Source organism: Gordonia polyisoprenivorans NBRC 16320 = JCM 10675, assembly GCF_000241325.1.
Classification (GTDB): Bacteria; Actinomycetota; Actinomycetes; order Mycobacteriales; family Mycobacteriaceae; genus Gordonia; species Gordonia polyisoprenivorans.
This window is the reverse complement of sequence record NZ_BAEI01000001.1, coordinates 115344-172874: the sequence shown is the minus strand read 5'-3', so window position 1 is coordinate 172874 and position 57531 is coordinate 115344. Positions and strand designations below refer to the sequence as shown.

Here is a 57531-nt window from a genome sequence, read left to right as displayed (position 1 = left end):
GGGTCACAAGAACAACGGCAGCCACCACACTCCCGGTATCAGCACGGGCATCGTGACCACACCACTCGCGATCGCCGCGCCGACGAATTCGCTCGTCGCGGGTAGCGGTCCGGTCGGGTGGTGGAGGGCCGTTCGATCCGGCTTCGCCGGGTGTCGCGCGGGTCGCGAGATGAACGCCGTGATCACCAGCACCACCGATGTCCACGCGCCGAGGACCGCTTGCACCCCGTGGACGGCCGCCAGCACCAGGACCGGCCGCCACCACCGACCGCCGGAGCCGGAGATCTCGGCGTCGAGGCCGCCCAAGCCGCCGATCATGAACAGGACGCCACCGACGAGGTAGCAGACCCCGGCCGCGCCACAGGCGATCCATGCGCCGCGTAACAACACTTTCGTGGCCGGTTGGCGGGGACTGTGACCGGCTGGGATCCCGGCCGCCGACGTGGCGGGTGCCATGGGCGGGTGCGGGGTGTGGAATCGGGGAGCGTGCATGCGCAAGGGCCTTTCGGCGACGGGGTTTTCCCCAGTCAAGTGCCCGGATGGGCCGATGGCATGAGCGAATTCCTCAGGTGTGGACAGATCGCCGCCTGTGGACACGAGGCGTGCGCTCCGACGCAAGGTGCGCTATGTGCGAGCCCGGTGGGGGCAACGCCGGCACACCGGACCACGGCGGCCCTCACAAATCTGGGACAATGGGCGGCGATGATCACCTCACCGCCGCCCGGCTCCGGGCATCACGGCTCGGCCCTGGCCGCCGTCGTCGACCTCGACGCCATCGCCCACAACGTGGGTGTGGTGCGCGAGGCAGCGGGTACGGGCGTGATCGCCGTGGTCAAGGCCGACGGGTACGGGCACGGTGCGGTGCCGGTGGCACGTGCGGCCCTGGACGCCGGAGCTGCCGAACTGGGCGTGGCGGTGATCGGCGAGGGACTCGCGCTTCGGGCCGCTGGGATCACCGAACACATCACGTGCTGGCTGCACACCAACAGCGCGGACTTCTCCGCCGCCATCGACGCCGACCTCGACGTCGCACTCTCGTCGGGTCGTCAGCTCGCGGCCGTCCTCGAGGCGGCCCGAGATCGGGGTACCGCGGCCACGGTCACCGTCAAACTCGACACCGGCCTCGGGCGCAGCGGGGTGGCGCCGGAGGAATGGGCGGATTTCGCCGACGATCTCGCGAAGGCCGTCGCCGAGGACGCCGTCCGGGTACGAGCGCTGATGTGCCACCTCGCCCGCGGCGACGAACCCGAGCACCCGTTGAACTCGCTGCAGGCCGAGCGCCTCGACGAGGCGCGCGCCGACCTGATCCGTCTCGGCGCGCCGCCGGAGGTCATGCACATCGCGAATTCTCCTGCGGCACTGACCCGCCCGGACCTTGCGCGCGATCTCGTGCGGCCCGGAATCGCCCTCTACGGCGGGGTACCGATCCTGGGACGTGAATTCGGGTTGATCCCGGCGATGAGCCTGCGTGCCGAGGTGGCGTTGGTGAAGAGAATCCCGGCCGGACAAGGGGTTTCCTACAGTCACACCTGGACCACCGAGCGCGACACCACGATCGCGGTGATCCCGGCCGGATACGCCGATGGCGTACCACGACTCGCGTCGGGACGGTTGCGGGTCCGAATCGGCGATCGTGTCTTCGGTCAGGTGGGCCGGGTGTGCATGGATCAGTTCGTGATCGACCTCGGCCCCGACGGTGGCGGCGTGCGCGAGGGTGACATCGCCGAGTTGTTCGGTACCGGCGTCGGCGGCGGACCCACCGCGGCGGAGTGGGCCGAGACGATCGGCACCATCGACTACGAGATCCTCGCACGGATCGGCGGGCGAGCGCGCCGCGAGTACGTCTCATCCCGGCGGCAGGAGGCGACGTGGTGAACTCCACCGAGCGTGTCGGCCTGGCAGCCGGACTCGCCGGGGTGGCGACCCTCGGCGGGCTGGCCGCCGCGGGAGCGGCACGCAGCGCCACCCGGCGTCGAATCCGACGGGGCCAGGATCCCTATCAGGGGATCGATTTCACCACGATGTACCAGGATCGGGCGTCGACGGTGACCGCGGCCGACGGCGTGCAGCTGGCGGTACGCACCGTCGACCTCGGTGGCCTCGAGCCGGACGAGACGCCGGAGCTGACCGTGATCTTCGTGCACGGGTTCAGCCTGCGGCTGGCGAGCTGGCACTTTCAGCGCTATGCCCTGGCACAGCTGTGGGCCGATCGCCGAATTCGCATGGTGTTCTACGACAATCGCGGTCACGGTCGCAGTGGCGAGGCCCCCGCGGACACGTGCACGATGCAGCAACTCGCCGATGACGCCGTCGCGATCCTCGATGCCACGGCTCCCGAGGGGCGGGTGGTCCTGGTCGGGCATTCGATGGGCGGGATGACACTGATGGCGCTGGCGCGGCGGTATCCGCAGCTCTTCGCCGCCGACGGCCGGATCGCGGGAGTGGCGCTCGTGGCGACCGCCGCCAGCGGTCTGACCGAGGCCGGACTCGGTCGGGGACTGCGCAATCCACTGCTCGACGGGTTCGCGGTCGCCGCCCGCAACACCCCGCGGGTCATCGAGGCGGGCCGCGACCTGACCCGGCTACTCCTCGAGCCGGTGCTCGTCGCCGCCAGCTTCGGCCCGGATTTCCACAGCCCGGCTGCCGGGCGGGCGGTGGAGAAGATGATTCAGAACACGCCCATCGTGACCGTGGTCAACTTCCTCAACGCGCTGGAGCGTCATGACGAGTGGATGGGTGTTCCGGTGATCGCCCAGGTGCCCTCGGTGGTCGTATGCGGCGACGAGGACCGGATGACGCCGTTGCCCAATTCGCTGCAGCTCTACGGTGAACTCGGCACCGACTCGCGGATGGAGGTGGTCGACGGCGCCGGGCACATGGTGCAGATGGAGGCGCCCGACCGCGTCACCGACGCGATCGCCGATCTCGTCGACCGTGCGCGTCCGGCCCGCCCGGCTCCGCGGCGTCGCTGGTGGCAGCGGAGGCTGCGCGCATGAGCGGACCGCAGACCCGCGATCTCCCGGGCGTCGCCGACACCGAGATGTTCGGAGAGGAACTCGCGCAAGGACTTTCGGCCGGTGACCTGGTGATCCTGGACGGACCACTGGGTGCGGGCAAAACCGCCCTCGCCCGCGGCATCGGGCGAGGGCTGCACGTCGCCGGTCCGGTCTCCTCACCGACGTTCATCATCGCGCGCGAACACCGGCCGACCTCGGCCGGTCGGCCCGGGATGATTCACGTCGACGCCTATCGGCTCGGGGGGCTCGAGGAACTCGACGCACTCGACCTCGACACCGACCTCGCCGACGCCGTCGTGGTGGTCGAGTGGGGCGAGGGGGTGGCCGAACGTCTGGCCGAGCGACATCTGCTGGTACGTCTGGTCCGCGACCCCGACACCGACGTGCGCCACGCGAGTTGGGAATGGGTGAATCACCGATGAGCACACCGGAATCGACACCGTCGGCGCAGTCAACGTCGGCGCAGACGGCCCCCGGCACCGTGGCGGGTGAGAGCACTCCAACCGGGCGCACTCGGACCGTGCTCGTGATCGACACCGCCACCGATACCGTCGTCACCGGGATCGGCCGCATCACGACGACGGCCGGGGCTCCCGAGTGCCATGTGGTCGCCGTCCGCGCGGTGGCCGACGGGCGTCGCCACGCGGAGATCCTGACCTCGCTCATCGCCGAGGTACTCGAGGAATCGGGCGTCGGCCGCGATGGCATCGACGCGGTGGTCGTCGGAACCGGGCCCGGGCCGTTCACCGGCTTGCGGGTGGGCATGGCAACCGGCGCCGGATTCGGTGACGCCCTGGACATTCCGGTGTTCGGCGTCTGTTCGCTCGATGCCATCGCGCACGATGTGGGGCGCGTGAGCGCGCCGGGCGCCACGGTGCTCGCGCTCACCGACGCGCGCCGCCGTGAGGTGTACTGGGCGCTCTACCGCGACGGCGGGCACACCCGCACGCGTGGACCCGAGGTGAGCGCTCCCGGTGTCGTCGCCGAGATCCTCTCCGACTCGGGTGTCGACGCGGTCGGCGGGTCGGCGGCCCACCTGCGCCAGAGTGGTTGGGGTGGTGACGATCCGGCGATCACCGTACCCTCGGTCGCCGGATTGCTCGGTGCGGCCGCGATCGCGGTGACCGGTGGGCAGAGTCCACCGCCGCTCCTTCCGCTCTATCTGCGCCGACCCGATGCGGTGGAACGAAAGGACCAGCAACCCAAGAAGGTCGGCGCGTCGTGACCACCGGTGCGCCGATCATCGATGCTCTCGACTACCGCGACATCCCCCGTTGTGCCGCCCTGGAGAAGGAGATGTTCGCCGGCGATTCACCGTGGCCGGCAACGGCTTTCCGGGCAGAGCTGAACGCGCCGTATAACCGCTACTTCGCGGCCCGGGACGAGCTCGGTGGTGCCGTCGCCGGCTACGCGGGTATCTCCACCCTCGGATCCGAGGGCAGCTTCGACTGCGAGATCCACACGATCGCCGTCGCGCCGACCCATCGCGGACGCGGTTACGGCAGGGCGTTACTCGATGCGCTGCTCGAGGTCGCCGACTCCGTCGACGCACCGGTCTTCCTCGAGGTGCGCGTCGACAACGTCACCGCGATCGCGCTCTACGAGCGCAACGGTTTCGTGACGTCGGGCGTGCGGCGCGGCTACTACCAGCCCTCGGGTGCCGACGCCTACACGATGATCCGTCCGTCGGCCTCCGGTCGGGTCGGCGTCGACGAGACACTGGATTCGGCAGGCAAGGGCGGGCAGCACACATGATCGTGATGGGTATCGAGAGCTCCTGCGACGAAACGGGAGTCGGGATCGTGCGCTGGGAGCCGGGCACCGACGAGCCCGGTCGGGCGGTCCTGCTTGCCGACGAGGTGGCCTCCAGTGTCGACGAGCATGCCCGATTCGGGGGAGTGGTCCCCGAGATCGCCTCCCGCGCACACCTCGAGGCGATCGTGCCCACCATGCGGCGGGCTCGCGCGGCGGCCGGGATCGATCGTCCCGATGCCATCGCGGTCACCATCGGCCCGGGTCTGGCCGGGGCCCTGTTGGTGGGAGTGGCGGCAGCGAAATCCTATGCGCTGGCCTGGGATGTCCCGCTGTATGCGATGAATCATCTCGGCGGACATGTCGCGGTCGACACGCTGGAGCACGGACCGATGCCCGAATGCGTGGCCCTGCTGGTCTCCGGCGGGCACACGCACCTGCTGCACGTCACCGATCTCGCCGAGCCGATCGTCGAGCTCGGTACCACCGTCGACGATGCGGCCGGTGAGGCGTTCGACAAGGTCGCCCGCCTGCTCGACCTCGGTTTCCCTGGTGGACCGGCTCTGGACAAGGCTGCAGCGCTTGGGGATCGGGAGGCGATCGCGTTCCCCCGGGGAATGACCGGGCCCCGCGACGCCCGGTATGACTTCTCGTTCAGCGGGGTCAAGACGGCGGTGGCCCGCTACGTGGAGAAGTGTCGACGAGACGGCGTCGAGGTACCGATCGCCGACGTCGCGGCGTCCTTTCAGGAGGCGGTCGCCGACGTGTTGACGCTCAAGGCCGTACGTGCGTGCGATGACCTCGGCGTCGACACTCTCGTGCTCGGAGGCGGGGCGACGGCCAACTCGCGTATTCGATCTCTGGCGCAAGAACGTTGTGCTGCAGCGGGTATCACGCTGCGGGTACCCACTCAGCGCCGGTGCACCGACAACGGGGTGATGATCGCGACGCTCGGCGCCCACGTCATCGCCGGCGGTGCGCAGCCCTCACCGCTGACGGTGGCGACCGATCCGGGGATGAGCGTGCAGGTCTCGCAGTTGTGACGGCGGAGCGCTGCGTCAGGTGGTGGTGAACCCGCCGCCGGACACCTCGGGGCACGTCACGCACTGCTCGGCGAGGATTCGACGTTGGGTCGGCCGGGCATCGGTGTACCGTCGCGCTCCCTCGTCGGTGAGAGCAGCGAACACCGACCGTCGGTCCGTGGCGCACATCGTGCGCTCGACGAGTCCGTCCTTGTCGAGTCGGGCGACCACGCGCGACAGTGCGCTCTGCGTCAGATGCACCCGCCCGGCCAGATCGCTCATCCGAAGGCTGTGATCCGCTGCGGCCCAAAGAAGTTCGAGGACCTCGAATTCACTGGAGGACAGTTGGTGCAGCGTCTGTAGTTCGCGGTCGAGGGTGCACTGGATGCGGTGGAAGCGGACCGAGAGATCGTGCCATGCGGCGGCGAGTTCCTCGGCACGGTCGTCGCTGGCGGCGCCGGCTCCGCTCGTCGCGTCTCCTTCTGCCGCCGTGGTCATGGCCGCAGCATATCACTGCCACCGCATCTTATGCGTGAGAAAACAATGTGAGATCAAATAATGTAGACGCATTAGATGCGTATGCATATAGTGATCGGCATGGCATTCACAGATCGCAAGGTGGTTTCCCCGGCCGTGCCGGGACACACGGGGGCGCCGCGCGCGCCGCACGACGCGTCACCGCTCGACCCGGCCGACCATGTGGCGGCCGGTCATGTCACGACCGGATCGGGTTGGCCGGCGCGAACCTGGATTCTGCTCGTGGTGCTGGCCGGCGCCTTGTTCCTCGACGGGCTCGACGTGTCGATGGTCGGGGTCGCACTTCCCTCGATCGGCTCCGATCTCGGCATGGGGCAGAGCGAGCTCCAATGGATTGTCAGCGGATATGTCCTGGGCTACGGCGGTCTGCTCATGCTCGGCGGCCGGGTGAGCGATCTCCTCGGCCGGCGGCGGGTCTTCCTCGTCGCGCTCGGCGTCTTCGCGGTCGCGTCGGTGGCCAGCGCCGTCGTCGACATCGACATGCTGATCGTGGCCCTGCGATTCATCAAGGGGGTGGCGGCGGCGTTCACCGTGCCGGCCGGGTTGTCGATCATCACGACCACCTTCGCCGAGGGGCCTGCGCGCAACCGCGCACTGAGCATCTACACCGTCTGCGGGGCCAGCGGCTTCTCGCTCGGTCTGGTCTTCGGTGGACTGCTCACCGAGTGGTCCTGGAGGGCCACCCTGATGTTCCCGGGACCGGTGGCGATCGGATTGTTCTTCGCCGGGCTGCGGGTCATCCCGCGCGGTGAGCGGGTCGCGTTCCGCTGGGCGCAGTTCGACGTCCTCGGTGCGGCGACGAGCACGGGTGCGCTGCTGCTGCTCGTGTTCGCGGTGGTCCGGGCTCCCGAGATCGGGTGGGCGTCGACGGCCACCATCGGCACCTTCGTCGCCTCGGCCGTGCTGGCCGTCGCTTTCCTGGTCATCGAGATCCGGCACCGACACCCGCTCGTGCGACTGGGCATCCTGCGGTCGTACCTGCTGGTACACGCCAACATCTCCGGTGCGCTGATGTTCGGCGGGTATGTCGCCTTCCAGTTCGTCGTCACCCTCTACCTGCAGGATTCGCTCGGCTGGACCCCGCTGGCCATGGCCCTCGGCTTCTTGCCGGCCGGGTTGATCGTCGCGGCCAGCGCGACCCGGATGGACCGGGTACTCGACCGCGTGCCCACCCCGTTGCTGATGGTGCTGGGATTTGCGGCCTTTCTCGGCGGATACCTCTGGTTCGCACGAGCCCAGCCCGGCATGGCCTACGCGGATTTCCTGTTGCCGACCATCATCCTGCTCGGCATCGGTTTCGCGCTCACGTTCCCGTCGGTGACCTCTCAGGGCACCGCGGGCGTCGACGACGACGAGCAGGGGCTCGCGTCCGGATTGGTCAACACCAGCGTGCAGATCGGCGGGGCGGTGATGCTCGCCGTCGTGACCGCCGTGCTCTCCAGCTCGGGGGAGCACAATCGACCCGGCGAGTTGCTCGGCGGGATGACCACGGCGATCTGGCTGGTCAGCGCGCTGTCGGTGATCGGTCTGGTCGGCGCGGTGGCGGTGAGTTGGTTCGGTCGACGCGACGCCGCCGCGGGTGGAGGGCGGTCGGGCGAGCCGAGGGACGAGCCTGCCGCATCGCCGGCCGCAGCGGTGGCGGAGGTGTCCGTTCCGCAGCCGTGTGCCCACTGCTGAGAATTTTGCACCCGCCGCCCTTGAGTGCTGGCACTCGCATGTATAGAGTGCCAATAGGCACTGTGTTGTGAACCTCGGCACCCGCGACGACGAGGTTTGTGGCAGAGCCCCCCAATGCAGGTCAACTGCAACAAGTACATCCACTTCTCGAACGAGAAAGTTGAGGACTGACATCGTGGCGAGCGTGAACATCAAGCCGCTTGAGGACAAGATCCTGGTGCAGGCCGTCGAGGCCGAGACGACCACCGCGTCGGGTCTGGTCATCCCGGACACCGCCAAGGAGAAGCCGCAGGAAGGCACCGTCATCGCAGTCGGTGAGGGACGGGTGACCGAGCAGGGCAACCGTGTCCCGGTCGACGTCAAGGAAGGCGACACCGTCATCTACAGCAAGTACGGCGGCACCGAGATCAAGTACGCCGGCGAGGAGTACCTGATCCTGTCGGCGCGCGACGTGCTCGCGGTCATCGGCAAGTAAGAGCGCAACGCGTTGGAGCGACACGAGAATTCGTGAACCTCTCTCCGCCCCGGTGCCCCTTGGGTCACCGGGGCGGAGTTGCCTGACCGCATCGGTCACACGGAACGCTCCATTCCCGACCCCCACCACCTGTTCGCGCATCACTCCCTATCTCTCGTGCGTTTGCCGCTCCCCCATGTGTTCGCGCCGCGCCGCGATGCAGGAGGAGCCGGCGAGGAGCGTAGCGACAAGCCGGCGACGACGAAGTGCGGCGACTTGAGGCGCGAACACCCGCGACTCGCGGAGCGATCGCAGAAAGTACAGAAACTCATGTCCAAGCAGATCGAATTCGATGAAAAGGCGCGCCGCGCGCTCGAACGCGGCATCAATCAACTCGCCGACACGGTGAAGGTCACGCTGGGGCCCCGTGGCCGCCACGTGGTGCTCGCCAAGGCTTTCGGCGGGCCGAGCGTCACCAACGACGGTGTCACGATCGCGCGTGACGTCGATCTCGAAGATCCCTTCGAGAATCTGGGTGCGCAGCTGGTCAAGTCGGTTGCCACCAAGACCAACGACGTGGCCGGGGATGGCACCACCACGGCGACGGTTCTCGCGCAGGCGATCGTCTCGGCCGGTCTGCGCAATGTCGCTGCCGGTGCGGGTCCGATGGCGCTCGGCGCAGGCATCGGCAAGGCTGCCGACGCCCTGAGCGCCGAACTGTTGCGGACGGCGACGCCGGTCGAGGGGCAGAAGGCGATCTCGCAGGTGGCGACCGTGTCCTCGCGGGACGCCGAGATCGGCGAGATGGTCGGTAAGGCGATGGAGACTGTCGGCGTCGACGGTGTCGTCACCGTGGAGGAGGGTTCGGGCCTGAGCACCGAACTCGATGTCACCGAGGGTGTCCAGTTCGACAAGGGCTATCTGTCGCCGTACTTCGTGACCGATGCCGACGCACAGGAAGCCGTTCTCGAGGACGCGCTGGTGTTGTTGTACCGCGACAAGATCAGCTCGCTGCCGGATTTCCTGCCGCTGCTGGAGAAGATCGTCAACGCCGGCAAGTCGGTGTTGATCATCGCCGAGGACGTCGAGGGCGAGCCGCTGTCGACGCTCGTGGTCAACTCGATCCGCAAGACGATCAAGGCCGTCGCGGTGAAGGCCCCGTTCTTCGGCGACCGTCGCAAGGCGTTCCTCGAGGATCTCGCCGTGGTCACCGGCGGGACCGTCATCTCCTCCGACATCGGGCTGAGCCTGGCGACCGCCGAGCTGGACCTGCTGGGGTCGGCGCGGCGCGTGGTGGTCACCAAGGACACCACGACGATCGTCGAGGGTGCCGGGACCGCGGACGCGATCGCCGATCGCGCCGCCCAGTTGCGTCGCGAGATCGAGAACAGTGATTCCGACTGGGATCGTGAGAAGCTCGCCGAGCGGCTCGCGAAGCTGTCCGGTGGCATCGCGGTGATCCGGGTCGGGGCGGCCACCGAAACCGCGCTCAAGGAGCGCAAGCACCGCGTCGAGGATGCGGTGGCCGCGGCCAAGGCCGCCGTCGAGGAGGGCATCATCGCCGGTGGCGGTTCGGCCATCGTGCAGGCCGCCAAGGTGCTCGACGCTCTCGCCGACTCGCTGCCCGGCGACGAGGCGCTCGGCGTGCGGGTTGTTCGCGAGGCCGTCAAGGCGCCGCTGTTCTGGATCGCCACCAACGCCGGTGTCGACGGAGCGGTCGTGGTGAATCGCGTCGCCGAGTCCGGTGCGGGGGAGGGCTACAACGCCGCCACCCTCACCTACGGCGATCTCATTGCCGAGGGCATCATCGACCCGGTCAAGGTCACCCGCTCGGCGGTCGTCAATGCCGCGTCGGTGGCCCGGATGGTTCTCACCACCGAGACCGCGGTCACCGACAAGCCCGAGCAGGCCGCCGAGGCCGGTCACGGACACGGGCACGCGCACTGACGGTCGGTCTTCTTCACGACGGTTTCTTCACGACGATGCCGGGGTGGTCACCACAAGGGTGACCACCCCGGCATCGTCATGTGGTGAGAGGGGTGTCGGGGAGGTCGTTGCGCCCCGGCGGTGGTTGGTGCGCGTTCAGCTCGCGATACGGCGTCCGACACCGCGCTTCATCAGCATGCTGCGTTCGGATTCCGACAGCCCGCCCCAGATGCCGTACGGTTCGGCCACCGCGAGTGCGTGCTCGCGGCATTGGGCGATCACCGGGCACTGATGGCACATCTCCTTGGCGCGCCGTTCACGCTGTGCCCGGGCCCGGCCGCGTTCGCCGTCGGGATGAAAGAACATCGACGATTCGACACCACGGCACAGGCCGTGCATCTGCCAATCCCAGACGTCGGCGTTGGGGCCGGGAAGGTGGTTCGGTGCAGGCATGGCAGCATCTCCTTCTGCAAGGGCGTGGACTCGCGTGGACCTTGTGGGCGTCGAGTCGCGACGTGATCCGACGGTGGCGCCGGTCTGGAGTTCATGACGGTCGTTGTCGTGGTCGTTTCCGGCGACGCAAGAGAACAGTAAGCGGGCCTGAGAAACAACGTCAATACCGTCAATCAGCGGGAAATGATCGAAAAGATTCCGCCATTGTTAACGCAGTGTTAGCTAGAGTCCCGGCGCTAGCACAGCCGTGCCGACCGGTGTTGCGGGGGCGTCCGTGGCCTGCGGAGATGCGGTGTGAGCAGTGCGTATTGGCGTATCCGGAAGGAAATGGGAGGGCGTGGAGAAATGGTGCGGTACGAGCGGCCAAGATATTCGATTAACCTGACGGAAACCGTCACGTCATCGACCGTTGATGCCACCGAGATTTTTAACAATTGTGTCGCCGAGTTAAATTCATGCTAACTGGGACGCCGGACGGTGACGCCGGACACGTTTTCGCTGGTGATGAGCGCGTGCGGCGGTGGTGTACGGCAGTCGAGACCGGTGGGCTCGGGTACGGGGCGGCCGCGTTGACCGCGCTGGCGGAGTTGGTGGCCGACGCCCGGCGTGCCGGCGACGGTCCGATGGCGGCACTCGCCACGAGCACCGCGGCGTCGCTGTACCGGCAGTCGGGTCGTCACCGCGACGCGCGTGCCCTGGACTCGCGCGCGCTGGCATACGTCGATGCCGCCGGGTCGTCGCCACGGCACGCTGACTCGAGGTGGACTCGCGCCGCCCTGGCCGACACTCTCGTCAATCTCGCCGCCGACAATCTGGGGTTGCTGCGGTTCGGTGTGTCGCATCGACTCCTCGAACGGGCCGATGTGGTCCTCGGACGGCCGCAGGATCTGGGCGAGGGTCCATGGCTGCCCGACGCCCGGTGCCGGCTTCGATTGCTCTGGGTGCGTGCGGAGTGGGCTCTCTACACCGGCGACGCGAAGCACGCGGTCGAGGTCGCCGAGCGAGCGCAGGCACAGCTCGCCGACCGCGCAGACCATGGAAGCGAGCGCCATCGGATCAAGACCGGGCTGGTCCTCGCGGCTGCGCGCGCCGGCGCCGGGCAGACCGAGCACGCACGACAGGACGCCTCGACGGTGCGTGATCAGGCGGCCGAGGCGGGCCTGCTTCCCCTGTGCTGGGCAGCGTCATCGCTGTTACAAGGACTCGGCGACGCCCCGGATTCGGGACCCGGCGGTCCAGCGCCTTCGACCGGCGCCTCCGTCATCGATCTGCATCGATTGCTGATGGAGCGCGGCATGCCGTTCGTGACGTCGGCGAACGATCGCTAAGGTATTTGGGGTTCGCCGCGCCCGCATGGCAGTCCCCGCGCAGGGCGGCACCGCTGTTCAGGCCGTCATGGCACCGCAACGGACCAGGTGAGGTCCGCCACACACTATGTAACACGGGGATCTCGACTGACGATGAAACTGACGGGTGATGAGCTGGACGCCGCCGTCCGCGCCGCGAGGCAGGGCGATCGCGTGGCTCTCACGTCAGTTCTCGAGAGTGTGCATGAACCCATCCTGCGCTACTGCCGAGGGCGAATCGGAGTCGGAGAGCGCCACTTGTTCTCCGCGGATGACATTGCGCAGGAGGCGTTGATGGCGGTGATGACCGCGCTGCCCCGATATGAGGATCAGGGCAAACCGTTCATGGCCTTCGTCTACGGCATCGCGTCCCACAAGGTCGCCGACGCGATGCGGGTTGCCGGTCGGGTCAAGGCCGATCCGGTGGAGGCGGTTCCCGATGTCACCACGGTCCTCGGCGGGCCCGAGGAGATGGCATTGGACTCCGATGCCAGCCGACGGATGCGACAACTGCTGTCGGTGTTACCCGACAAGCAGCGCGAGATCCTCGTGTTGCGACTGGTGGTCGGGATGTCCGCGGAGGAGACCGCCGACGCGGTCGGCAGCACACCGGGAGCGGTGCGCGTCGCCCAGCATCGAGCGCTGGCAAAACTGAAAGACGAGCTGAGGAAGGCAGGTGGACGACGCAATGAACGACGAGCATGACCGGCGTCGACCCATGCCGGGCCCGCAGCCGTCGGGGGGCGTTCCGGGTTCCGGTGTCGGGCCACATGCACCACGTGGCCACGGCCATTCCGGTGCACCCGACGACAACGATCGACGAGCCGACATCGACCTGCGGCAGGTGCACTTCGATGACGCATTCATCGACGCGCTCTCCCATGACGTGCCCACGCCCACCCGTGACGACACCGAGTATCAGTTGGCCGCATTGCTGTCGGGTTGGCGCCACGAGGTTCTCTCCGAGCCCGCACCGCCGATCCCCGGTGTCGCCGAGGTCGAGCGCGCGATGGCGGCGCGCTCCGGTGCACGTCGCGGTGGCAGGGTGGTGCGCTCGCTGCGCGTCGTCGCCGGTGCGGCGGCGATCGCGGTGGTCGCCGCAGCCGGTCTGACCGTGGTGAGCGAGGGCGCCCAGCCGGGCGACTCGCTGTGGGGTGTCAAAAAGGTCGTGTTCGCACAGGCCGCGTCGGAGACGCAGGCCGCCTACGACGTGCGTTCGGATCTCGAGCAGGCCGAGGCGGCACTCGCCTCCGGTGATGTCACCCAGGCGCAGCAGCTCATCGCGCGGGCGCAGACCAAGATGGGCCCGGTACGCGACTCGCAAACCCGGGATCAGATGAATCAGTGGATCACCCGGCTGCAGTCCGACGAGTCGGGCACACCCGCTGCGCCCACGTCGCAGCGTCCGGGTACCACGGCTCCCGATGCCAGTGGCACCGAGACCAGTGCTCCGCAGACCTCGGATCAGACGAGCGTTCCCTCGGAGCCGTCGTCGACGCCGACCACCACACCGACGACCACGCCGACGACCAGTTCACCGCCACCGACGACGGCGACGACCACCACGACCACGCCGGCAGGCTGATCGCCGCCTGCCTGATCGACGTCTGCCTCATTGACGTCTGCCTCATCGACGTCTGCGGGGGCCGGCCGACACCACCCGACCGGAACGCCTGAGCGATCAGCTCAGCGTTCGTCGCCGAGGTGGTTGTGCGCGTCGGCGTACCCGCGGCAGTAGTCCCACGTGACGTAGTCGTCGGGGCGGGGGTCGACGGCGGGCTCGTGCGGACGCACGGTGCCGTCGATCAGAAGCTGTAAAAGGTTGGCGCGCAACATATCCCAGTCGTGGTAATGGTCCTCGTGGCAGTCTTCGCACACGACGACGAGGCCACGGACCCCGCGATGGGCCAGGAGTGCCTCGTAGACGGCCAGATCGGCGAGATCCTCTTCGACCGCGACCCGCTCGTTCTCGTCGAGGGGGATGCCGGGCTCCATCGAGTCCAACGCCGACGCGGGATCGCTGGGATCATCGGCGAACGGGTCGGGCGGAAGTCCTGGTGGCAAGTGGTCACGCACACCTCCACCGTAACCGATATCGCGTGACCTGCGCCGCATCGGTTCCACAGTTCGACGGGCCGATACGCGCATGCTCCACAGGGGTCACGGGTGAGCTGAATCGCCGCATTGGGTTGTGGCTCCGGTTGCCCGATACCATGGACCGATGACCCACGTTCGCACCGGTGGAGACGATCCCGGCAAGGTCGCAATGCTCGGCCTCACCTTCGACGACGTCCTGTTGCTACCCGCGGCATCGGATGTGATCCCCAGCGAGGCCGATACGTCCTCGCGGGTGACCAAGAACATCTCCCTGCGGGTGCCCCTGGTGAGTTCGGCGATGGACACCGTCACCGAATCCCGGATGGCCATCGCGATGGCCCGCGCCGGCGGCATGGGCGTATTGCACCGCAATCTGTCGATCGCCGACCAGGCCGCCCAGGTAGAGACGGTCAAGCGCTCCGAGGCCGGCATGGTCACCGACCCGGTCACCTGCTCACCGCACAACACCCTCGCCGAGGTCGATGCGATGTGTGCGCGTTATCGCATCTCCGGGCTGCCCGTGGTCGATGAGAAGGGTGAGCTCGTCGGCATCATCACCAACCGCGACATGCGATTCGAGGTCGATCAGGACCGGCCGGTCGCCGAGGTGATGACCAAGGCCCCATTGATCACCGCCCAGGAAGGGGTCTCCGCGGAGGCCGCCCTGGGTCTGTTGCGGCGCAACAAGGTCGAGAAGCTGCCGATCGTGGACGGCAACGGCAAACTGACCGGGCTGATCACCGTCAAGGACTTCGTCAAGACCGAGCAGCACCCGTTCGCGACCAAGGACTCCGACGGCCGGCTGCTCGTCGGCGCCGCCGTGGGTACCGGTGACACGCAGTGGGATCGGGCCATGGCACTCGCCGACGCGGGTGTCGACGTGATCATCGTCGACACCGCCCACGCCCACAACCGGCTGGTGCTCGACATGGTGTCCAAGGTGAAGTCCGAGGTCGGCGACCGCGTTGAGGTGGTCGGCGGCAACGTCGCCACCCGGGAGGCCGCGCAGGCACTCGTCGACGCCGGCGCCGACGCGGTGAAGGTCGGCGTCGGGCCCGGCTCGATCTGCACCACCCGCGTCGTCGCCGGGGTGGGCGCCCCGCAGATCACCGCGATCCTCGAGGCGGTGACGGTGTGTCAGGCGGCCGGCGTGCCGGTGATCGCCGACGGCGGACTGCAGTACTCCGGCGACATCGCCAAGGCGCTGGCCGCCGGCGCGTCGACGGCGATGCTCGGGTCGTTGCTCGCCGGTACCGCCGAGGCGCCGGGCGATCTGATCCTGGTCAACGGCAAGCAGTTCAAGAGCTACCGCGGCATGGGATCGCTCGGTGCCATGCAGGGCCGCGGGCAGGGTAAGTCCTACTCCAAGGACCGCTACTTCCAGGACGACGTCCTCAAGGAGGAGAAGCTCGTCCCGGAGGGCATCGAGGGTCGGGTCCCGTTCCGGGGTCCGCTGAACCAGGTGATCCACCAGCTCGTCGGCGGCCTGCGTGCAGCGATGGGCTACACCGGTGCCACCACGATCCCGGAACTGCAGAAGGCGCGCTTCGTGCAGATCACCGCGGCCGGACTCAAGGAGTCCCATCCGCACGACATCACCCTGACCGCCGAGGCGCCCAACTACTATTCTCGCTGAGTTCGCCTCGACGACTCCGACCCGCAAGTTCACCGGTCCGCACGTGAGGCGGCCCAGAAGACCCTCGTGGCGTGCGTTGCAACATGACCGTGCGCCGGACAGAAAGGCGCAACGGTGCGTGACCTCGTGGACCTCGGCATGGGCCGGACGGCGCGGCAGACCTTCGAACTCGACGACGTCAGCATCGTTCCGTCGCGGCGGACCCGGTCGTCCAAGGATGTCTCGACCGCATGGCAGATCGATGCCTACCGTTTCGAGGCGCCGATTCTGAGTCACCCGACCGACGCCCTGGTGTCGCCTGCGGTGGCCATCGAACTCGGACGACTCGGCGCTCTCGGTGTCATCAACGGTGAAGGGCTCTGGGCGCGTCATCGCGACGTCGAGGACAAGATCGCCGAGCTGGTCGAGGTGGCAACCACCGACCCCGATCCGCAGGCCGCGGTGCGGCGCCTTCAGGAACTGCATGCGGCACCGCTGGATCCCGATCTGCTCGGTGCGGCCGTGGCCACCATCCGCGAGGCCGGGGTGACCACCGCGGTACGTGTCAGCCCCCAGCACGCACCCGAGCTGACCCCGGCCCTGGTGGCCGGTGGTGTGGAGTTGCTGGTGGTGCACGGCACGATCATCTCCGCCGAGCACGTCGTGCAGGGTGCCGAGCATCCGCTCAACCTCAAGACCTTCATCGCCGACCTCGACATCCCCGTCATCGCCGGCGGGGTGCACGATCATCGCACCGCACTGCACCTGATGCGCACCGGCGCCGCCGGCGTCATCGTCGGTTACGGCTCCACCGCGGGTGCCACCACCACCGGCGAGGTCCTGGGTATCGGGGTGCCGATGGCCACCGCGATCGCCGATGCGGCCGCCGCCCGGCGGGACTACCTCGACGAGACCGGCGGACGGTATGTCCACGTCATCGCCGACGGCGACATCCACACCTCCGGCGACCTCGCCAAGGCGATCGCCTGCGGAGCCGACGCGGCGGTGCTCGGCACTCCGCTGGCCGCCGCGGCGCAGGCCCCGGGGCGGGGCTGGTACTGGCCGTCGGCGGCCGCGCATCCCGACACCCCGCGTGGGGCCATGTTGCAGGTGGCCACGCCCGACGGCCGACCGACCCTCGAAGAGATTCTCACCGGCCCGTCCGCCGATCCGTTCGGGGAGTTGAATCTGGTTGGCGCACTTCGTCGTTCGATGGCCAAAGCGGGCTACTCCGATCTCAAGGAGTTCCAGAAGGTCGGGCTGACCATCCACCGCTGAGGGGAAAACGAGACCCCCATCACTCAATGTGACAATCGGCGTTAGAATATTCGCCATGGCAGCCCACCATGGTTCACCCGACTTCGACGTGCTCATCATCGGTTCCGGCTTCGGCGGCAGCGTCAGCGCGTTACGCCTGGTCGAGAAGGGGTATCGCGTCGGCGTCGTCGAAGCGGGTCGCCGCTTCGACGACGAGGACTTCGCCAAGACCAGCTGGCGGCTCAACAAGTGGCTCTGGGCACCCAAGCTCGGCCTGTACGGCATTCAGCGCATCCACGCCCTCAAGGACGTGATGATTCTGGCCGGTGCGGGCGTCGGCGGCGGGTCGCTCAATTACGCGAACACCCTGTACAAGCCGCCCACCCCGTTCTTCACCGATCCCCAGTGGAATCACATCACCGACTGGGAGGACGAACTGTCGCCGTACTACGATCAGGCGCGGCGGATGCTCGGGGTGGTCACCAATCCGACGTTCACCGAATCCGACCGCATCATGCGTGAGGTCGCCGACGAGATGGGTGTCGGCGACACCTTCACCTCGACCCCGGTCGGTGTGTTCTTCGGAGAGAAGGTCGGTCTGGCCGGTCGTCCCGGACAGACCGTCCCCGACCCGTACTTCGGCGGGGCCGGACCCGAGCGCACCGCGTGCACCGAATGCGGCGCCTGTATGACCGGGTGCCGGGTCGGCGCCAAGAACACCCTGATGAAGAACTACCTGGGGCTGGCCGAACGCCACGGGGCGACGATCATCGACCGCACGACCGTCGACGGACTGTCCCGGCGCGCCGACGGTACCTGGGAGGTGAGCACGCATGGGTCGTCGTCGTGGGGGCCGCTGGGCCGACGTAGCCGCACCTACACCGCGTCGCAGGTGGTCGTCGCGGCGGGCACCTTCAACACCCAGCGTCTGCTCCACCACGCCAAGGAGCGCACCCTGCCCGCGATCTCGGATGCCATGGGGCGTCTGACCCGCACCAACTCCGAGTCAATCCTCGGCGCCAATGCGGCGAAATACGATCCCCGGCACGACTATTCACACGGTGTCGCGATCACCTCGTCGTTCCATCCGGAGCCGAACACGCACATCGAACCCGTCCGGTACGGCAAGGGCTCCAACGCCATCGCCTATCTGCAGACGCTGCTCACCGACGGTGGCACCCCGGCCCAACGATTCGGACAGTTCCTGCGTGCGGTGGCCCGCAACCCGTTCCTGCTCGCCCGGATTCTGGTGGTGCACAAGTGGAGTCAGCGCACCGTGATCGCGCTGGTGATGCAGAACAACAACAATTCGCTGACGACCTTCGTCCGCAAACGCGGACCCCTGCGCTACATCACCAGCAAGCAGGGCATCGGCGAGCCCAATCCGACCTGGATTCCCAAGGGCAACGAGGCCACCCGCCGGATCGCCGACAAACTCCCGGGCGGGATGGCCGGCGGCACGTGGGGCGACATCGTCAACATGCCGCTGACCGCCCACTATCTCGGTGGGTGCGCCATCTCCGACGATCCGGCCAACGGTGTCATCGACCCCTATCACCGCGTCTGGAACTACCCGACGCTGCACATCACCGACGGTGCGTCGATCTCGGCCAATCTCGGGGTCAATCCGTCGTTGTCGATCTGTGCCCAGGCCGAGCGCGCGATGGCGTTCTGGCCCAACAAGGGTGAGATCGACACCCGGCCGGAACAGGGTGTGGGATACACGCGACTGCAACCGGTGGTACCTGTTGCGCCCGTGGTACCCGCGGATGCGCCCGGGGCGCTGCGATTGCCGATCACGCCGGTCGAGCGGGCCGAATTGCCCACGGCGCCGGGAGCGTAGTGAGCGGGCCGAATTGCCTACGGCGCCGGGAGCGTAGCGAGCGGGCCGAATTGCCCACGGCGCCGAGAGCGTAGCGAGCGGGCCGGGTGGGTACGGCGCCGGGAGCGTGGCGAGTGGCGCGGTCAGTCCAGGCCGCGTGCCGAGAGGCTCTCGGCGAATCCGTCTGCGGTGCGCAGGGCGCCGAGCACGATGGGCGCCAACAGGATTCGCGGTCCGGGGCGTAGGCCGCGGGCCCGTCGGGCCTCGTCGACCTGACCGGCGATCTCGACCATCAGGGGGATGGCGCGGATCGTGAGTGCCAGGGCGATCGCGATGAGGTCGGTACGAATCCCGAAGCGCCGCAACGGGTGTAGTGCGCGGGTCAGTGAGTCGAGCATGTCGGTGGTCCGGGTGGTCAGGGTGACCACCGCCGCCAGCAGTACCGACAGCGCCAGGATTCCGCACACGAGCAGGGCGCGCCGCGCGTCGGTGAAGATCCACTGGAAAGCGAAGATGAACACCAGGATCCAGAGGGTGGGCCGGAACTGTCGCCAGGCGGTGACCGGTCCGATCCCGGCCAGCGCGTAGAGCGCCGCCACGGCGAGTGCGCCAATGCCCAGCGCGGGCAGTGAGCGTACGGCCAGGGAGATCGCCAGGATCGCCGCGGCGAGCCCGACCAGCTTGATTCCCGGCGAGAGTCGGTGCAGCGGTGAGTGTCCCGGACGGTAGGTGCCCAGCGGATTCACGTCATCATCTCCCGGTAGTGACGCAGTGCCGGTGTGGGCTCGTCGTCGGCGACGATGCGTCCGTCGTCCATCACCAGTACGCGGTCGAAGTCGGAGACGAGATCGAGGTCGTGACTGACGACGATGAGTTGTTCGGTCAGTCCGGCGAACACCGCGCGCAACATCCGGGCGTTGCGCAGATCCAGCAGGGTGGTCGGTTCGTCGGCGATGATCACCGCGGGTTCGGTGACGAACACCGATGCCAGGGCGAGGAGTTGCTTCTGGCCGCCGGAGAGCCGTCCGGCGGGGGAGTCGGCGTGGTCGGCCAATCCGAACCGGTCGAGGACGGTCCGGGTGCGTTCGGCGCGTTCGGTTCTGCTCAGATCGGTGCGGGTGAGGGAGAGCTCGATGTCCTCGGCGACGGTCGGCATGATGATCTGGCGGTCGGGGTCGGAGAAGATGAAGCCGACCTCGCGTCGGACGCGTCGTTTGTGGCGTCGTGCGTCGATCCCGTTGACCGTCACGGTGCCGTGGTCGGGGATGACGAGCGCGTTGATCATTCGCACCAGGGTCGATTTGCCGCTGCCGTTGGCGCCGACGATCCCGATTCGGCGTTCCGACAGGGTCAGCGACACCTCGCGCAGGACGGTGCGGGCACCGAAGGCGTGGGTGATGTCGCAGAACTCGATCACGATGGCGCTCCGGTCGCGGTCAGTTCGACGGGGAGGCCTCGTGGGTCGGTCGCCGCAGCGGGCCGATCAGACCCGGCCATCCGCGGTGGACCTGGGCGGCGACCACGGCGGCGACGACGGCCTTGATCGCGTCGCCGAGGATGAACCAGCCGTTCGCGGCGATCGCCGCCCACAGCGTCATGTCGGCGCGGATCATCAGGCCGATGGTGCCGCAGATGTACACCACGAGGATGCCGCCGATGATGTTGATCACGATGCCGGGCAACACCCGATACCGCGGCACCGTCTGCGATCGGGTGCGCGTCCACATCATCAGCGCGGTCAGTACGCCGATGACGATCACTCCCGGCAGGAAGCCGACGAAGAAGCCCGCGGTGGGGGAGCTCAATGCCGTCAAGCCGTTACGGCCACCGGAGAGGATCGGCAGGCCGGCGATCGCGAGCACCATGAAGATGACCACCGACAGCGTGCCCTTCTTGGGGCCGAGGATCGCCCCGGCGAGCATCACGCCGAGTGTCTGGAAGGTGATCGGCACGCCGGCGGTGCCCACGGTGATGGTGCCGGGCAGGCCGAGTGCGGCGATCAGCGCGGCGAACACCGCCGCCTGGGTGATGTCGGCGATGGTCAGTGACCAGGCACTGGGCCGGGTATCAGAAGTAGTCATTGCGAAAGATGAGTATTCCACGACGATCGGGGTCTGCGATCCGCCAGGGCGCGCAGGGTGAACCGCCCGGTGTCCGGCGGTGCCACTAGACTCGCCCCGTGACCGATTCGCAGGGATTCATCGACGGCCCGCGCCCGGTGCTCGTCGTCGACTTCGGTGCCCAGTACGCGCAGTTGATCGCGCGCCGTGTCCGTGAGGCGCGGATCTACTCCGAGGTGATCGCGCACGACGCGGGTATCGAGGCGTTCAAGGCCAAGGACCCGGTGGCGCTGATCCTCTCCGGTGGGCCCGCCTCGGTGTACGCCGAGGACGCCCCGCGGCTGGATCCGGCGATCCTCGACCTCGATATCCCGGTCTTCGGCATCTGCTACGGATTCCAGACCATGGCCGCAGCGCTGGGTGGTCGGGTGGCCAACACCGGTGGGCGCGAATTCGGCCGCACCACACTGACTCTCACCGACGAGGGGCTCCTGCACCAGGGACTGTCCAGCACTCAGCCGGTGTGGATGAGCCACAACGACGCCGTGCAGGAGGCGCCGGAGGGGTTCACCGTCACCGGCTCGACGCCCGGTGCGCCGGTTGCCGCGTTCGAGAATGTCGAGCGCCGGATGGCCGGGGTGCAATACCACCCGGAGGTGCTGCACACCCCGCACGGCCAGCAGATCCTCACCCGCTTCCTCTACGAGATCGCCGGGCTCGAGGCCGACTGGACCGCCGCCAACATCGCCGACGCCCTCATCGACCAGGTCTCCGACCAGATCGGCGACGGTCTGGCCATCTGCGGTCTGTCCGGCGGGGTGGATTCCGCGGTTGCGGCGGCCCTGGTGCAGCGTGCGATCGGTGACCGGCTGACGTGTGTGTTCGTCGATCACGGGTTGCTGCGCGCGGGCGAGCGTGAGCAGGTGCAACACGACTTCGTCGGTGCCACCGGCGCGAAACTGGTCACCGTCGACGCCGCCGACACCTTCTTGCGCGAGTTGTCCGGGGTCAGCGATCCGGAACAGAAGCGCAAGATCATCGGCCGCGAGTTCATCCGCTCGTTCGAGGGCGCGGTGAGTGAGGTGCTGGGCGATCACGCCGAGGGCGGACAGCAGGTCGACTACCTGGTGCAGGGCACCCTGTATCCGGATGTCGTCGAATCCGGTGGTGGTAGTGGTACGGCCAACATCAAGAGCCACCACAACGTCGGCGGACTGCCCGAGGATCTCGAGTTCAGCCTCGTTGAGCCGCTGCGCCTGCTGTTCAAGGACGAGGTGCGCGCCGTTGGCCGTGAGCTCGGTCTGCCGGAGGAGATCGTTGCGCGTCAGCCGTTCCCGGGTCCGGGTCTGGCGATCCGGATCGTCGGGGAGGTCACCGCGGAGCGGCTGGCCATGTTGCGTAAGGCCGATCTCATCGCGCGTGAGGAATTGACCGCGGCGGGGCTCGACGCGCAGATCTGGCAGTGCCCGGTGGTGCTGCTCGCCGACGTGCGCAGCGTCGGCGTCCAGGGCGACGGCCGCACCTACGGTCATCCGATCGTGCTGCGCCCGGTTTCCAGTGAGGACGCGATGACCGCGGACTGGACCCGCGTGCCCTATGAGGTCCTCGAGATCATCTCCACCCGCATCACCAACGAGGTCCCCGACGTGAACCGTGTCGTCCTCGACGTCACCAGTAAGCCGCCGGGCACCATCGAGTGGGAGTAGGCGCCGTACCGCGCCGATGAGCGCCGACGGGTGGTGAGCACCGCGATGCGGTGAAACCGCATCGCGCCGACCCTCAGCGCGACCGGGCCGACCGTGCTCCGGTGGCGATGAGCAGGGCGCCGACGGCGACGGCGATCCCGACGAGGGCCCATCCGATGGTCGCCGGGTCGGGCAGCGTCGGCCCGTCGGCGAGTCCCCAGCCGGCCACCAGCAGTGCGGCGAGCCCGATCAACGCCACCACGGGGGCACGACGCTGTGGTGCGCGGTCGGTGTCATTGTGATCGCCATTGCCGAATGATGGTGTCGTGCTCTTCATCTCGTCTCCTGTTCAGGGGTTGCCGGAGGTGTTCATCGCTGCACCTTCACACTGCCGACATTGGTGTGGGCGTCGATGGTGAGCACGGGGCCGGTGGTGCCGTCGTTGCCGCCGTCGAGTCCCTCGGGGCAGGAATAGTCGCCGACGCCTGCTGTGCATTCGGCCCGGATGTTCATCCCGGCGGGCACCTCGACGACGATCTCGCCGATTCCGTTGCGTAGGTGTACGGTCTCGTCGGTCGTCAGGTCGACGTCGCGGAGATCGAGCGTCATGCTGCCCATGGTCAGTGTGTACTCGTCGCGGATGTCGTTCTCGCTCATCGGTTTCCAGTTCCGTTCGCCGACTCCGCCGCCGGGCATACCGAACCGGTGGTCACCGGAGGCGGCTCCGGCGAGCAACGTGGTCACGATCACCGCCGCAGAGAGTCCGACCGCGAGTGGTACCAACGCCCCCGGGTGCGAGCGTGTGGACTGCCTGCGCAGCCCGTTGACCAGCAGACCCGCTCCGATCACGGCCAATGCCAGGGACAGCACGTGTGGCACGGTGAACCAGCCGGCGCCGAGTCCGTGGGCGGCGATCCCGCCTGCGACCACCAGGACCGCGATGCCGACCACGATGAACGAGAACGCCGATCGGCGGGGCGCGGCAGGTGGCGTCGGTGGCGTCGCGGGTGTGGTGGGTTCGGGGAGATCCCAGGCGAATCGGGCGGCCCCGAGCGGATCCCACGACGGGGGTGTGGCCTCGATGAAATCGGTCGGTGCGGCGGAAGTCGGGGCTGTGGTGCTCGCGGTGGGTGATGCGGTGACCCCGGCCGCCGGCTTGGCGAGATCGACCGCACCCGGTGCGCCGGGTACCGACGCCGATGCGGTGGCTGCGGCACCGGTTCGTACCGCGCGCGGGGTCCAGCGGACGAATCGTTGCGGCGGTTCCGGCGCCGAGACGGTCGAAACGCTGGTATCTGCAGGTGGTTCGGGCGTGCGCAGGAACAGCAACCACCATCCGATGAGCATCAGGATGCCGCCGACGATTCCGCCCGAGCCCCAAGGGCCACGCGAGAACACCGACGAGACGACGATCACGACGACCACCCACAGGATCACCGTCGGATTGTTGTGCCACCCGCGGGAGGCACCGCGATCGCCGCCGGCGGCGTGCGTGCGGGCCCGGGTGGTGGACGGAAAGGCGATCCATGCCGCGAGGTACAGGAGCACCCCGCTGCCGCCGAAGACGGCCGCCACCACGAACGCCACCTTCACCAGCGTCGGGTCGACCCGGTAGCGCTCACCGATGCCCGTGCAGACACCGGCAATGGTGCGCGGAGAGGCCGGTCTGGTGGGCCGTGTGGCCCACAGCCGTTCGAGCTGCGTCCGAAGCTGCGTCGTGTCCATGGCACTCATCGTGCTCGGTTCGTGGCGAGCTCACATCGGGGACCGACCCTGAAATCCACCCGGATCGACGCGTCGCCGACGTCGGCCGGTGTCGCGGTCTTCGGGGTCGGCACCGGGGTGAACCCTGATGCCCGGGCCCGACGATCATGGAAGTATCGAAGGCATGGCAACCGACGTCGAGCGTGCGCAGAGACTGATGCGCCGCAGTGGCGGCCGCGTGATCGGCGGTGTCGCCGGCGGCGTCGCCGACCACCTCGGCGTCGACGCATTCCGGGTCCGCGTCGTCTTCGTCGTGCTGACCGCGATGGCCGGGGCGGGCGCGCTCGCCTACGCGCTGCTGTGGTTCTTCTGCCCGCCGGGCGACGACGTCGCCGCTCCCAGCCCGTCCGAGCGCAGGCAGGCGTGGGGACTCGCGCTCATCGGGTTGGTCGCGATGAGCGTGGTGGGTTTCGCCGCATCCGGTACGCCCGCCACCTACCTCGTGCCGCTGGTGTTCGTGGCCGTCGGTGCGAGCCTGGTCTGGCGCGAATTCGACACCTCGGCGCGTGCCCGCCCCCACGGTCCGCTGCTGACCTGGACACGACTGGCAGGTGGCGCGGTACTGGTGATCGGGGGCTTGGTCGTCATCGTGTTCGCCGGCACCCGGAACTTCGGCGGACTGAGTACGACGCTCCTCGCCGTCGGTGCGACGTTGCTGGGCGTGCTGTTGCTGACGGTGCCGCTCTGGATGCGAATGTGGCGCGCCCTCAACGAGGAACGGGCCGCGCGCATCCGCAATGCCGAACGCGAGGAGATCGCCTCGCACCTGCACGACTCGGTGCTGCAGACGCTGGCCCTCATCCAGAAGCAGGCCGCCAAGCCAGAGGAGGTCGCGCGACTGGCTCGCAGCCAGGAACGCGAGTTACGGACGTGGCTGTTCGGTGATCCGGCGCAGCGCGGCGGGTCCCTGGTTGCCGCCGTGACCAGCGTGGCCGGCGAGATCGAAGACCATTACGGCGTCGAGGTCGAGGTGGTGACGGTCGGCGATCTGCGGCCCGACGAGGAGCCCGACAAGTCGATCGCGAAACGGTGGCCCGCGCTGATCGGGGTGACCCGGGAGGCATTGATCAACGCGGCCAAGCACTCCGGCGAACGCAAGATCGATGTCTACCTCGAGGTCGGCGACGACGAGGTCGAGGTGTACGTGCGCGATCGCGGCGTCGGCTTCGATCCCGACCGGGTCGACGGTGATCGTCAGGGCATCGCACGGTCGATCCGGGCCCGCACCGAACGCGTCGGCGGACAGGTGTCGATCCGCTCGGCGCCCGGGCGTGGCACCAATGTGCGGGTCACCATGCCCCGTGGGGATTCCGTCCCGCACGAGGACGAGAAGGCCGGGGCCGATCTCGAAAAGCATTCGGATATCCCCATTTCCGGCGAGGATCCCTCGGTCGTCCGAACTCCCGGGAATCGCGGTGCAGGGCACCTGGGTTCCGACCACACCGGCACGGACCACACCGGCCCCGGCCAGCGAGTCACCGACCAGCACGCCACCGACGATCCGAGCACCGACCACGGAAAGGCATCATGACCATCGAAGCGCCGCAGACCGGGCACTACCGGGTGTTCCTCGTCGACGATCACGGCGTGTTCCGGTCGGGGGTGCGGGCCGAACTCGCCGGGGAGGACGGTCTGACGGTCGTCGGCGAGGCGGGCACGGTCGCCGAGGCGATCGCCGGGATCACCCGTCTGCGACCGGATGTGGTGCTACTCGATGTGCACATGCCCGCCGGCGGCGGGGTCGCGGTGCTGCGTGGGGTGACCGACGCGCTGGGCGTCGATGCCCCGGTGTTCCTGGCATTGTCGGTGTCCGATGCGGCCGAGGACGTGATCGCCACGATCCGCGCCGGTGCCCGCGGTTACGTGACCAAGACGATCGACGGGAGCGAACTCGCCGACGCGGTCCGTCGGGTCGCCGAGGGCGACGCCGTGTTCAGTCCACGTCTGGCCGGATTCGTGCTGGACTCCTTCACCGGTAAGTCGTCGACGCCGGAGCCGCAATTGGACCCCGAACTCGACTCGCTGACCCGCCGGGAACTCGAGGTCCTGCGGCTGCTCGCACGCGGGTACACGTACCGCGAGATCGCCGAAGAACTGTTCATCTCGATCAAGACCGTCGAAACCCACGCCTCCAACGTGCTCCGAAAGACCCAGCAGTCCAACCGGAATGCGCTCACCCGATGGGCGGCGACCCGCCACATCGGGTGAACCGGGCCTCGCCCGGATCCGACCGCAGTGCTTGATGGCCGAGCGCTTGATCAGTCGAGCACTTGATCAGACGAGCGCGATCACCAGCACGATGATGGCGGCGAGGACGACGAAGAACAAGAACACCACCGCGGCAAGAACACCCGGCGAGGTCTGCCGGTGCGGCGCGGATGGACCGAGCGGCGGCATCGCGCTGCTGTAGGACGGTGCCGTCGGATAGCGCGGCGAGTACTGTCCCGGAGGCTGGGCGCCGGGATGGGACATGGCACCGGGACGGGATATGGCGCCGGGTGCTCGGGCCGGATCGTAGGGTGGTGGCGTCGCCACGCGGGTGGGATCGTAATGGTGTTGTGGTGCAGCGGGATTCGAGGCAATTCCGCGGGGTGAGGAGCCCGACGCCGGCGGTGGCCCTGGTGGTGCCGTGCGGGGCCGGGTGTTGCGCCCGAGGTCGGATCGTGAGACAAGGCTGGTCAGCACCTGCTCGGTGGAGCCGTGCTCACCCGCGGCGATCCGGGCGAGTTCGTCACGCGCCTGCGCCATCGAGACGCGGCGCCGAGGGCTCGGCTCGAGCATCCGCAACAGCACTGGTTCGAGTACGCCGGCCCGCTTCATCGGATTGATCTGCGCACGCGCGACCCGATGCAACATCACCAGCGAGTTGTCGTCGACGCCGTACGGCGGTTCACCCTCGACCATCGTGTAGATGGTGGCGCCGAGAGAGTACACATCCGACGGCTCGGCCGGCTCGTCGCCGCGAGCGACCTCGGGTGCGAAATAGGCTGGGGTACCGGTGATCAGGCCGGTCTGGGTGAGGGTGACATCGTCCTTGGCGCGGGAGATGCCGAAGTCGGTGATCTTGACCAGCCCGGCCTGACGCCCACCCCCGGCGATGAGGATGTTGCCGGGTTTGATGTCGCGGTGGATGATTCCCGACGCGTGCGCCTCGACCATCGCGTCGGCGACCTGTGCGCCGATCTTCGCGGCCTCGGTGACCTCGAGAGTGCCGGTGGCATGCAGGATCTGGGCGACGCTGCGTGAGGGCAGATACTCCATCACCAGCCAGGGCTCGCCGCCGTCGAGGGCGACGTCGTGCATGGCGATGGCGTTGCGGTGGCTCAGTCGGGCCGCGATCCGGCCCTCGCGCATCGCGCGCTGCCGAACGGTTTCCGCGGAGTCCTCCGACAATCCCTCGGTGGAGAGGACCTGCTTGACGGCCACCTCACGGTCGAGGAGTTGGTCGCGGGCGAGCCAGACCGTGCCCATGCCACCGCCGCCGATGCGCGAGACGAGCCGATAGCGTCCGGCCACCAAGAAATTGGGGCCGGGTGTCCGGTGGCTGTCGACGTCGGCGGGCATGACAGCGATGATAGCCGGGTCGCGCAGGCGCACCGCCCGGTGTGAGCTGGGCGTCCGCCGAAAAGGGGAGTGGGCACCTGCTCGCCATCTTGACAAGGTGTAGCACATGTGTTCGACTCCGGGTATGCGTTGGTCCGAACAGGCTGTCGAAGCCGACGATGGTGCCCTGCCGGGTCTGGGCCGGGCCGGGCTGGTGCGATCGGTGCAGACTCCGGAGTTCGAGGGCATCACCTTTCACGAGGTCCTCGCCAAGAGTGCGCTCAACCGGGTGCCCGAGGAGTCCGGGTTGCCGTTCACCTACACGGTCAACACCTTTCGGGGGTGCACCCATGCCTGTCGGTACTGCTTCGCCCGGCCCACCCACGAATACCTCGACCTCGACGCGGGCCGGGACTTCGACTCGCAGGTCGTGGTCAAACTCAACGTGGCCGCGGTGTTGCGCAAGGAATTACGGCGTCGATCCTGGCGTCGGGAACCGGTGGCCCTGGGCACCAACACCGACCCCTATCAGCGGGCCGAGGGCCGCTATCGGCTGATGCCCGGCGTGATCTCGGCGCTGACGGAATCGGCCACGCCCTTCTCGATCCTCACCAAGGGCACGCTGCTGCGACGCGATCTGCCCCTGCTGCGTCAGGCCGCCGGGCAGGTGCCGGTGTCGCTGAGTATCTCGCTGGCCTTTCATGATGCCGAGTTGCAGAAGCAGATCGAACCGGGGACGCCGTCGCCCGCGGCGCGACTGGCACTGATCCGCGACATCGCCGAGGCCGGGTTCGCCCCGCACGTCATGGTCGCCCCGGTGATCCCGTACCTGACCGACTCCAGCGCGCACCTCGACGCTCTGCTCGCCTCGCTCGCCGAGGCCGGGGCGTCGGGCGTCACCGTCATCCCGATGCATCTGCGCGGCGCCACCAAGCCGTGGTTTCTGACCTGGCTTGCCGAACATCACCCGGCGCTCGTCCGCCGATATCGCACGCTCTACGGGCGGGGCGCCTACGTCACCCCGGAGTACTCGTCGTGGCTGCGGGAACGGATGCGGCCGATGGTGGCACGTCACGGGTTGGCCGGGTCGTCGGGCTCGCGTGTGGGGCACCCGGAGCAGCATTCCGGCGTCGACGATCCGGTGGCCGAACCCGAACTGGCACAAGCGCTCACGTTGTTCTGAGATCGCTCGTTCTTCCCGAGGGTTTTCGTTCTTCCTCGGGAGATTTTGCGGGGAAGGTCTTGTTTCTTCGGGAAGAAGCTCGGGCGACCTGCGCGGTTGCGGACTGTCGGAGCCGCGTCGTACGATCGGAACATCGAAAAAACATTCGATTCGCGGGGTGATTCCCCGAGTCGGATGGGACGCGATGGTGTGGCACTTCCCGGCCCGCCGAGCATTGTGTGCGCTGGCCGGAAGGGGTGTGTCATGAGTGTGGTGCCACTGGATCGGGGTGGGCGAGAAGGGTCGGGACGTGCGGATCCCGACACCCTCGACTCCCTGCGCCGAAAGATGGCGGTGATGTCGGGGATGCCCGACAGACGCTCGGTACAGCCTGGGCCGGCCGAGGTCTTTGCCTTACCGGACGCCATCGCAGACCTGTTGCCCCGCAGCGGAATCGGGAAGGACGGGAGCTCCGGACAGCACGGGATCGCCCGGGGCACGGTGGTCGGTTACCGGGGTGCGCGGTCGCTGCTGATGGCGATGATCGCCACCCTCACGCAGGCGGGACACCAGGTGGGCATCGTCGGGATGCCGCGCCTGAATCTGCTCGCCGCGGTGGAGATGGGCGCCGATCTGCGTCGGATCGCGGTGGTCCCCGACCCGGGTATCGACCCGGTGGAAGTGGCCGCGGTACTGCTCGACGGCATGGACGTGGTCGTGGTGGGGCTGCGCGGGACCACCGTCGCCCCCTCGCGGAGCCGGGTGGTCGGGGGCCGTGCGCGCCAGCAGGGTTCGTCGCTGGTGGTCGTCGACGGCGACTGGCCCGGCGCCCACACCCGGATGGATGCGAGGGTGATCGGTTATCGACACGGCCCGGAGGCCGCCGATCTCGCCGGTGCACATCGGGGTTATGGACGGGTCGGTGGCATGCGGCTGCAGATCGTCGTCGGTGGTCGCGACCACCGCCGACGTTCCGCCGAGATCGACATCACCGCAGGCGGATTCGGCGACGACGCGGTACATATCCGACGGGTGGGGCCGTCGGTGTCGGTGGCCGCCGACGCGCCCGGCGCGGTGGCCAACTGATGGCCGCGCAGGCGCGGGTATTGGCGCTGTGGTGTCCGGACTGGCCCGCCACGGCCGCCGCCGCCGATGCCGATCTGCCGCCCCGACACCCGGTGGCGGTGCTGCACGCCAATCGTGTGATCGCCTGCTCGGCCCCGGCGCGGGCGCTCGGGGTTCGGCGGGGGATGCGTAAACGGCAGGCGCAATCGGTGTGTCCGGAGATGACGGTCGTCACCGCTGACGAACATCGGGACGGCCGGTTGTTCGAGCCGGTGGCCGCCGCGGTCGCCGATCTGGTCCCGGCGATGGAGGTGGTGCGGCCCGGGCTGGTGGTCCTGCGGCTGTCGGGTGCGGCGCGGGTGTTCGGGGGAGAGGCCGAACTCGCCGAGGAACTCATCGACCGGGTCTCCGCGTGCGGAGTGGAGTCACAGGTCGGCGTCGCCGACGAACTGTTCACCGCGGTTCTGGCCGCGCGCACCGGACGCAGCGTGCCGCCCGGCGGCGATCGTGAGCACCTGGCGGATCGGCCGATCGCCGACCTCGCGGCCGAACCCTCCCTGTGCGGGCCCGGCCGCACCGAGTTGGTCGATCTGCTCCGCAGGCTCGGCCTACGGACCATCGGGGCGTTCGCCGCGATGGCGGCGTCCGACGTCGCCACGAGATTCGACGCAGACGCGGTCATCGCACATCGGCAGGCCGCCGCCCAGCCGGGCCGTCCGCCCTCGACGCAGGCGCTGCCGGAAGACCTGGTGATCGAGTACCCGTGCGACCCGCTGATCGATCGAATCGACGCGGCTGCCTTCGCCGGCCGCCGGATCGCCGAACTGCTGCACCGCCGTCTCGTCGATGCGTCGGTGGCCTGCACCAAGTTGACGGTGGAAGCGATCACCGAACGCGGACAGCGTCATTCGCGAACCTGGCGATGCGGCCAACCGCTCACCGCGTCGGCGACCGCCGACCGTATCCGCTGGCAACTCGAGGGATGGATGACCAGTGGTCGTACCCGGGGTTCCGGCGACGCGCGGCCGGATTCACCGATCGCGGTCCTACGGCTGGTGCCCGTCGAGGTCGTCGACGCCGGAATGCTGCAGCACGCGTTGACCGGTGCCGGGCTGCCCGGCGAACCGGAACTGACCGAACGAGCGCGCCGCAGCATGGAGCGGGTGCAGGGCCTGCTCGGCGGCGATGCGGTGCGCATACCCGTGCTCAGCGGTGGACGCGGTCCCGCCGAACAGATCTCGATGATCACCCTCGGCGAGGACCCGGTGCCCGGGCGCGACCCGGAGGCGCCCTGGCCGGGCCGCCTGCCCCAACCGGCACCGACGATGTCGTCCGACGCGCCGGTCGAGGTGATCGATCCCGCGGGAGAGCCGGTGCAGGTCACCCCGCGAGGCGCGTTCACCGCCGAACCGACGATGGTCCGGATGCCCGAACCCTCCCGGCAGGGCTGGGAGGTACGGTGGTGGGCCGGGCCGTGGCCGGTCGGTCTGGAACCTGCCGGTCCGGAATCGGGGCATGAGGCGATCAGTGCTCGCGCGCAGGTGCTGCTCGACGACTCGCGCGCGTTGCTGCTGTGCTACCGCTCCGGCGGCTGGGTGGTGGAGGGGGTCTACGACTGAGCGACCTGGCTTCAGCTGTTGCGGCCGCGTGCGGCGACGCGCCACGACAGTGATTGTTCCCCTTGGCCTTTCACGATCAGGTCATCGACGAGGTTCACGGCCGTGCACACGTGGTTGGGGATCACCTCGATCCGGTCTCCCGGATCGGGGATCCTCGCCGGCCCCTCGGGGTCGTCGTCCTCGGGGTAGTCGATGGTGGCGTGATGTTCCGACAACGCGGTGATCCGGGCTCGCGGGGAGTCGAGGACATGCCCGAAACCCGTTGCCCACCCGGGCCGGTCGGCGCCGAGGATCTTGCTGCCGGCATCGACGATCACCCGCGATCGCGATCGATGGACCACCGTGGTGACCGCGGTCAGCGCCACCTCGTCGACGGTGGCGCTGCCCAACTCCACCTGCTGGGCGTCGTTGAACGGGTAGACACCGGGCCGGATCTCGGTGAGGGCTCCGGCTTCGGCGAACTCGACCGTCGGGGTCGATCCGCCACTGATCACGCGGGGATCGATACCGTTGTCGCGCAACGACTGTGCCGCGTCGCGCAACGCCACCACCTCGGCGGCGGCGGCCTCGGCGCGCGCCGATCCGGGACCGTATCCGTGTCCGGGGAAGGTGAACACACCCACCACGTCGAGGCCCGCGTCGGCTGCTGCTGCCGCCACCTGCCCGGCCTGTTCGGCCGCCACCCCGGTGCGGTGATGTCCGGAATCGATCTCCACGAGAACCTCGAGATGTGTATCGGGCCGTGCGACCTCGGCGGCGAGGCGGTGCGCTCCGGCGATCGAGTCGACACCCACGCGCATCGACACCGCGCGAGCGATTTCGCGTAACCGCGCACCCGTGTGGGCGGTCACCCACAGCGGGTAGGCGATGAACAGATCGCGACACCCGGTTTGTTCTGCCGCGGCCGCGAACACCTCGGCCTCACCGATGGTTGCCACCGTCAGACCCGTCGCACCGCAGTCGATCTGGCGCCGAGCGATCTCGATGCACTTGTGGGTCTTGGCATGTGGGCGCAGTGCCACGCCGAGGTCGGCGCAGCGTCGCGCCATGGCGGTGAGGTTGGACTCGAGTCGAGTGAGATCGACTGCCAGATACGGGGTGTCGGTCACGGGGTGTCACCGGCTGTGGAGTTCTCCAGAGCGGCCGTCGATTCGCGGCTGAGGAGGTAGTCCTGATGCATGATCCGGGTGGTCAGCCGTGGGGCGAAGCGGTGGCCCAGGTCGGCGAGGTCACCCAGTGGTGTCGACACCCGTTGTGGGCGGCGCAGAATCGCATCCAGTACGCGTGAGGCGCCCTTGTCGACCGACCACACCCCGGCCGAGTCCCGGTACTGCTCGGTCGGCGCGATCATTCGTGTCCGAACCAGTGGGAGCCGCACATGGGAGACCGTCACGTGATCCGACAAGGTCTCGGCGGCGACCGAATCGCTGAACGCCTCCAGTGCCGCTTTCGATGCCGCGTACGCGCCGAAGCGGGCGCCGCGCGCCTGCACGGCGATCGAGGTGACGTTGACGATGTGGCCACTGTTGCGTTCGACCATGTGCGGTAGCAACGCCAGTACCAGATTGACCGCACCGAAGTAGTTGACCGCCATCACCCGGTGATAGTCGTGGGAGCGATCGACGGCGTTGATGGTCGCCCGGCGGATGGAACGGCCGGCGTTGTTGACCAGGACGTCGACGTGACCGTGGTCGACGATGACGGTCTTCACCATGGCGCGTACCGACTCCTCGTCGGTGATGTCACAGACGAACGGGATCGCCTGCCCGCGAGGGTTTCCGGGTTTGGGTGTCGCCGAATTCACCTCGCGCGCCGCGGATTCCAGCTCCTCGGAGTGGCGTGCGACGATCAGCGCCGTGGCACCCCGCTCGACGCACATGCGGGCGGTGGCCTTGCCGATTCCCGACGAGCCACCGGTGATCAGAACGACCTTGCCGACGAGCGGGCCGCGCGGATCGGATCGCCGATGACGCGCCGGGTCGAGTGCGCGCTCCCAGTACCGCCAGAGCAAGGGCGCGTAGTCGTCGAATTCCGGTGGGCGAATCCCGAATCGGGCCAGCCGTGCGATGGTCAGGTCGGAGCGGAACGTCACGGGCAGATCCATGCCGTCGAGCAGGGCGGGCGGGATACCGGCCTGGCGGGCGATGAGGTTGCGGCCGAGGCGTAACGGGGGAGTGCCGGCCAACGACGTGGCGCGTCCGACGATCTGGTGGGGGATCGCGTTGATGCCCTTGGGGGCTCGCAGGGATGGGGCCAGTGCGTTGTACATCTCGGTGATCGTCACCTCGCGGCGGTCTCCGAGGTGATACACCTGGCCGTCGGATTCCGGGTCGAGACCGATCAGGGCGACGAGGGCGTCGACCACATAGTCCACCGGTACCATGTTGATGCGTCCGAGGTCGGGAAACGGGAGACGCAGTGCCGCAGGCAGTTTCCCCAGCAGACGAAGATGACCGAAGAAGTAGTACGGGCCGTCGATCTTGTCCATCTCGCCGGTACGGGAGTCGCCGACGACCACCGACGGGCGATACACACGCCAGCGCAAACCCGTACGCTCGCGGATGACCTTCTCGGCCTCGAACTTGGTGCGGTGATAGGGCGTCGGGAAACCCTGCCCGAGATCGAAGTCCTGCTCGGTGAACTCGCCCGCGTGGTCACCGGCCACCGCGATCGACGAGATGTGATGGCACATCGCATCATGGGCGACGGCGAAGTCCGCGACCCGTGCGGTGCCCTCCACATTCGCGGCATGCTGGCTGGCCGCGTCGGCTGCCATGTCATAGATCGCGGCGAGATGGACGACGTGATCGACCTCGATGTCGTTGTCGTCGACGCCAAGGCCGTCGACGGTGAGATCCCCGATGACCGGGTGGACGCGGTGCGAACCGGGGAAGCTGCGCACGGTGTCGACGAATCGGGGCAGTGAGCCCTGGCGGACGAGCGCGTGGATCTGCGCGTCGGGATCGGTTGCGAGTAGTTGTCTGATGACGCGGCGTCCGATGAATCCGCTGCCACCGGTCACAAAGTACGAGGTCACGGTGAACTCCATGTTCGCAGGCTGACGAAAACACCATTCTTACTGGACAGTAAGATCGGTGTGCTGGTTCACACCCTGTCACTCCGGGCCGTCGCAGGCAAGGTCTGGTGGCTCGCGCGGCGGTCGGTGCACCACAGGCATTGGAGGCTCGCGGATAAATTTTCCACCCCTGGTAAATGATTGCCAGGGGTGGTAGTTTTGCCGTGGTGGCCGCTACTTCCATGATCGCGCGGGTGCGTCGGCAGCAGATGATCGAAGCTGCTGTCGAGGTCATCGACCAGATCGGCGTCAGCCAGGCGTCACTGGTACGCATCGCACGACAGATGGGGGTCAGCCGCAAGCTGATCACCTATCATTTCGACAGTCGCGCAGCACTTTTCGCGGCGGTTGTCGAGCAGATCTATGATCTCGGCCGCAGTGAGGTCCAGCCAGAGGCCAACGCGGCGCGGTCGCCGGAGGCGATGCTCACGGCGTTCATCCGCGGCAGCATCGCCTTTTACGCCCGCCACGTGCGAGAGATGAGAGTTCTCTCGGCGCTGTATGCGTCCGACGATCCCGACGCCCCGAACCGGGACGAGAGCGATCATCACCGAGAGGAGATGACAGCGGTGGATGCGATCCTCACCGGCGGGCAGGAAGCCGGCCTGTTCCGGTCCTTCGACGTGGGGCTGGCCGCCGATCTCGTGCGCGTCACGCTCGACCTCGGGCTGCGGCGGATCATCGCCGGCGATCCGCCGGCGGCGGTGGCCGAGGAACTCGACCGATTCGTGCTGGCGGGGCTACGCGCCGAGCAGTCGCGGATCTGACCACGCGAATCTGACCACCGCGAATCCGACCACCGCGAATCCGACCACCGCGAATCCGACCACCGCGGATTCGACACCCGCGGATCTCCAGCCCACGGAGGGCGACATGACACAGTGCCTGAGACGATTGAGTTCGACCATCACGCTGATCGCCGTCATCATCGTCGGCGGTGTGGCGTGCACGAGCGCCGATGACTCCACACATGCTGCGCCGCTGCAGGTGTCGACCAGCAGTGGGGTCCTGCACGGCCACACGGTCGGGGCCACCCGTCAGTTCACCGGTGTTCGCTATGCCCAAGCGCCCACCGGGGATCGGCGCTGGGCGCCACCGGTCCCGGTGTCGGACCCGAAAGCCGATGTCGACGCCACCGGTGTGGCGCCCCAGTGCCCGCAGGCGGCGACGCCGGTACCGGGGAAGCCGCCACCCACGCAGAGCGAGGACTGTCTGTACCTGAATGTGACCACCCCGCAACGGATTTCCGATGGCTCATCGCTACCGGTGATGGTGTGGTGGCACGGCGGCGGATATGTCAGCGGGTCCGGATCGTCGTACGACGCACAGCGTCTGGCCGACGCCGGTGACGTCGTCGTGGTGACGGTGAACTATCGGTTGGGGATCTTCGGCTATCTCGGACTGCCGGGACTCGCCGGGTCCGGTGACTTCGGATTCGCCGATCAGATCCAGTCGTTGCGCTGGGTACACGACAACGCCCGGGCGTTCGGTGGCGATCCCGGCAATGTGACCGTGTTCGGTGAATCGGCAGGCGGCATGTCGGCGTGTGCGGCCCTGACCTCGCCGGCCGCCAAGGGACTCATCGACAAGGCCATCATCGAGTCCGGTTCGTGCGCATTGGATTTCCCCACCGGAAGTCTGTTCCCCGGAGTTCCGCAGTCACGTCCGTATGCACCCCTTGAACAATCGGAGGCCACCGGTGCGCAGGTCGCGGCATCGCTGGGGTGTGCCGGTGCCGACACCGTGCGTTGCCTGCGGGACCTGCCCGTCGAGAAACTGCTGACCCAGAACGAGACGTTCTCGAACGGACTCGCCTACGGCACCGCGCTGCTGCCCACGAGTCCGGCCACGGCCGTCGCCGACGGCACCACCCTGCGTATCCCGGTCATCACCGGCGGAAACGCCGAAGAGAACGGCGCCTTCACCGCAGGCGCGGTGACGGCAGACCCGCACGCCTACACCGCCGAGTCCTATCCGGCCGACCTACGGGCCGCGTACGGGGTACGGGCACAGGAGGTCGCCGCGCGGTATCCGTTGTCGTCGTTCTCGTCGGCGCCCGCCGCGTTGGCGCGGGTGTTCACCGATTCGGGGTGGTCCTGCCCGACCCTTCGGGCGGCCCACGACTTGTCCGGCCACGCGACGACCTTCACCTATGAATTCGCCGATGCGTCAGGGCCGAACGTGAGCGGTGGGGACAATCCGGCAGTGCCCAAGGCTGCGTTCCACGCCGACGAATTGCCGTACCTGTTCGACTTGAACGGCACCAACCTCGTCCCGCGACCTCCCCAGTCCACGCTGTCGGCGGCGATGATCGGGTACTGGACGTCGTTCGCGCATTCGGGTACACCCACGGCCGCCGACCAGCCGCAGTGGCCGTCGGTGTCGGGGGCGAGCGGTCCGGTGCAGTCCTTTGCGGCCGACGGAGTGCACGGCGTCGACTTCCGTGCCGAGCACCAGTGCGACTTCTGGGATTCGGTGCCGATCACATAGTCGTCGACGGCGCCCGGCACGACGCCGACAGCGCCCGCCATGATGCCGAGCGCGCTGTCGCGGTGGGTACGGTGATCGCAATGGAGAACCCGACCTTCGATCACTGACGTATCGACCACCGCCGCACCAGGAGTCGTCTCATGGACAACCACCTCAGCCCCAAGGCCATGGCCGTCACGTTGCGAGCACGCCTCGCAGAATCGGACGTGACGATCACTCATTCACGCGCGCTCGAAATCGTCGCGGCACAGTTGGGTTTCCGCGACTGGAACACGTGCGCAGCAGCGTCGGAGAATTGCTCCGATCCCATCACGGTTCCGATCGTGCGCACATTTCCCGGTGACGAGGCCGACCGCTTCTATCTCGACTTCCTCGGATTCGGTGTGGACTGGGAGCATCGCTTCGAACCGGGAATGCCCCTCTATCGCCAGGTATCCCGGCAGGGGTGCGTGCTGCACCTGTCCGAGCACCACGGCGATGCCACACCCGGATGTGCGGTGCGCATCCGGGTGCGCGACGCCGCTGCTCTGCAGCGTCGGCTGCATGACAGCACGATCTACCCGTTGCGGATCGGACTCGTCCACGAGCCGGGGCGGGACGAGGTCCGAGTGCCCGATCCCTTCGGCAATCGATTGATCTTCTTCACGCCCACAGGGCAGTAGTCGTCTGCGTCGATGGCGCTCACCCGCGCGTCGAGAGCGCTTGGTAGAGCGCTGTCGCGGGTCTGGAGGGCGCTGTCGGCGGTGTGCGACGAGCCCGGGTGACAGTGCGCTCATCGGCGGAGGAAACTGTGTGCATGCCCATCGCCGAATTGCTGAAGCTCGGAACCGTGCGCCCCATCGTCGCCTGGGGTGATCCGGTGTTGCATCGCGAGGCGCGCCCGGTGACCGACTTCGGCCCGGAATTGCAGACGTTGCTGGCCGACATGTTCGCCACCAACACCGCGGCGGCCGGTGCGGGCCTGGCCGCGGCCCAGATCGGGGTGGACCTCGCGGTTTTCATCTACGACTGCGGCGACGAGACCGGAACGCGACGGACCGGGGTTGTCTGCAATCCGCGCCTCGAACTGCCCGAGGGACGCGACCGCCGCCTCGTCGACTACGACGAGGGGTGTCTGTCGTATCCGGGTGCGTACGCCACCCTGTCGCGTCCGTCGGTCGCCACCTGTCACGGTGAGGACCAGTTCGGCGAGCCGGTGACGATCACCGCCGGCGGGCTGTTGGGCCGGTGTCTGCAACACGAGACCGATCATCTGGCCGGCATGGTGTTCGGCGATCGGCTCACCGCCCGGGCGCGCAAGGGGCTGCGACGTATGCGAGATGAGGTCGCCGACCGTTACCCCGACGACTGGCCCGTCTCGCCGAAGAGTTGAGAGGATGAGGTAAGACCGACGCGAATAGAACGCATGTTCTATGCTCGATGAGTGGGTTGGAACCATGGACCACCGACCTGGTCGGAGATGGAGCGAGTGCTCTCCGGCCGCTCGCGAGCCGGCGAGCGGCCCGGCGAGTTCTTCGGTCCCGGTGACGGTGGTGACTCCCCGGCATGGTCGCGCAAACGTGGACCCTACGTCGCGCCCGAGATCGATCGTGAGCCCTCGGGTGTGCCCTATGCCGAACTGCACGCGCACAGTGCCTACAGCTTTCTCGACGGGGCGTCGATGCCCGAGGAGATGGTCGCCGAGGCGCAGCGCCTCGATCTGAAGGCCTTGTCGATCACCGACCACGACGGTTTCTACGGCGTCGTCCGATTTGCCGAGGCCGCACGGGAATTCGGGATGCCGACGGTCTTCGGCGCCGAGCTGTCCCTGCAGCCCGACGTGGCGCGGACCGGTGTCAACGACCCGCCGGGCGAGCACCTGCTGGTCCTGGCCCGAGACGGCGAGGGCTATCGCAGGCTCTCGCGGCTGATCGCCGACGCGCACATGACCGGTGGCGAGAAGGGGCTGCTGCGCTACGACCCCGACCGGCTGACCGACCACGGCGGTCACTGGCTCGTGCTCACCGGCTGCCGTAAGGGGTCGGTACGCCGAGCCCTCGAGCGGGGCGGACGTGCGACCGCGCAGAAAGCTCTCGGCGATCTCGTCGACCGTTACGGCCGCAACGGGGTGGCCGTCGAACTCACCGCCACCGGCCAGCCCGACGACGACGAACGCAACGCCGTATTGTCCTCTCTGGCCGGTCTGTTCGCGTTGCCGACGGTGGCCACCACCGGTGCGCATTTCGCCGGACCGCCCCAGCGACGTCTGGCGATGGCGATGGCCGCGGTTCGCGCCCGCACCGACATCGACACCATCGCCGGGTGGATGCCCGGGGTCGGCGGTGCGCATCTGCGCAGCGGTGACGAGATGGCGCGATTGCTGTCCGCGCATCCGGAGGCCATCGACAACGCGGTGCACATCGCCGGCGACTGTGCCTTCGAATTGGGTTTGATCGCACCGCAACTGCCACCCTTCGAGGTGCCCGACGGTCATACCGAGGCCACCTGGCTGCGTCACCTCACGATGACCCGGGCACTCCGGCGTTACGGCACGCCTGCGCAACATCCACAGGCCTATCGGCAGATCGAACACGAACTCGCGATCATCGAAACCCTCACGTTCCCTGGCTATTTCCTGGTCGTCGCCGACATCGTCGATTTCTGCAAGAGCGCCGACATCCTGTGTCAGGGGCGTGGTAGCGCTGCCAACTCCGCGGTCTGTTATGCGTTGGGTATCACCAATGTCGACCCGGTCGCCAACGAGTTGTTGTTCGAACGGTTCCTCGCTCCCGAGCGTGACGGCCCGCCCGACATCGACGTCGACATCGAGTCCGACCGTCGGGAAGAGGCCATCCAGTACGTCTATCGCCGGTACGGCCGTGACTACAGCGCACAGGTGGCCAATGTGATCACCTATCGCGGCAAGTCCTCGGTCCGCGACATGGCGCGCGCCCTGGGATACGCACCGGGACAACAGGATGCGTGGGCCAAGATGCCCGACCACGCGCCCGCCGACGTCACGCGTCTGGCGGATGAGATCGCCGGTATGCCCAGGCACCTGGGTATCCACTCGGGTGGGATGGTGATCTGTGATCGGCCGATCGCCGACGTGTGCCCCACCGAGTGGGCCCGGATGGCCGATCGCAGTGTGCTGCAGTGGGACAAAGATGACTGTGCGGCAATCGGTCTGGTGAAATTCGATCTGCTGGGGCTGGGTATGCTCTCGGCGCTGCACTATGCGATCGACCTGGTTGCCGAGCACAAGGGCATCCACGTCGATCTGGCGCAGCTCGATCTCACCGAGGAAGCCGTCTACGACATGCTCTGCCGCGCCGACTCGGTGGGGGTGTTCCAGGTCGAGTCGCGCGCTCAGATGGCCACGCTGCCCCGCCTCAAACCGCGTTGCTTCTACGATCTCGTGGTCGAGGTGGCGCTGATCCGGCCCGGGCCCATTCAGGGCGGGTCGGTGCATCCCTACATCCGTCGTCGTAACGGCGACGAGCCGGTCACCGTCGAACACCCGTCGATGCTCGGGGCTCTCGAACGCACACTGGGGGTTCCGCTCTTTCAGGAGCAACTCATGCAACTCGCGGTGGACGTGGCGGGGTTCGACGCCTCCGAGGCCGATCAGCTGCGCCGGGCGATGGGCTCCAAGCGCTCGCCGGAGAAGATGCAACGGTTGCGTCAACGGTTCTACGACGGCATGCGCAGCACTCACGGCATCACCGGGCAGGCCGCCGACCACATCTACGAGAAGATGGCGGCCTTCGCCAATTTCGGTTTCCCCGAGAGCCATTCGCAGAGTTTCGCGTCGCTGGTGTTCTATTCGTCGTGGTTCAAGCTGCATCATCCGGCGGCATTCTGCGCAGCGTTGCTGCGTGCACAACCGATGGGGTTCTACTCACCGCAGTCCCTGGTCGCCGACGCCCGGCGGCACGGGGTGCGGGTACACCGGCCCGACATCAACCGCTCACTCACCGAGGCGACGTTGGAGAACACGGGGCTCGAGGTGCGGCTCGGTCTGGCTGCGGTACGCGGGGTCGGCGAGGAGGTGGCCGAGCGTATCGTGCTCGCCCGCAACGCCGATGGTGATTTCACCGGGGTCACCGACCTGTCCCGGCGTGCCGCGTTGAGCACCCGTCAGCTCGAGGGACTCGCCGGTGCGGGCGCGTTCGACTGCTTCGGGCTGAGCCGACGCCAGGCCCTGTGGGAGGCCGGAGCCGCGTCGAGCGCCCGGGCCGAACACCTCGACCTGCATCAGGCGGCGGCGACCCCGACCCTGCCGGGCCTGTCCGATGTCGAGTTGGCCGCGACCGATGCGTGGGCGACCGGGGTGACCCCGACGGCATACCCCACCCAGTACCTGCGTCCGCGGCTCGACGCACTCGGCGTGATCCCCGCCGACGGGCTGCTGTCGGTACCCGACGGGTCGCGGGTCCTGGTGGGCGGGGCGGTGACCCATCGCCAGCGCCCGGCCACCGCCTCCGGGGTGACCTTCATCAATCTCGAGGACGAGACCGGGATGGTCAACGTCGTCTGCTCGGTGGGCTTGTGGATTCGCCAGCGCGAGCTGGCGACCTCGGCGTCGGCATTGCTGGTGCGCGGCAAGGTGCAGAACGCCGAAGGGGCCGTCACCGTGGTCGCGGACCGATTGCAGCGCATGGACCTTCGAGTGGGGACGCGATCGCGGGACTGGCAGTGAGGCGCTACGGTGCCTGCCCCGGAAGCCAGTGCCGTCGGAGGTCAGCTGCCGGACTCGTCCGTGGTCCCTGGTCGTGCGGTGCCCACCGTTGATCCTGCCGTGTCGGTCGTCGGTGCACCACCGGTGCCCGGCGTCGTCGTCTCGGCTGCCCCGGCTTCGGGGGCACCCGGGTCGGGCGTGGTGACCTCGGGTTCGGTGACTTCGGGAGTGGTGCCTTCCGGCGTGACACTCTCGGGAGTGGTTCCCGGCGTGGTGATCTCGGGGGCGATCACCGTGCTCGGCAACGCGAACATCCATCCCGCGGTGCCGCTGGGCTGCCACACCGCCGAGCCGCCGCCGCGTCCGACCGTGAAGGCGAACCAGCCGGTGTAGGTGCTCTCGGGGTGCAGCGTGGCCGGAATCATTGTGCCCCGGTCGGTCTCGGCCGATCCGACAGCGATCCTCCGCCCGCTGACGAGGTGTGCGACATCGTCGGCGGACATCCGCGACAGTCGTGCACCACCGGTCTCGGCCGACGTGTCGACGCTCATCCGCACCGCGACGACGATCCCGTCGTCGCCGGCGGTCGAGACGACGTCATGCACTGTGGCGCGACCCAACTCGGTGCCGTCGGTGGCGATCAGGTCGAACGGGACACCGCGCTGCACCGTGGTCACGGTGTTGGGTCCGCTGGGCGATTCGGCAACGGAATCGCTTGGTGCCGAACCGGATTCCTCGGTGTTCTCGTCATCGACCGCGGCGTCGCCGGTGGCCTCTGCGGTGCTGGACTCCGCGTCCGCGCGGGTCTCCTCGGCGACGGAGCTCATCGGTGCGGCGAAGGTGTCGACATCGGGAAGGGCGGCTCCCAATCCGCATTCCGCGCGGACCAGTAGTGCATCGATGGTCCAGTAGTTGGTGCCGAACAGGTCGTATTCGCCGATCTGGAGCCGCAGCGCCGACAGCGCGGAATCCCCGGTCACGCTCGCGTAGCTGGTCAGCGTGCCCCGCAGGCGTGCGGCGGTGATCGGCGCAGTGAAGTCGGTGGAGGTGCCTGCGGCGGGGACCGCAACCGTCGTGCTGCCGATGGTCATCGTGCCGCCCGCCGGTGCGGTGACCGTGGGACCGCTGTCGGCGGTGCACACCGCCGATGCGCTGATCGGCGCGGTCAGCTGAACCCGGCGACTCGACGACAGTGCGGTCGCGTAGATCTCGAAGCTGTTCATCGTCGCCGAGGCCGAGCCGGTCGCGTTTCCGGAGGCGGTGTAGCTCGCGGTCGACGTGCCGGCGCCCTCGGCTCTGGTGATCCCGAGCAGCCCGCTGGTGTCGATGACATCGGTGACGGTGGACGTACCGGGATTGTCATGGGTGTGGGTGACGCGGGTGGCCTCGACGTTGTCGGTGGTGATGACGCGATCGATGGTGGCCCGACCGGTGAGCGAGCGTGCGTACCCCTCGGTGACGTCGGCCCGGGCGAACGTCGAGGTACCCCAGATCGCGGACTGCCAGGAGGCGAGTACCCCGGTGGTCTGGACGGCGAGCATGCCGGCGGCGATGGTTGCGATGGCGGCGAGGACGACGGCGATCTTGGTGCGTGTCATGGTGGTTTCCGGTGCGAGCAGGTGGATGGGTGGACGGTGGACGCGGGCCAGCTCACTCGCGGATGCGAGGCGAGCGTGGCCAGAACGCCCAGAGCACCAGCAGCGAGGCACAGATGGTGATCGTGCCGAGTACGTAGGGATTGGCCAGCCACACCACGCCCTTGGCGAGTCCTGGTGCGTGCCAGACGACTTCACGGACTTCGGCGACCCGGTACATGCCCGGATCCGGGTTGGGATTGGCGTCGCCCTTCATGGCGATCAACGCGTGGCCGTCGGCTTGGGGGTGGACCTCGGTCACCCGGTGGGTGACCGGACGTCCCGTCTCACGATCGACGGTGACGATGTCGCCGACGGAGATCTCCGACGCCGGTATCTGATGGACCAGGGCCAGCGATCCCTGCGGAATCGTCGGTGACATCGATCCGGTCTTGAACATGATCAGTGAGTAGTTGCCCACGAAGGCCCAGATGACCAGCACGATGCACACAAGGCCTGCGGCGGCGAGGACATTCATGATCGTGTTCTCGAGCACGCGCAGAATCGGTGATCGGGGCGGCGGGCCCGCCGGTGCGGGGTCGATGGGAGTCGCCGGGCCGGTGTCGTTGGTGGTGTGCACCGACCACGCGGGGATGGTGGGGGTGTGCCGTGACGACGCCGGGTGTGACGTGGCGCGTGTCATTGTCTTTCTTTCTCGTGCTGTGATTTTCGTGTGCGACCGATGCGGAGGGCCGATCGCTTGGTCAGGTCTCGTCGATCCGGCTGGAGAGCCAGGTGCCGATCCAGTCGAGTGCCGTGGTCCCGTGGTCGTCGACGACGAAGGAGCGGTAGTCGACATGTGCGTCGGAGGCGGCGAAGTCGGCGGCGGTGACCGCGTCGGTGATGACCGCCGCCGGGTCGGCGATCGCGTGGGCGGCGATGACGCGTGCCAACGCGCTTGCGGCGTCGGTCAATTCGGTCGACACCAAGGGCGTACCGGACGGACCGGCACTGCGTCCGGTGACGAAATCATTCGCCAGGGAGCCGAGTTCACGTGTGATGTCGACGACGTCGCCTGCCGAGGTGGTGACATCGGGGGTGGTGAGGACTGCGTCGGAGGGTGTGAGACGACCGAGGACGTACCAGCTGAGTTCCTGAATCCGGCCGACGACGTCGGCGGTGCGTTCGATGTCGACGCGATCCAGGATGCGGGCGAGTGCGGCTGCGGCCGTGGTCATTCCGGTCTCATCCGGGATGACGGTGAGAACGTCGGCGACGGTGCCGTAATCGATGGCGGCGGCGAGCGTCACCAGCGGGCGCAATTGGTTGTTCAGGGTTCCCGAGATCTGGTGGGCGGCGCGCAGGTCGCCGGCGACGAGACTCTCGCGGAGCCGGTCGGCGTTGTCGGCGATTCCGGCCATGTCGAGCGAGGCCAGGGTGCTCATCGCGTCGGCGGTCCGGGTGAGAGCCGATTCGGTCTCCTCGGTGGTTGTCCCGAGAGCCGAACCAATCTGCCCGAGAACGGGATTGCGGTCCTTGTCGATGGAGCAATACAGATCGTCGGGGTGGCAGATCGTGATCACCTTGCCCGCGAGCGCACCCATGCCCTGGGGGCGAGGGTCGGCGATCCCGGTGCCCGTCGAGGTGGGGCCGACGGTCTGCTCCCCGTCGGTTCCGGACCGGGGGTCGGCCAGCAAAGCCACTGCGCGGACGCGATCTGCGGTCACCGGACCGTCACCGTGACCGATGGCGGCGGCGAGATCGCCTGCGGCGTCGGCGCCTTGGCTGTATCCGGTGATGGTGTAGCTCGCGCCGGGATGTACTGCGGCGTGTTCGCGCAGAATCTGTGACGCGTTGGCGACCGCGGTGGATTTGCTTGTCGCGTAACTCTGCCCGTTGTCGAAGGCGCGAGCCATGTAGGGAAGGAAGTAGACGACCGCGCCGGCGCCGTGATCGGCGGCGATGCGGTTGGCGACCGGTTCGAGCATGCCGGTGGCCGAGGTGGGATCGGCGGCATCGTCGGTCTCCCAGGTCCCCGGGATGAACAGGTTGAAGGTGGCCGCTGTCGGTGTGCTCGCTGTTGCGGTCGTGGCGACCGGCGATGTCAGCGCGCCGAAGCCGAGAATGGCGGTGGCCGCGGCGATCGATATGGCCAACAGTGAACGCAGGTGGCGGCCGATCCGGATGGGTGTGTCAGGGGTACATGTTCTCATCGTGCTCTCCCGGGGGAGTGCGTGGGTGGTGACCACGATGGTGATTGCGGTCGAAAAAGTCTGTGATACAGCGGAAGTGATGGACGTCGCTGAGTTCTTGTGATGATGCGGGCAGGCGGGCCGGCGCGGTGGCCGGCCGCCTGCGTGAGGAGGGGACCAGCGGGATCCGCTCAGCTGTCGACGCTTTGGGCCGACATCTCCCAGGCCGCGTTGACGGTTTGGTCGAGTCCCGACGGATTGGTCCCGGACGGCAGGGTCACGGTGAACCCCAGCCATTTCTGGCCGTTCGCGTCGACCCGGACGGTCGACGAACTCTGTCCGGAGGCCATGGCGCTGTTACTCAGAATGGCCGAACCGCCGGTGCCGTCGTATGTGCCCGGATTAACAGCGCCCAGGTCGGCAATGCTGACGATGAGCTTCTGGCCAAGGGTGTTGGTGCTGTCGACCCTGGCGCCCTGGACGGTGACGTCGGCGGCCATGTTGCCCTCGGTCTCCTTGAGTCCGACCAGCGCATGGACGGAGTCGCCGGGCATCAATGCGCTGGGATCGATGGTTCCCAGAGTGAAGACCATGTTGCCTGCGTCGTCCTGTGTCAGGAATTCGTCCCAGTTCGCCCCGGCGTCGAAGCTGCCCTGGACATTCCAGGAATTCTCGCCGGTGCCGAATTGCGAGTCGCCCCACACGGAATCGTTCCAGGCGGCGAGGGTGATCACCGCGCCGACGCCGAGGACCGAGCCCGCGGCGAGAAGGGCCTTCTTCTTGCGGCGCTTGGCGGTGGGGTCGGGGGTCTGGCTGTTGTTGATGGTCATCTTTCTATCCGATTGTCGCTGGTGGTAAGTGGCGGATTCGCCACTCATCACACAATAACAAGTTATGAGGACATATATTTCAATTCTGTCTACAATGCTCGAAATTCGGCCGTCCGAACATATAAACAATGGCCATGCGATATTGAAAAAGAGTGTTGCGCAACGCAATTGGAGGAGATCGCGAGCATCCGAAAGTGAAGGGGCCGTGCATGGGTTGCCAAGAAGACGCAACCCGTGCGATGTCTCCGGGCTCACTGGGGCGACGATAGGTGACCCGGGGGACAGCGGGCTGTGCTGCGATCGGTCCGGACACCGGGCGGCGCTGATGCGGTGAGAGCGGCCGCATCGGGCATACGGCACAATCGTCACCGGGCCTGCGCCGCGGCGGGACGTGACGATTCGAGGGGTGGAGTATGCCACAGCAAGTGGTGGTGACGGTGAAGCCGAACAGTCGGAAGGGACCATTGGTGCAGACCGGTCCGGACGGCTCGATCACGATTTACGTGCGTGAGCCCGCCACCGAGGGCAAGGCCAACAAGGCGGTCGCCGAACTGCTCGCCGCCCACCTGGGTGTGCCGAAGTCGAGGGTGAACCTCATCGGCGGCGCGACCTCACGCACCAAACGCTTCCGGGTCGCCTGAGGAGGGTTTCTCGGGTCTCCGCACGCGAGCAGCAGGAAGTGGCATCATCGGGTCATGTCACCCGACAGCTCCCCGTCGCACTCGGAATCTGCCGTGCGACAACAGGTTACGCAAACCGAAGAATTGCCCCATACCGGAGAATCCGGCTCGGTACCGAGTGGGCCGGCGCAGCACGCGTACGGGCAGGCCGGTGACGCAGATCTGTCCGCGGCTCGACTGCCGTGGGTGCGCTTGCGACGGGCGTGGCGCGGGTCGCTCGAGCCCGGCGAACAATCCGCGGTGCTGTCGTGGGCGGCTTTCACCACGACCTTCGTCACCGCGCGCGGCATCACGCACTGGATTCGCGCCGGTCACGGCCCCGCCGGCGGTGGAATGAGTCTGGGTGGACACCACTTTCACCACTACAACATCGGAATCGGGTTACTCGGCGCCATCGGTGCAGTCGCGGTGCGCGGCGCCGAACGACACCGGCGCCATCCGGCGACCGCCATCGCCTACGGCACCGGCGTCGGGCTCATCGTCGACGAACTGGCCCTGTTGCTCGATCTCGAGGACGTCTATTGGGCCAAGCAGGGCCGTACCAGCGTGGACGCCGCCGTCGCCATCATCGGAGCCGGTGGATTGGCGGTCGCCGGAATGGCTTTCTGGCCGGAGGCCCGAAAAGCGCTGCGCTGAGGAACGTGCGCAGGATTCACACCGCCCCGTCGAATCCCTGTTGTCGCCAGGCCTCGTACACCGCGATACTCGCCGCGTTCGCGAGATTGTGCGAGCGTCGGCCGGCGAGCATCGGTATGCGGATGCGGTCGGTGATCTCCGGCTCGTCGAGAACCTCCTCGGGCAGTCCCGTCGGCTCGGGGCCGAACAACAGGACGTCGCCGGGACGGTAGTCGACGTCGGTGTGATAGCGCTGCGCATGCGCGGTGAAGGCGAACACGCGCTGCGGCTTGAGCGTCGTCCATGCCGTGACCAGGTTGGGATGCACTGTCACCGTGGCCATTTCGTGGTAGTCCAGGCCGGCTCGTTTGACCTGGGCGTCCGACATCGAGAACCCCAGCGGCTCGATCAGATGGAGCTCGCATCCGGTGTTCGCGGCCAGCCGGATCGCGTTGCCGGTGTTGGGCGGGATGCACGGTTGGTAGAACATGATCCGGAACATGGCTGTCATTGTGCCGGGTGCAGGTCGTCGAGCCTGGTGTTGGCCCCGCACAGGACGATGCACAACGTGGAATCGGTCGCGGGTTCGACGGCGCCGGTGGTGACCGCAGCGACGGCGGTGGCCGTGCCGTGTTCGATGACGATCCGGAAGCGGTCCCACATCATCCGGCGGGCCGCGATGAGGTCGGCGTCGTCGACGACCACGGAGTCCACGGCCCGGTCGGCGATGGTCGCCCAGCAGATGCCGCCGACCCGACTCGCACCCAGCGAATCCGCCGCGATGCTGTCCAGCTCGACGGTGACGGGCTCTCCGGCCGCCCGGGCCTGATCCAGACACGAGGCGCCGATCGGTTCGGCGCCGATGAGGCGGTCACCGGGCCGCAACGTGGCAGCGAGTCCGGCGAGCAGACCGCCACCGCCGACACAGGCGACGGTCTGCAGTCTGTGGCCGGGGAGGTCCTCGGCCACCTCGAGGCCGATGGTCCCGGCGCCGGCCACGATCGTCGGCAGATCGTAGGCGTGCAACAGCAGTGCGCCGGAGTCGGCGGCCAGCGCGGCGGCGGCGTCGGCGGACTCCTGATAACGAGTGCCGATGAGCCGCACCGTCGCACCGAGTGAACGCAGCGCCGAGATCTTGACCGCCGGAGCGGTCTCGGGGACCACCACGGTCGCCGGAACGCCGACGAGTCGGGCAGCCCAGGCCGCACCGAGCGCGGCGTTGCCGCCGGAGGCCACGAGAACCCCGGCCTCGGGCAGGGCATCGTGGGCGACGGCGTCGAGCACCGCATTGAGACTGCCGCGCACCTTGAAGCAGCCACCGAGCTGCGTGTACTCCAGCTTGAACACCACATCGACCGGTCCGCCGACCGTGTCGAGCGTGGTCTCGAGCAGGGGAGTGCGCCGCAGGCGGCCCGCGAGTCGTGCACGCGCCGCCATCACGTCGGCAGCGGTGACGGCGACGGGGGTTCCGGCGCGATCGGCGTCCCGATCGGGCGCTGCAGGCGACATGAGCGCAGGCTACCGGCCCGGCCGGGCGATCGGTCGCACAGCGGAATGGAACAATGGTCGGCGTGAGCGCGATACGACTGGACGGCAAGGCCACCCGCGACGAGATCTTCACCGACCTCGCCGCACGAGTGGAGAAGTTGCGCAGTGCGGGAGTCACCCCAGGACTCGGGACCATCCTGGTCGGCGACGACCCCGGCTCGCAGTCCTACGTCAAGGGCAAGCACGCCGATTGTGCGCGGATCGGGGTGTCGTCGATCCGCAAGGATCTGCCCGCAGACACGACGACCGAGGACCTCAATGCGGCCATCGACGAACTCAACGCCGATCCCGCCTGTACCGGGTACATCGTGCAGCTCCCATTGCCGAAACATCTCGACGAGAACGCTGCGCTCGAGCGTATCGACCCGTCCAAGGACGCCGATGGCCTCCATCCGATCAACCTCGGCCGACTCGTGCTGGGCAAGGAATCGACCCTGCCGTGTACGCCGCGGGGGGTCATCCACCTGCTACGGCGCTACGGCATCGACATCGCGGGTGCGCGGGTGACCGTCATCGGCCGCGGCGTCACCATCGGCAGGCCCATCGGCCTGCTGCTGACGCGGCGCAGCGAGAACGCCACCGTGACCCTGTGCCACACCGGTACGCGCGACCTCGCCGCCGAGGTGGCCCGCGCAGACATCGTCATCGCCGCGGCAGGGGTGCCGCATCTGGTGACCGCCGACATGGTCAAGCCGGGTGCCGCCGTGATCGATGTCGGCGTCAGCCGGACCGAGGACGGCCTGCGCGGCGACGTCGCGCCCGACGTCTGGGATGTGGCCGGACACGTCTCGCCCAACCCGGGCGGGGTCGGGCCGCTCACGCGCGCCTTCTTGCTGGTGAACGTCGTCGAACGGGCCGAGGCTCAGCTCGCGGCGCTCACCGCAGGCGACTCCGTGCGGAACGCCGCGGGCGACGCCGTCGGGACCCGTTCGCGATGACCGGCGGCGCCCCCCAACGGGTGGAGCGGTTGCGCCACGTCCGACGGGTGCGCGCCTACGCGGTACAGATTCCCTACCTGCTGGTGCTGCTCGGCGTCGTGGCCGCCGCGGCACTCGTGTTGTTCGATCGATGGCGTCGCGGAGCGTTCGTGTTCGGATCGGCGTTGTTGTTCGGCGCACTCCTGCGCGCGCTGATCCCCACCTCGCGGGCCGGGTTGCTGCAGGTCAGGGGTAAATTCTTCGATGTCGCGGCAATGGCGTCGGCAGGTGCGCTGATCCTCTGGCTGGCGACGTCGATCGACCCTTTGGGCACAGATTGATTACACTGGTGACCTAAGCGTGACATTCGGGGTACGGACCCGACGCACAAACTCCGCCGAGCGGAGCGATTGTTAGCAACACTAAGTGGGGATTGACATCAGTTCGACGTTCGAGATCAACGACCAGGCAAGACCGGGCGACACCACGTCGCTGGGCGTCTCCGTCGGTGAGGGAATGATCCATTACGTCCTGCTCACGCACGACGAGGCAGGTCGCACCGCCCTCGAGGCGCGCGTCTTCGACGTCGATCCCACCGACGGACTCGATTCGGTGGGACGCGTGAACGCGGGCATCGACCTGATGCTCGACGCCGCCCGCGCCGCCGAACTACGCGTCGGCCCGATCGGGGTGGCGGCGCGGACCGCCACCCAGCGCCGTCGTCTGCGCTCGGGAGGGTCGGGTACCCGCCGTCAGATCCACCTCGGCTCCGATGAAGAAGCGGTCGCCGAATTCCTGACCCGAACCGGACAGATCGGACGATTCTCGTCGGTGGTCGTCGCCGATTGCGGCGACACCGGCGTGTCGCTCTACACCGTGGATCCGGCCGCAGGCCGGGTCGGGTCGATCGAGAGGTCGACGGTGCTCAGTGGACGCCGGATCGACGAGGCGCTCGCCGACCACATCGCCGCGGAGGTGGACGGCGCCGACGCCGGCACCCGCACCAAGCGCCAGCGGGCCAAGCTGGTCAGCGCCTGCCGCACAGCGAAAGAAGAGGTCGCCGACCCCACGTCCGCCTCGGGTGCATCCACTGCGGGGCTGGGCTCATCGGCAGGATTGGCCGGGGTGTCGTTGACCTCGGCGACCGTCGAGCGGGTTGCCGGCCCGATGGTCGACGAGGCGCGCGAGGTGTTCGCCCGCTATCTCGCCGATCTCCGGTTGCGCGGTGACGCCCCCGACGCCGCGGTGCTGGTCGGTGGGTTGGCGAATCTGCCCGTCACCCGACGAATCGTGCCCGATGCCGGACTCGAACTCCTCACCCCGGCGTCGCCGGAATTGGCCGCGGCCACCGGTGCGGCGATGCTCGCCGGCAAGGCAGGCACCAACCGACTGGCCTTCATCGGCGGTCGCCGCGCGCGTAGCTGGTCGGCGGTACCGGTGGCGATCGTGGCCGGGATCATCGGTGCGATCGTGATGGCGGCGGTCGCAGTCGGCGCCACCGTGACCGACGACGCCGACCCGCTGCCTTCGCCGACGCGCACCGCCGATGCGCACACCATTGACACCACCCGGGATTCGGGATTCACGACGACGTCGCATCACCAGACGACGTCGGTGGTGACCTCGGTCGCGGTGTCGTCGCCGACCTCGCCGGACGGGCACGAGCAACTCCCGAGTTGGGCGACGACCGAACTGCCGCTGACGACGTCGACGACCACCCTGACGCTGGTGCCCAACACCACCACGCCGTCGGCGACCACCCCGTCGACCACCACCCCGACCGGCCCGACACTGACTCCGTATCCGACGCTGCCGATCCCGTCCGGTCTGATCCCGTCCGGTCTGATCCCCAGCATCGTGCCGCCGCAGACGACCGCGCCGGGATTCGCTCCGGAAATCCGGCCCTCCCAGCCGTCGTCGAGTACCGCGCAGGCGCCGAGTGCGGGGAATCCGGCGGAGACGACCACCACCACACCCGCCCGCTGAGACACGCCCGCCCACGACGCCTGCAGGCGCGTGGGCGGGTCGGTCTGTGTCGGTGTGAGTGCGTCAGCGGCGAGCGAGATCCACAGTGCGCTTGAGGAGATCGGCGATCGCGTCGAACTCGGTGAGGAACCCGTCGTGGCCCTTGTCGGAGCGGACCACCTGGAGCCCGCCGACGCAATTGCCGAGGCCCTCGGCGATCTCGGCTTGTAACCGCAACGGATACAAGCGATCCGAATCGATGCCGGCGACGATGGTCGGGACGGTGCACGAGGCGAGGGCGGCGGCGATCCCGCCCCGGTTGCGGCCGACGTCGTGGTGGTTCAGCACGTCGGAGAGCACCACGTAGCTGCCCGGATCGAAGCGCTCGATCAGCTTGTCGGCCTGGTGCTCGAGATAACTCTGAATCGCATAGCGACCGCCGAGAAGCGGATTCTCTTGCGCCTGAGGCGTATTGGCGAACCGCTCGTCGAGCTCACCCTCGAATCGGTAGGTGAGGTGGGCGATGCGCCGGGCGATCCCGAGGCCGGCGATCGGGGACCGTCCGGTGCCGTGGTAGTCGCCGCCCTGCCAGTCGGGATCGGAGGTGATGGCCGCGATCTGGGTGGTCTGCGTGCCGATCTGATCGGCGGTGGCACGCGCGCCGACCGCCAGCACCAGTGCGCTGCGGACCCGATCGGGGTACTCGATCGCCCACTCCAGCGCACGCGCGCCACCCATCGAGCCGCCGAGTACCGCGCCGATTCCCTTGATACCGAGGGCATCGAGCAGGGCTGCCTCGGCACGCACCTGATCGAGCACGGTGATGTCGGGGAAGCGTGAACCCCAAGGCCGCCCTTGCGAATCCGGCGACGACGGGCCCGTCGACCCACGGCAGCCGCCGAGGACGTTGGCGGAGATGACACACCATTCGTCGGTGTCGATGGCCGCTCCCGGCCCGATCAGACCATCCCACCACCCGGGGGAGGGATGTTCGTCGGTGGGAGCGCCGGTGACGTGCGAGTCACCGGTCAGGGCGTGCAGGGTCAGGATCACGTTGTCCCGTGCAGGCGACAACGCCCCCCAGCGCTGGAACGCCAGGGTGACGTCGTCGAGTTGCTGCCCGTTGTCGAGAGCCAACGACCCCAGACGCATTCGGACCATCTGTCCGTCGGGAACTCGTTCCCACTCGGGCTGATGCGTCGTGGTCGCCTGGGGGTCGATGCTCACCGACACGGGTGTTGTGCTCCTGTCCTAGAACTACTTGGCCGCCGCGAAACCCTGGTCGAGGTCGGCGATGATGTCGTCGATGCCCTCGATACCGACGGCCAGGCGCACCAGGCCGGGGGTCACGCCGGCAGCGAGCTGCTCCTCGGGGGTCAGCTGGCTGTGGGTGGTCGACGCGGGGTGGATGACCAGTGACCGCACGTCACCGATGTTGGCGACGTGGCTGTGCAGCGTCAACGCCTCGACGAAGCGCTTCCCGGCGTCGACGCCACCGGCGATCTCGAAGCCGATGATCGCGCCCTGCCCCTTGGGCGCGAGCTTCTGACCACGGGCATACCAGGGCGAGGACTGCAGACCGGCGTAGGCCACCGACTCGACCTGAGTGTGATCGGCGAGGTAGGCCGCGACCCGCTGCGCATTGGCGACGTGGCGCTCGACGCGCAGGCTCAGGGTTTCCAGTCCCTGGGCGAGCAAGAAGGCGTTGAACGGCGAGATCGCCGCGCCGGTGTCACGCAGCAACTGCACGCGCGCCTTGAGCGCGTAGGCCGGCGCACCGAGGTCGGCGAACACCGCACCGTGGTAGCTGGGATCGGGGGTGGTGAAGCCGGGGAACAGATCCTGACCATCACGCTGCACCCGCCAATCGAAGGTGCCGCCGTCGACGATGATGCCGCCGATCGCGGTGCCGTGCCCGCCGATGTACTTGGTCGCCGAATGGACGACGATGTCGGCGCCATGGGCCAGCGGGTTCAGCAGGTACGGGGTGGCGACGGTGTTGTCGACGATCAGCGGCACGCCGTTGCGATGGGCGACCTCGGAGATGCCCTCGATGTCGAGGATCTCGTTGTTGGGGTTGGAGATCGACTCGCCGTAGAACGCGCGGGTGTTGTCGCGGACCGCGGCCTGCCACGAATCGAGATCCTCGGGATCCTCGACGAAGCTCACCTCGATGCCGAGCTTGGGCAGCGTGTAGTGGAAGAGGTTGTAGGTCCCGCCGTACAGACGCGGGCTCGACACGACATGTCCGCCGTTCTCCACGATGTTGAGGATGGCGTAGGTCTCGGCGGCCTGACCGGACGCGACCAGCAGTGCCGCGACACCGCCCTCGAGTGCGGCGACCCGCTGCTCGACTGCGTCCTGGGTGGGGTTCATGATGCGGGTGTAGATGTTGCCCGGCTCGGCGAGGCCGAAGAGGTTGGCCGCGTGGGTGGTGTCGTTGAAGACGTACGACGTGGTCTGGTAGATCGGCAGTGCACGAGCGTTCGTGGCGGCGTCGGCCGACTGGCCCACATGGATCTGCTTGGTCTCGAAACTCCAGTTGTCGGCTGGGTTCTGGGCATCCGTACCGTCGTTGGCTACGTCAGACATGAAAATAGATCACTTTCTGCGGTCGGCAGGGTGTGGTGACCCTGATGGGGTCCGACCTTCGGACCCGCGCTTGCCGGGGATGCTCGTCGCATCCCACAACCCGGTCATCACCCGGAGCACCCCACCGCGGTTGGAGGGTTGCCGATCAGCGAGCCGGGGCTTGACGCTGATACTCATGACCTGGCGACAAGGATATAACACGGTCGTCGTCGGCTGAGAACCCTCCTGCTCAGCCTGGTTTGCGTGCTGGACAGAAACGGTCCGTGCGGTCGGGCGCGGCGGTAGGTGTCGCCCGGACGGACGAATCGCCGTCCTGATCTCGACCGATCCGCCGGAATCGGCCGCGCCGTCTGCCTACCCTTGCCACGTCACGGTTCCCTCGCCCAAGGACGTGTCCGATGCGGCTCTCACCTTCCTTTGCCTCGCTCCGCGGCAGCGTCTCGACCGGAGTGGTCGGGGCCGCGAGTGTGGCGCTCATCGCGGCCGCATTCTGGGGTCACGGGGTCGCGTCGGCGGAAACGGCGGCGGCGTGCAGTCAACCCGGTCGGGTGTTCATCGTCGGCGGCACGTGGAATTCCGACGGTTCGTATCTCGTCGGGATCGAACAGCGCTACACCGGGCACGGCGCGCACTGGGAGGAGCTGCCGGACAGTCCGTACTCCGGCGCGGGCGCCTACGAGATCGAGCAGGTCCCGTACTCCGCGACCATCTGGCCACTCGGGTCGGTCGGATACAACGCCAGCGAGGCCGAAGGGTCGGCCAACCTGGAGCAGGCCGTCGCCGCGTACCAGCAGCAGTGCGGTGCCGACAAGAAGATCGTCATCGCCGGCTATTCGCAGGGAGCGCGGGTGGCCGGCGACGTTCTCACCGACATCGGTGCGAATCGGCCGGTGACCATGGACGACGGCTCCACCTACGTCATCTCCACCACCGATTCCGACGGTGCGCGCACGGTGTCGGGTGAGCTCTACTCCGATCCGCGGATGTCGGGGACGTTGTGGGGACAGGGGATCGAGGCGACCCTGGTCGGGATCATCCCCGGTCTGACCATGTCCGGAACCCGAGCAGTCACCGACTACGGGGGCCTGCCGGTGACCACCTACTGCATCGCGGGCGACCCGATCTGCGATCTCCCCGATCCGTTCCATGACCCGATCGGCGACCTCGACGCGCTCCTCGGCTACTGGGTCAAGCACGGTCAGTATCCGTTTCACATGTATCAATTCCCGGGTACCGGCACGACCTGGTACATGAACGGCGCGAACGAGCCGATGACGTGCACGCAGAGCGGGGCGCTGCAGACCTGCACGATCGACTCGCCCTCATCGATGGCCATCCTCGCCCAGAACCTCGTCGACGCCGTGGGCCTGCACTGGTCGGTCCCGGACCTGGTGGCCTACCGGTTCCGCCTACCCGACATCATCGGGATCACCCTCGCCGACTTCCAGCCGCCGATCCGGTGGGTCATGGACTGGTTTCCGCCGTTGCCGCAATTGGGCTACGGCGCGTACCTGCCGGATCTGTACGCCTTCGAGAACACCATCACCGGCGTGCTCACCTGGAACGGCGAGCTCTTCGAGCAGGGAGCCCAGGCGTTGCTCGCCAGCGGCAAGAGCATCGTCGCGCTGCCGCTCAATTTCGTGAGGTACTGGGTGGCGCGCGTCGTCGAGGGGATCACGACGGTGCCGAGGGGTTCGACGGGTGCGGGTGCGTCGGTGCTGTCGACCCCGACACATGTCGCGGTGCCGCTGGTTGCGTCCCAGCAGAGCGCAGTCGACGGTGAGACGGGCGCAGTCGACGGTGGGGCGGGCGCTGTGGGCGATGAGGCGGGCGCAGTCAGCGGGACCGGGGGCGCTGTCGGTGAGGGCGGGGGCGCTGTCGGCGCAAGGCGGGCACCGGAGTCGAGCACGTCACCTGCGCCGAGCACCTCACCTGCTCCTAGTGCGTCACCTGCGCCGAGCACCTCACCTGCTCCTAGTGCGTCACCTGCGCCGAGCACGTCACCTGCGCCGAGCACGTCACCGGAGTCGAGTTCGACGTCCGAGTCGGGCGCGACGCCGTCGCCGTCGGCAACGTCGGCGCAGGAGAGTTCCGCGCCGTCACCAGGTGATGCCGGAAGCGGTTCCGCGCCCGATCAAATTACGGAGCCGACCCCGTCGTCGGTGAAGGAATCCGCTGCCGCCACACCGTGACGGGCGTCTCGATTCCGGCCCGACAAACCCGTGTGAACGAACTCACCCGCGTCGGCGGGAATCCGCGGCGGACGCGCCGTGGTTACGCCTCCCGTGTCGAAATCAGCCCATCCCACCTCCGCCGTGACCGCCGACGCGACGCCCGCGACCGGCGCGGCGCCGTCGGTGGCGTCCGATGATCTCGGTATTGCGTTGTCCGACAATGTTTCTCGTCGCCAGACGTCGCTACGCTGGGCGATCCTGGCGCTCGCGCTCGGCGGTTTCGGTATCGGGACCACCGAGTTCGTCGCGATGGGTCTGTTGCCCAATATCGCCGGCGCCCTCGAT

Annotated in this window: 53 protein-coding genes and 1 riboswitch (1 of these 54 cut by a window edge); of the genes, 33 read left to right on the top strand and 20 right to left on the bottom strand. The window is 68.0% G+C overall.

Features of this window, described 5'->3' with window-relative positions; all coding sequences use genetic code 11:
* Window positions 1-3: 3 nt before the first annotated feature.
* Window positions 4-492: a hypothetical protein gene (locus GOPIP_RS00785; protein WP_006367578.1), complete on the bottom strand. Its 489-nt coding sequence runs from the start codon at window positions 490-492 to the stop codon at window positions 4-6.
* A 210-nt stretch (window positions 493-702) separates the two neighbouring features.
* On the opposite strand from GOPIP_RS00785, the gene alr reads away from it, so the two are divergent.
* From alr to tsaD, 6 genes are read left to right on the top strand one after another with little or no spacing between them, the layout of a single operon-like run.
* Window positions 703-1875, top strand: coding sequence for an alanine racemase (gene alr, locus GOPIP_RS00780; RefSeq protein WP_006367577.1), 1173 nt, complete (start codon window positions 703-705; stop codon window positions 1873-1875).
* Window positions 1869-2996, top strand: coding sequence for an alpha/beta fold hydrolase (locus GOPIP_RS00775; RefSeq protein ID WP_006367576.1), 1128 nt, complete (start codon window positions 1869-1871; stop codon window positions 2994-2996). The genes alr and GOPIP_RS00775 overlap by 7 nt, the downstream gene beginning before the upstream one ends.
* Complete coding sequence (gene tsaE / locus GOPIP_RS00770; protein ID WP_006367575.1) at window positions 2993-3439, top strand: tRNA (adenosine(37)-N6)-threonylcarbamoyltransferase complex ATPase subunit type 1 TsaE; 447 nt, start codon at window positions 2993-2995, stop codon at window positions 3437-3439. Before GOPIP_RS00775 ends, tsaE begins: the two co-directional genes overlap by 4 nt.
* Window positions 3436-4242 carry a tRNA (adenosine(37)-N6)-threonylcarbamoyltransferase complex dimerization subunit type 1 TsaB gene (gene tsaB / locus GOPIP_RS00765; RefSeq protein ID WP_006367574.1) on the top strand — a complete coding sequence of 269 codons (807 nt, stop codon included), beginning with the start codon at window positions 3436-3438 and terminating at the stop codon, window positions 4240-4242. Before tsaE ends, tsaB begins: the two co-directional genes overlap by 4 nt.
* Window positions 4239-4772, top strand: coding sequence for a ribosomal protein S18-alanine N-acetyltransferase (gene rimI, locus GOPIP_RS00760; protein ID WP_006367573.1), 534 nt, complete (start codon window positions 4239-4241; stop codon window positions 4770-4772). Before tsaB ends, rimI begins: the two co-directional genes overlap by 4 nt.
* The gene (tsaD, locus tag GOPIP_RS00755) at window positions 4769-5812 is read left to right on the top strand and encodes a tRNA (adenosine(37)-N6)-threonylcarbamoyltransferase complex transferase subunit TsaD (protein WP_006367572.1); all 1044 of its coding nucleotides are present in this window, start codon (window positions 4769-4771) and stop codon (window positions 5810-5812) included. Before rimI ends, tsaD begins: the two co-directional genes overlap by 4 nt.
* Before the next feature lie 15 nt (window positions 5813-5827).
* On the opposite strand, the gene GOPIP_RS00750 is transcribed toward tsaD, so the two are convergent.
* The gene (locus GOPIP_RS00750; protein WP_006367571.1) at window positions 5828-6289 is read right to left on the bottom strand and encodes a MarR family winged helix-turn-helix transcriptional regulator; all 462 of its coding nucleotides are present in this window, start codon (window positions 6287-6289) and stop codon (window positions 5828-5830) included.
* Window positions 6290-6379: 90 nt separating this feature from the next.
* Here GOPIP_RS00750 and GOPIP_RS00745 point away from each other — a divergent pair, with 90 nt between their 5' ends.
* The 3 genes from GOPIP_RS00745 to groL all read left to right on the top strand — a co-directional run bounded on the left by GOPIP_RS00745 (window position 6380) and on the right by groL (window position 10406).
* Complete coding sequence (locus GOPIP_RS00745) at window positions 6380-8005, top strand: MFS transporter (protein ID WP_020171749.1); 1626 nt, start codon at window positions 6380-6382, stop codon at window positions 8003-8005.
* Window positions 8006-8180: 175 nt separating this feature from the next.
* Entirely contained in the window at window positions 8181-8480 is a 300-nt protein-coding gene (gene groES, locus GOPIP_RS00740) for a co-chaperone GroES (RefSeq protein WP_006334733.1), read from the top strand.
* 309 nt (window positions 8481-8789) lie between these two features.
* The gene (gene groL / locus GOPIP_RS00735) at window positions 8790-10406 is read left to right on the top strand and encodes a chaperonin GroEL (RefSeq protein WP_014359484.1); all 1617 of its coding nucleotides are present in this window, start codon (window positions 8790-8792) and stop codon (window positions 10404-10406) included.
* Between the two features lie 135 nt (window positions 10407-10541).
* Here groL and GOPIP_RS00730 read toward each other — a convergent pair whose 3' ends face one another.
* Window positions 10542-10838: a WhiB family transcriptional regulator gene (locus GOPIP_RS00730; protein WP_006367568.1), complete on the bottom strand. Its 297-nt coding sequence runs from the start codon at window positions 10836-10838 to the stop codon at window positions 10542-10544.
* Between the two features lie 455 nt (window positions 10839-11293).
* Here GOPIP_RS00730 and GOPIP_RS00725 point away from each other — a divergent pair, with 455 nt between their 5' ends.
* The 3 genes from GOPIP_RS00725 (at window position 11294) to GOPIP_RS00715 (ending at window position 13769) form a co-directional block, all read left to right on the top strand.
* On the top strand, window positions 11294-12166 hold the full coding sequence (locus tag GOPIP_RS00725; protein WP_210739049.1) for a hypothetical protein: 873 nt from the start codon (window positions 11294-11296) through the stop codon (window positions 12164-12166).
* 132 nt (window positions 12167-12298) lie between these two features.
* Complete coding sequence (locus tag GOPIP_RS00720) at window positions 12299-12889, top strand: sigma-70 family RNA polymerase sigma factor (RefSeq protein WP_014359485.1); 591 nt, start codon at window positions 12299-12301, stop codon at window positions 12887-12889.
* Between the two features lie 13 nt (window positions 12890-12902).
* Window positions 12903-13769 (top strand): anti-sigma-D factor RsdA, encoded by an 867-nt coding sequence (locus GOPIP_RS00715; RefSeq protein WP_006367565.1) that lies wholly within the window; start codon window positions 12903-12905, stop codon window positions 13767-13769.
* A 101-nt stretch (window positions 13770-13870) separates the two neighbouring features.
* Here the strand turns inward: GOPIP_RS00715 and GOPIP_RS00710 are convergent, their stop codons facing one another.
* A complete protein-coding gene (locus GOPIP_RS00710; protein ID WP_014359487.1) occupies window positions 13871-14260 on the bottom strand; it encodes a DUF5319 domain-containing protein in 390 nt (129 codons plus the stop codon).
* Window positions 14261-14405: 145 nt separating this feature from the next.
* On the opposite strand from GOPIP_RS00710, the gene guaB reads away from it, so the two are divergent.
* The 3 genes from guaB to GOPIP_RS00695 all read left to right on the top strand — a co-directional run bounded on the left by guaB (window position 14406) and on the right by GOPIP_RS00695 (window position 18996).
* Entirely contained in the window at window positions 14406-15917 is a 1512-nt protein-coding gene (gene guaB / locus GOPIP_RS00705) for an IMP dehydrogenase (protein ID WP_006367563.1), read from the top strand.
* Window positions 15918-16031: 114 nt separating this feature from the next.
* Window positions 16032-17174, top strand: a complete 1143-nt coding sequence (locus GOPIP_RS00700) for a GuaB3 family IMP dehydrogenase-related protein (protein WP_006367562.1) — start codon at window positions 16032-16034, stop codon at window positions 17172-17174.
* Window positions 17175-17229: 55 nt separating this feature from the next.
* A complete protein-coding gene (locus tag GOPIP_RS00695) occupies window positions 17230-18996 on the top strand; it encodes a GMC family oxidoreductase (protein WP_006367561.1) in 1767 nt (588 codons plus the stop codon).
* A gap of 122 nt (window positions 18997-19118) precedes the next feature.
* Here the strand turns inward: GOPIP_RS00695 and GOPIP_RS00690 are convergent, their stop codons facing one another.
* From GOPIP_RS00690 to GOPIP_RS00680, 3 genes are read right to left on the bottom strand one after another with little or no spacing between them, the layout of a single operon-like run.
* Complete coding sequence (locus GOPIP_RS00690; RefSeq protein ID WP_006367560.1) at window positions 19119-19721, bottom strand: energy-coupling factor transporter transmembrane component T family protein; 603 nt, start codon at window positions 19719-19721, stop codon at window positions 19119-19121.
* Window positions 19718-20392 carry an energy-coupling factor ABC transporter ATP-binding protein gene (locus GOPIP_RS00685; protein ID WP_006367559.1) on the bottom strand — a complete coding sequence of 225 codons (675 nt, stop codon included), beginning with the start codon at window positions 20390-20392 and terminating at the stop codon, window positions 19718-19720. The genes GOPIP_RS00690 and GOPIP_RS00685 overlap by 4 nt, the downstream gene beginning before the upstream one ends.
* 19 nt (window positions 20393-20411) lie before the next feature.
* Complete coding sequence (locus GOPIP_RS00680; RefSeq protein WP_006367558.1) at window positions 20412-21056, bottom strand: biotin transporter BioY; 645 nt, start codon at window positions 21054-21056, stop codon at window positions 20412-20414.
* A gap of 98 nt (window positions 21057-21154) precedes the next feature.
* On the opposite strand from GOPIP_RS00680, the gene guaA reads away from it, so the two are divergent.
* Window positions 21155-22741, top strand: coding sequence for a glutamine-hydrolyzing GMP synthase (gene guaA / locus GOPIP_RS00675; RefSeq protein ID WP_006367557.1), 1587 nt, complete (start codon window positions 21155-21157; stop codon window positions 22739-22741).
* 73 nt (window positions 22742-22814) lie between these two features.
* On the opposite strand, the gene GOPIP_RS00670 is transcribed toward guaA, so the two are convergent.
* Together GOPIP_RS00670 and GOPIP_RS00665 are read right to left on the bottom strand one after the other, a co-directional pair.
* Entirely contained in the window at window positions 22815-23057 is a 243-nt protein-coding gene (locus GOPIP_RS00670) for a hypothetical protein (RefSeq protein WP_006367556.1), read from the bottom strand.
* A gap of 32 nt (window positions 23058-23089) precedes the next feature.
* Window positions 23090-24445, bottom strand: coding sequence for a PspC domain-containing protein (locus GOPIP_RS00665; RefSeq protein ID WP_035726761.1), 1356 nt, complete (start codon window positions 24443-24445; stop codon window positions 23090-23092).
* Window positions 24446-24608: 163 nt separating this feature from the next.
* On the opposite strand from GOPIP_RS00665, the gene GOPIP_RS00660 reads away from it, so the two are divergent.
* Both GOPIP_RS00660 and GOPIP_RS00655 read left to right on the top strand, forming a co-directional pair.
* On the top strand, window positions 24609-26015 hold the full coding sequence (locus tag GOPIP_RS00660; RefSeq protein WP_006367554.1) for an ATP-binding protein: 1407 nt from the start codon (window positions 24609-24611) through the stop codon (window positions 26013-26015).
* Complete coding sequence (locus tag GOPIP_RS00655; RefSeq protein ID WP_006367553.1) at window positions 26012-26692, top strand: response regulator; 681 nt, start codon at window positions 26012-26014, stop codon at window positions 26690-26692. The genes GOPIP_RS00660 and GOPIP_RS00655 overlap by 4 nt, the downstream gene beginning before the upstream one ends.
* 66 nt (window positions 26693-26758) lie before the next feature.
* Here the strand turns inward: GOPIP_RS00655 and GOPIP_RS00650 are convergent, their stop codons facing one another.
* Complete coding sequence (locus GOPIP_RS00650) at window positions 26759-28048, bottom strand: serine/threonine-protein kinase (RefSeq protein WP_006367552.1); 1290 nt, start codon at window positions 28046-28048, stop codon at window positions 26759-26761.
* 124 nt (window positions 28049-28172) lie between these two features.
* On the opposite strand from GOPIP_RS00650, the gene GOPIP_RS00645 reads away from it, so the two are divergent.
* The 3 genes from GOPIP_RS00645 (at window position 28173) to GOPIP_RS00635 (ending at window position 31873) form a co-directional block, all read left to right on the top strand.
* Entirely contained in the window at window positions 28173-29210 is a 1038-nt protein-coding gene (locus tag GOPIP_RS00645; protein ID WP_035726757.1) for an Rv2578c family radical SAM protein, read from the top strand.
* Window positions 29211-29453: 243 nt separating this feature from the next.
* Complete coding sequence (imuA', locus tag GOPIP_RS00640; RefSeq protein ID WP_006367550.1) at window positions 29454-30275, top strand: DnaE2-dependent mutagenesis accessory factor ImuA'; 822 nt, start codon at window positions 29454-29456, stop codon at window positions 30273-30275.
* Window positions 30275-31873 carry a DNA polymerase Y family protein gene (locus GOPIP_RS00635; protein ID WP_006367549.1) on the top strand — a complete coding sequence of 533 codons (1599 nt, stop codon included), beginning with the start codon at window positions 30275-30277 and terminating at the stop codon, window positions 31871-31873. The genes imuA' and GOPIP_RS00635 overlap by 1 nt, the downstream gene beginning before the upstream one ends.
* 11 nt (window positions 31874-31884) lie before the next feature.
* On the opposite strand, the gene GOPIP_RS00630 is transcribed toward GOPIP_RS00635, so the two are convergent.
* Together GOPIP_RS00630 and GOPIP_RS00625 are read right to left on the bottom strand one after the other, a co-directional pair.
* Entirely contained in the window at window positions 31885-32982 is a 1098-nt protein-coding gene (locus GOPIP_RS00630; protein WP_006367548.1) for an alanine racemase, read from the bottom strand.
* Entirely contained in the window at window positions 32979-34910 is a 1932-nt protein-coding gene (locus GOPIP_RS00625; RefSeq protein ID WP_014359501.1) for an SDR family oxidoreductase, read from the bottom strand. The genes GOPIP_RS00630 and GOPIP_RS00625 overlap by 4 nt, the downstream gene beginning before the upstream one ends.
* 206 nt (window positions 34911-35116) lie before the next feature.
* On the opposite strand from GOPIP_RS00625, the gene GOPIP_RS00620 reads away from it, so the two are divergent.
* The 5 genes from GOPIP_RS00620 to GOPIP_RS00600 all read left to right on the top strand — a co-directional run bounded on the left by GOPIP_RS00620 (window position 35117) and on the right by GOPIP_RS00600 (window position 42120).
* Window positions 35117-35716, top strand: a complete 600-nt coding sequence (locus tag GOPIP_RS00620) for a TetR/AcrR family transcriptional regulator (protein WP_238534885.1) — start codon at window positions 35117-35119, stop codon at window positions 35714-35716.
* A 106-nt stretch (window positions 35717-35822) separates the two neighbouring features.
* Window positions 35823-37439: a carboxylesterase/lipase family protein gene (locus GOPIP_RS00615; protein ID WP_006367545.1), complete on the top strand. Its 1617-nt coding sequence runs from the start codon at window positions 35823-35825 to the stop codon at window positions 37437-37439.
* A gap of 140 nt (window positions 37440-37579) precedes the next feature.
* Window positions 37580-38101, top strand: coding sequence for a glyoxalase superfamily protein (locus tag GOPIP_RS00610; RefSeq protein WP_006367544.1), 522 nt, complete (start codon window positions 37580-37582; stop codon window positions 38099-38101).
* A 134-nt stretch (window positions 38102-38235) separates the two neighbouring features.
* Window positions 38236-38811, top strand: a complete 576-nt coding sequence (gene def, locus GOPIP_RS00605; RefSeq protein WP_006367542.1) for a peptide deformylase — start codon at window positions 38236-38238, stop codon at window positions 38809-38811.
* Between the two features lie 51 nt (window positions 38812-38862).
* Window positions 38863-42120: an error-prone DNA polymerase gene (locus GOPIP_RS00600; RefSeq protein ID WP_014359503.1), complete on the top strand. Its 3258-nt coding sequence runs from the start codon at window positions 38863-38865 to the stop codon at window positions 42118-42120.
* A 41-nt stretch (window positions 42121-42161) separates the two neighbouring features.
* Here GOPIP_RS00600 and GOPIP_RS00595 read toward each other — a convergent pair whose 3' ends face one another.
* The 4 genes from GOPIP_RS00595 to GOPIP_RS00580 all read right to left on the bottom strand — a co-directional run bounded on the left by GOPIP_RS00595 (window position 42162) and on the right by GOPIP_RS00580 (window position 46695).
* Window positions 42162-43697, bottom strand: coding sequence for a hypothetical protein (locus GOPIP_RS00595; RefSeq protein WP_006367539.1), 1536 nt, complete (start codon window positions 43695-43697; stop codon window positions 42162-42164).
* 52 nt (window positions 43698-43749) lie between these two features.
* Complete coding sequence (locus GOPIP_RS00590) at window positions 43750-44376, bottom strand: signal peptidase I (protein WP_006367538.1); 627 nt, start codon at window positions 44374-44376, stop codon at window positions 43750-43752.
* A 61-nt stretch (window positions 44377-44437) separates the two neighbouring features.
* Complete coding sequence (locus GOPIP_RS00585) at window positions 44438-45886, bottom strand: cutinase family protein (protein WP_210739048.1); 1449 nt, start codon at window positions 45884-45886, stop codon at window positions 44438-44440.
* Window positions 45887-46056: 170 nt separating this feature from the next.
* Window positions 46057-46695: a SipW-dependent-type signal peptide-containing protein gene (locus GOPIP_RS00580; protein WP_006367536.1), complete on the bottom strand. Its 639-nt coding sequence runs from the start codon at window positions 46693-46695 to the stop codon at window positions 46057-46059.
* Window positions 46696-47108: 413 nt separating this feature from the next.
* On the opposite strand from GOPIP_RS00580, the gene GOPIP_RS00575 reads away from it, so the two are divergent.
* Window positions 47109-47336: a DUF167 domain-containing protein gene (locus tag GOPIP_RS00575; protein ID WP_014359505.1), complete on the top strand. Its 228-nt coding sequence runs from the start codon at window positions 47109-47111 to the stop codon at window positions 47334-47336.
* 201 nt (window positions 47337-47537) lie between these two features.
* Entirely contained in the window at window positions 47538-48011 is a 474-nt protein-coding gene (locus tag GOPIP_RS00570) for a hypothetical protein (RefSeq protein ID WP_026920221.1), read from the top strand.
* A gap of 16 nt (window positions 48012-48027) precedes the next feature.
* Here the strand turns inward: GOPIP_RS00570 and GOPIP_RS00565 are convergent, their stop codons facing one another.
* Window positions 48028-48492 carry a tRNA (cytidine(34)-2'-O)-methyltransferase gene (locus GOPIP_RS00565; protein ID WP_006367533.1) on the bottom strand — a complete coding sequence of 155 codons (465 nt, stop codon included), beginning with the start codon at window positions 48490-48492 and terminating at the stop codon, window positions 48028-48030.
* Window positions 48493-48497: 5 nt separating this feature from the next.
* Window positions 48498-49499: a serine/threonine dehydratase gene (locus GOPIP_RS00560; RefSeq protein ID WP_006367532.1), complete on the bottom strand. Its 1002-nt coding sequence runs from the start codon at window positions 49497-49499 to the stop codon at window positions 48498-48500.
* A 62-nt stretch (window positions 49500-49561) separates the two neighbouring features.
* Between GOPIP_RS00560 and GOPIP_RS00555 the strand changes: the two genes are divergently transcribed.
* From GOPIP_RS00555 to GOPIP_RS00545, 3 genes are all read left to right on the top strand, one after another.
* Window positions 49562-50476: a bifunctional methylenetetrahydrofolate dehydrogenase/methenyltetrahydrofolate cyclohydrolase gene (locus tag GOPIP_RS00555; RefSeq protein WP_196813424.1), complete on the top strand. Its 915-nt coding sequence runs from the start codon at window positions 49562-49564 to the stop codon at window positions 50474-50476.
* Window positions 50473-50796 (top strand): DUF3017 domain-containing protein, encoded by a 324-nt coding sequence (locus tag GOPIP_RS00550; RefSeq protein ID WP_006367530.1) that lies wholly within the window; start codon window positions 50473-50475, stop codon window positions 50794-50796. The genes GOPIP_RS00555 and GOPIP_RS00550 overlap by 4 nt, the downstream gene beginning before the upstream one ends.
* 85 nt (window positions 50797-50881) lie before the next feature.
* Entirely contained in the window at window positions 50882-52441 is a 1560-nt protein-coding gene (locus tag GOPIP_RS00545; protein WP_006367529.1) for an Hsp70 family protein, read from the top strand.
* Between the two features lie 63 nt (window positions 52442-52504).
* Here GOPIP_RS00545 and metX read toward each other — a convergent pair whose 3' ends face one another.
* The gene (gene metX / locus GOPIP_RS00540; RefSeq protein ID WP_006367528.1) at window positions 52505-53653 is read right to left on the bottom strand and encodes a homoserine O-acetyltransferase MetX; all 1149 of its coding nucleotides are present in this window, start codon (window positions 53651-53653) and stop codon (window positions 52505-52507) included.
* 24 nt (window positions 53654-53677) lie between these two features.
* A complete protein-coding gene (locus tag GOPIP_RS00535) occupies window positions 53678-55012 on the bottom strand; it encodes a bifunctional o-acetylhomoserine/o-acetylserine sulfhydrylase (protein ID WP_006367527.1) in 1335 nt (444 codons plus the stop codon).
* Between the two features lie 61 nt (window positions 55013-55073).
* A riboswitch (SAM riboswitch) is annotated at window positions 55074-55193 on the bottom strand.
* 217 nt (window positions 55194-55410) lie between these two features.
* Here GOPIP_RS00535 and GOPIP_RS00530 point away from each other — a divergent pair.
* Window positions 55411-57204 (top strand): cutinase family protein, encoded by a 1794-nt coding sequence (locus GOPIP_RS00530; RefSeq protein ID WP_006367526.1) that lies wholly within the window; start codon window positions 55411-55413, stop codon window positions 57202-57204.
* 93 nt (window positions 57205-57297) lie between these two features.
* On the top strand, window positions 57298-57531 hold the start of the coding sequence (locus tag GOPIP_RS00525; protein WP_006367525.1) for an MFS transporter. Its footprint extends 1095 nt past the window's final position; 234 of the gene's 1329 nt are visible here — the first part of the coding sequence; the start codon lies at window positions 57298-57300; its stop codon lies off the right edge, out of view.

Bases quoted from the DNA above. Each gene is read 5' to 3' on its own strand.
- GOPIP_RS00785 (WP_006367578.1), bottom strand. From the start codon at position 492: ATGCACGCTCCCCGATTCCACACCCCGCACCCGCCCATGGCACCCGCC.
- alr (WP_006367577.1), top strand. From the start codon at position 703: ATGATCACCTCACCGCCGCCCGGCTCCGGGCATCACGGCTCGGCCCTG.
- tsaE (WP_006367575.1), top strand. From the start codon at position 2,993: ATGAGCGGACCGCAGACCCGCGATCTCCCGGGCGTCGCCGACACCGAG.
- tsaB (WP_006367574.1), top strand. From the start codon at position 3,436: ATGAGCACACCGGAATCGACACCGTCGGCGCAGTCAACGTCGGCGCAG.
- tsaD (WP_006367572.1), top strand. From the start codon at position 4,769: ATGATCGTGATGGGTATCGAGAGCTCCTGCGACGAAACGGGAGTCGGG.
- GOPIP_RS00750 (WP_006367571.1), bottom strand. From the start codon at position 6,289: ATGACCACGGCGGCAGAAGGAGACGCGACGAGCGGAGCCGGCGCCGCC.
- groL (WP_014359484.1), top strand. From the start codon at position 8,790: ATGTCCAAGCAGATCGAATTCGATGAAAAGGCGCGCCGCGCGCTCGAA.
- GOPIP_RS00730 (WP_006367568.1), bottom strand. From the start codon at position 10,838: ATGCCTGCACCGAACCACCTTCCCGGCCCCAACGCCGACGTCTGGGAT.
- GOPIP_RS00725 (WP_210739049.1), top strand. From the start codon at position 11,294: ATGCTAACTGGGACGCCGGACGGTGACGCCGGACACGTTTTCGCTGGT.
- GOPIP_RS00720 (WP_014359485.1), top strand. From the start codon at position 12,299: ATGAAACTGACGGGTGATGAGCTGGACGCCGCCGTCCGCGCCGCGAGG.
- GOPIP_RS00715 (WP_006367565.1), top strand. From the start codon at position 12,903: ATGCCGGGCCCGCAGCCGTCGGGGGGCGTTCCGGGTTCCGGTGTCGGG.
- guaB (WP_006367563.1), top strand. From the start codon at position 14,406: ATGACCCACGTTCGCACCGGTGGAGACGATCCCGGCAAGGTCGCAATG.
- GOPIP_RS00695 (WP_006367561.1), top strand. From the start codon at position 17,230: ATGGCAGCCCACCATGGTTCACCCGACTTCGACGTGCTCATCATCGGT.
- GOPIP_RS00680 (WP_006367558.1), bottom strand. From the start codon at position 21,056: ATGACTACTTCTGATACCCGGCCCAGTGCCTGGTCACTGACCATCGCC.
- GOPIP_RS00670 (WP_006367556.1), bottom strand. From the start codon at position 23,057: ATGAAGAGCACGACACCATCATTCGGCAATGGCGATCACAATGACACC.
- GOPIP_RS00665 (WP_035726761.1), bottom strand. From the start codon at position 24,445: ATGGACACGACGCAGCTTCGGACGCAGCTCGAACGGCTGTGGGCCACA.
- GOPIP_RS00660 (WP_006367554.1), top strand. From the start codon at position 24,609: ATGGCAACCGACGTCGAGCGTGCGCAGAGACTGATGCGCCGCAGTGGC.
- GOPIP_RS00655 (WP_006367553.1), top strand. From the start codon at position 26,012: ATGACCATCGAAGCGCCGCAGACCGGGCACTACCGGGTGTTCCTCGTC.
- GOPIP_RS00650 (WP_006367552.1), bottom strand. From the start codon at position 28,048: ATGCCCGCCGACGTCGACAGCCACCGGACACCCGGCCCCAATTTCTTG.
- GOPIP_RS00645 (WP_035726757.1), top strand. From the start codon at position 28,173: ATGCGTTGGTCCGAACAGGCTGTCGAAGCCGACGATGGTGCCCTGCCG.
- imuA' (WP_006367550.1), top strand. From the start codon at position 29,454: ATGAGTGTGGTGCCACTGGATCGGGGTGGGCGAGAAGGGTCGGGACGT.
- GOPIP_RS00635 (WP_006367549.1), top strand. From the start codon at position 30,275: ATGGCCGCGCAGGCGCGGGTATTGGCGCTGTGGTGTCCGGACTGGCCC.
- GOPIP_RS00615 (WP_006367545.1), top strand. From the start codon at position 35,823: ATGACACAGTGCCTGAGACGATTGAGTTCGACCATCACGCTGATCGCC.
- GOPIP_RS00610 (WP_006367544.1), top strand. From the start codon at position 37,580: ATGGACAACCACCTCAGCCCCAAGGCCATGGCCGTCACGTTGCGAGCA.
- def (WP_006367542.1), top strand. From the start codon at position 38,236: ATGCCCATCGCCGAATTGCTGAAGCTCGGAACCGTGCGCCCCATCGTC.
- GOPIP_RS00595 (WP_006367539.1), bottom strand. From the start codon at position 43,697: ATGACACGCACCAAGATCGCCGTCGTCCTCGCCGCCATCGCAACCATC.
- GOPIP_RS00590 (WP_006367538.1), bottom strand. From the start codon at position 44,376: ATGACACGCGCCACGTCACACCCGGCGTCGTCACGGCACACCCCCACC.
- GOPIP_RS00585 (WP_210739048.1), bottom strand. From the start codon at position 45,886: ATGAGAACATGTACCCCTGACACACCCATCCGGATCGGCCGCCACCTG.
- GOPIP_RS00580 (WP_006367536.1), bottom strand. From the start codon at position 46,695: ATGACCATCAACAACAGCCAGACCCCCGACCCCACCGCCAAGCGCCGC.
- GOPIP_RS00575 (WP_014359505.1), top strand. From the start codon at position 47,109: ATGCCACAGCAAGTGGTGGTGACGGTGAAGCCGAACAGTCGGAAGGGA.
- GOPIP_RS00565 (WP_006367533.1), bottom strand. From the start codon at position 48,492: ATGTTCCGGATCATGTTCTACCAACCGTGCATCCCGCCCAACACCGGC.
- GOPIP_RS00560 (WP_006367532.1), bottom strand. From the start codon at position 49,499: ATGTCGCCTGCAGCGCCCGATCGGGACGCCGATCGCGCCGGAACCCCC.
- GOPIP_RS00550 (WP_006367530.1), top strand. From the start codon at position 50,473: ATGACCGGCGGCGCCCCCCAACGGGTGGAGCGGTTGCGCCACGTCCGA.
- GOPIP_RS00535 (WP_006367527.1), bottom strand. From the start codon at position 55,012: ATGTCTGACGTAGCCAACGACGGTACGGATGCCCAGAACCCAGCCGAC.
- GOPIP_RS00530 (WP_006367526.1), top strand. From the start codon at position 55,411: ATGCGGCTCTCACCTTCCTTTGCCTCGCTCCGCGGCAGCGTCTCGACC.